The organism is Rhodococcus cerastii (assembly GCF_033042195.1).
GTDB lineage: Bacteria > Actinomycetota > Actinomycetes > Mycobacteriales > Mycobacteriaceae > Rhodococcoides.
Genome location: NZ_JAWLKF010000014.1, coordinates 56345 through 112377, shown reverse-complemented (window position 1 = coordinate 112377; position 56033 = coordinate 56345). Strand labels below are relative to the sequence as shown.

General features: G+C 64.6%; 62 protein-coding genes and 1 riboswitch (2 of these 63 running past the window's edge). Of the genes, 22 read left to right on the top strand and 40 right to left on the bottom strand.

What is annotated here, in order from left to right:
- Positions 1 to 662, top strand: partial view of a type I methionyl aminopeptidase gene (gene map / locus R3P93_RS20670; RefSeq protein ID WP_149406547.1) — the 3' portion only. The gene continues 109 nt to the left of window position 1, outside the view; only the last 662 of its 771 coding nucleotides appear in the window; its start codon lies beyond the left edge, outside the window; the stop codon is at positions 660 to 662.
- Here the strand turns inward: map and R3P93_RS20665 are convergent, their stop codons facing one another.
- Positions 663 to 1178, bottom strand: coding sequence for a GNAT family N-acetyltransferase (locus R3P93_RS20665; protein ID WP_149406717.1), 516 nt, complete (start codon positions 1176 to 1178; stop codon positions 663 to 665).
- A 163-nt stretch (positions 1179 to 1341) separates the two neighbouring features.
- On the opposite strand from R3P93_RS20665, the gene R3P93_RS20660 reads away from it, so the two are divergent.
- Positions 1342 to 1821, top strand: coding sequence for a winged helix-turn-helix domain-containing protein (locus R3P93_RS20660; RefSeq protein ID WP_317533940.1), 480 nt, complete (start codon positions 1342 to 1344; stop codon positions 1819 to 1821).
- 3 nt (positions 1822 to 1824) lie between these two features.
- Here the strand turns inward: R3P93_RS20660 and R3P93_RS20655 are convergent, their stop codons facing one another.
- On the bottom strand, positions 1825 to 2349 hold the full coding sequence (locus R3P93_RS20655) for a permease (RefSeq protein ID WP_149406545.1): 525 nt from the start codon (positions 2347 to 2349) through the stop codon (positions 1825 to 1827).
- Between the two features lie 100 nt (positions 2350 to 2449).
- Here R3P93_RS20655 and R3P93_RS20650 point away from each other — a divergent pair, with 100 nt between their 5' ends.
- A complete protein-coding gene (locus tag R3P93_RS20650) occupies positions 2450 to 3415 on the top strand; it encodes a squalene cyclase (RefSeq protein WP_262498436.1) in 966 nt (321 codons plus the stop codon).
- 223 nt (positions 3416 to 3638) lie between these two features.
- Here R3P93_RS20650 and R3P93_RS20645 read toward each other — a convergent pair whose 3' ends face one another.
- The 12 genes from R3P93_RS20645 to R3P93_RS20590 form a co-directional block, all read right to left on the bottom strand.
- A complete protein-coding gene (locus R3P93_RS20645) occupies positions 3639 to 4061 on the bottom strand; it encodes a nuclear transport factor 2 family protein (protein WP_149406544.1) in 423 nt (140 codons plus the stop codon).
- Between the two features lie 72 nt (positions 4062 to 4133).
- Complete coding sequence (locus tag R3P93_RS20640) at positions 4134 to 5069, bottom strand: NADP-dependent oxidoreductase (RefSeq protein ID WP_149406543.1); 936 nt, start codon at positions 5067 to 5069, stop codon at positions 4134 to 4136.
- 38 nt (positions 5070 to 5107) lie between these two features.
- On the bottom strand, positions 5108 to 6232 hold the full coding sequence (locus R3P93_RS20635; protein WP_149406542.1) for an LLM class flavin-dependent oxidoreductase: 1125 nt from the start codon (positions 6230 to 6232) through the stop codon (positions 5108 to 5110).
- Positions 6229 to 6969, bottom strand: coding sequence for a DUF1684 domain-containing protein (locus R3P93_RS20630; protein ID WP_149406541.1), 741 nt, complete (start codon positions 6967 to 6969; stop codon positions 6229 to 6231). Before R3P93_RS20630 ends, R3P93_RS20635 begins: the two co-directional genes overlap by 4 nt.
- Positions 6966 to 8321 (bottom strand): NtaA/DmoA family FMN-dependent monooxygenase, encoded by a 1356-nt coding sequence (locus R3P93_RS20625; protein WP_149406540.1) that lies wholly within the window; start codon positions 8319 to 8321, stop codon positions 6966 to 6968. The genes R3P93_RS20630 and R3P93_RS20625 overlap by 4 nt, the downstream gene beginning before the upstream one ends.
- Positions 8318 to 9394, bottom strand: coding sequence for an LLM class flavin-dependent oxidoreductase (locus R3P93_RS20620; protein ID WP_149406539.1), 1077 nt, complete (start codon positions 9392 to 9394; stop codon positions 8318 to 8320). The genes R3P93_RS20625 and R3P93_RS20620 overlap by 4 nt, the downstream gene beginning before the upstream one ends.
- Complete coding sequence (locus R3P93_RS20615) at positions 9387 to 10985, bottom strand: dipeptide ABC transporter ATP-binding protein (protein WP_149406538.1); 1599 nt, start codon at positions 10983 to 10985, stop codon at positions 9387 to 9389. Before R3P93_RS20615 ends, R3P93_RS20620 begins: the two co-directional genes overlap by 8 nt.
- On the bottom strand, positions 10982 to 11875 hold the full coding sequence (locus tag R3P93_RS20610) for an ABC transporter permease (RefSeq protein ID WP_149406537.1): 894 nt from the start codon (positions 11873 to 11875) through the stop codon (positions 10982 to 10984). The genes R3P93_RS20615 and R3P93_RS20610 overlap by 4 nt, the downstream gene beginning before the upstream one ends.
- Positions 11868 to 12848 carry an ABC transporter permease gene (locus R3P93_RS20605; RefSeq protein ID WP_149406536.1) on the bottom strand — a complete coding sequence of 327 codons (981 nt, stop codon included), beginning with the start codon at positions 12846 to 12848 and terminating at the stop codon, positions 11868 to 11870. The genes R3P93_RS20610 and R3P93_RS20605 overlap by 8 nt, the downstream gene beginning before the upstream one ends.
- A 4-nt stretch (positions 12849 to 12852) precedes the next feature.
- Positions 12853 to 14469, bottom strand: coding sequence for an ABC transporter substrate-binding protein (locus R3P93_RS20600; RefSeq protein ID WP_149406535.1), 1617 nt, complete (start codon positions 14467 to 14469; stop codon positions 12853 to 12855).
- A 219-nt stretch (positions 14470 to 14688) separates the two neighbouring features.
- A riboswitch (SAM riboswitch) is annotated at positions 14689 to 14782 on the bottom strand.
- Positions 14783 to 14884: 102 nt separating this feature from the next.
- The gene (locus R3P93_RS20595; protein WP_317533939.1) at positions 14885 to 15436 is read right to left on the bottom strand and encodes a hypothetical protein; all 552 of its coding nucleotides are present in this window, start codon (positions 15434 to 15436) and stop codon (positions 14885 to 14887) included.
- Positions 15437 to 15823: 387 nt separating this feature from the next.
- Complete coding sequence (locus R3P93_RS20590) at positions 15824 to 16522, bottom strand: SMI1/KNR4 family protein (protein WP_317533938.1); 699 nt, start codon at positions 16520 to 16522, stop codon at positions 15824 to 15826.
- A gap of 114 nt (positions 16523 to 16636) precedes the next feature.
- Here R3P93_RS20590 and R3P93_RS20585 point away from each other — a divergent pair, with 114 nt between their 5' ends.
- The 3 genes from R3P93_RS20585 (at position 16637) to R3P93_RS20575 (ending at position 18909) form a co-directional block, all read left to right on the top strand.
- Positions 16637 to 16957, top strand: coding sequence for a WhiB family transcriptional regulator (locus tag R3P93_RS20585; RefSeq protein WP_317533937.1), 321 nt, complete (start codon positions 16637 to 16639; stop codon positions 16955 to 16957).
- 120 nt (positions 16958 to 17077) lie between these two features.
- On the top strand, positions 17078 to 17836 hold the full coding sequence (locus tag R3P93_RS20580) for an HAD-IIA family hydrolase (RefSeq protein ID WP_068053998.1): 759 nt from the start codon (positions 17078 to 17080) through the stop codon (positions 17834 to 17836).
- Positions 17836 to 18909 (top strand): isochorismate synthase, encoded by a 1074-nt coding sequence (locus R3P93_RS20575; RefSeq protein WP_317533936.1) that lies wholly within the window; start codon positions 17836 to 17838, stop codon positions 18907 to 18909. The genes R3P93_RS20580 and R3P93_RS20575 overlap by 1 nt, the downstream gene beginning before the upstream one ends.
- Positions 18910 to 19011: 102 nt before the next feature.
- On the opposite strand, the gene R3P93_RS20570 is transcribed toward R3P93_RS20575, so the two are convergent.
- From R3P93_RS20570 to R3P93_RS20555, 4 genes are read right to left on the bottom strand one after another with little or no spacing between them, the layout of a single operon-like run.
- Positions 19012 to 20235, bottom strand: a complete 1224-nt coding sequence (locus R3P93_RS20570) for an O-succinylhomoserine sulfhydrylase (RefSeq protein WP_317533935.1) — start codon at positions 20233 to 20235, stop codon at positions 19012 to 19014.
- On the bottom strand, positions 20232 to 20645 hold the full coding sequence (locus R3P93_RS20565; RefSeq protein ID WP_068053994.1) for a rhodanese-like domain-containing protein: 414 nt from the start codon (positions 20643 to 20645) through the stop codon (positions 20232 to 20234). Before R3P93_RS20565 ends, R3P93_RS20570 begins: the two co-directional genes overlap by 4 nt.
- A gap of 48 nt (positions 20646 to 20693) precedes the next feature.
- Positions 20694 to 21221 (bottom strand): Rv0361 family membrane protein, encoded by a 528-nt coding sequence (locus tag R3P93_RS20560; protein WP_317533934.1) that lies wholly within the window; start codon positions 21219 to 21221, stop codon positions 20694 to 20696.
- Positions 21222 to 21269: 48 nt separating this feature from the next.
- Positions 21270 to 22133 (bottom strand): TauD/TfdA dioxygenase family protein, encoded by an 864-nt coding sequence (locus tag R3P93_RS20555; protein WP_317533933.1) that lies wholly within the window; start codon positions 22131 to 22133, stop codon positions 21270 to 21272.
- Between the two features lie 295 nt (positions 22134 to 22428).
- Between R3P93_RS20555 and R3P93_RS20550 the strand changes: the two genes are divergently transcribed.
- Complete coding sequence (locus R3P93_RS20550; protein ID WP_317533932.1) at positions 22429 to 23814, top strand: FAD-dependent oxidoreductase; 1386 nt, start codon at positions 22429 to 22431, stop codon at positions 23812 to 23814.
- 70 nt (positions 23815 to 23884) lie between these two features.
- Here the strand turns inward: R3P93_RS20550 and R3P93_RS20545 are convergent, their stop codons facing one another.
- Complete coding sequence (locus R3P93_RS20545; protein WP_317533931.1) at positions 23885 to 24754, bottom strand: SMP-30/gluconolactonase/LRE family protein; 870 nt, start codon at positions 24752 to 24754, stop codon at positions 23885 to 23887.
- Between the two features lie 55 nt (positions 24755 to 24809).
- Between R3P93_RS20545 and R3P93_RS20540 the strand changes: the two genes are divergently transcribed.
- Entirely contained in the window at positions 24810 to 25556 is a 747-nt protein-coding gene (locus R3P93_RS20540; RefSeq protein ID WP_068053980.1) for an amidohydrolase family protein, read from the top strand.
- Between the two features lies 1 nt (position 25557).
- Here the strand turns inward: R3P93_RS20540 and R3P93_RS20535 are convergent, their stop codons facing one another.
- Positions 25558 to 26040, bottom strand: coding sequence for a DUF456 domain-containing protein (locus R3P93_RS20535; protein ID WP_068053977.1), 483 nt, complete (start codon positions 26038 to 26040; stop codon positions 25558 to 25560).
- A gap of 24 nt (positions 26041 to 26064) precedes the next feature.
- A complete protein-coding gene (gene purT / locus R3P93_RS20530) occupies positions 26065 to 27261 on the bottom strand; it encodes a formate-dependent phosphoribosylglycinamide formyltransferase (RefSeq protein ID WP_094687847.1) in 1197 nt (398 codons plus the stop codon).
- Positions 27262 to 27355: 94 nt separating this feature from the next.
- Here purT and R3P93_RS20525 point away from each other — a divergent pair, with 94 nt between their 5' ends.
- On the top strand, positions 27356 to 28432 hold the full coding sequence (locus R3P93_RS20525) for a CaiB/BaiF CoA transferase family protein (protein WP_317533930.1): 1077 nt from the start codon (positions 27356 to 27358) through the stop codon (positions 28430 to 28432).
- A 67-nt stretch (positions 28433 to 28499) separates the two neighbouring features.
- Here R3P93_RS20525 and yczR read toward each other — a convergent pair whose 3' ends face one another.
- Positions 28500 to 29981, bottom strand: a complete 1482-nt coding sequence (yczR, locus tag R3P93_RS20520) for a MocR-like transcription factor YczR (protein ID WP_068053970.1) — start codon at positions 29979 to 29981, stop codon at positions 28500 to 28502.
- A 91-nt stretch (positions 29982 to 30072) separates the two neighbouring features.
- Between yczR and R3P93_RS20515 the strand changes: the two genes are divergently transcribed.
- Positions 30073 to 30597 (top strand): methylated-DNA--[protein]-cysteine S-methyltransferase, encoded by a 525-nt coding sequence (locus R3P93_RS20515; RefSeq protein ID WP_317533929.1) that lies wholly within the window; start codon positions 30073 to 30075, stop codon positions 30595 to 30597.
- A gap of 68 nt (positions 30598 to 30665) precedes the next feature.
- Here R3P93_RS20515 and R3P93_RS20510 read toward each other — a convergent pair whose 3' ends face one another.
- From R3P93_RS20510 to R3P93_RS20475, 8 genes are all read right to left on the bottom strand, one after another.
- Positions 30666 to 31106, bottom strand: a complete 441-nt coding sequence (locus R3P93_RS20510; protein ID WP_068053963.1) for an LGFP repeat-containing protein — start codon at positions 31104 to 31106, stop codon at positions 30666 to 30668.
- Between the two features lie 89 nt (positions 31107 to 31195).
- On the bottom strand, positions 31196 to 32881 hold the full coding sequence (locus tag R3P93_RS20505; RefSeq protein ID WP_317533928.1) for a signal peptidase I: 1686 nt from the start codon (positions 32879 to 32881) through the stop codon (positions 31196 to 31198).
- A gap of 3 nt (positions 32882 to 32884) precedes the next feature.
- Positions 32885 to 33517: a SipW-dependent-type signal peptide-containing protein gene (locus tag R3P93_RS20500; RefSeq protein WP_094687843.1), complete on the bottom strand. Its 633-nt coding sequence runs from the start codon at positions 33515 to 33517 to the stop codon at positions 32885 to 32887.
- Positions 33517 to 34026: a hypothetical protein gene (locus tag R3P93_RS20495; protein WP_317533927.1), complete on the bottom strand. Its 510-nt coding sequence runs from the start codon at positions 34024 to 34026 to the stop codon at positions 33517 to 33519. The genes R3P93_RS20500 and R3P93_RS20495 overlap by 1 nt, the downstream gene beginning before the upstream one ends.
- Positions 34023 to 34622 carry a signal peptidase I gene (locus R3P93_RS20490; RefSeq protein WP_317533926.1) on the bottom strand — a complete coding sequence of 200 codons (600 nt, stop codon included), beginning with the start codon at positions 34620 to 34622 and terminating at the stop codon, positions 34023 to 34025. The genes R3P93_RS20495 and R3P93_RS20490 overlap by 4 nt, the downstream gene beginning before the upstream one ends.
- Positions 34619 to 35179, bottom strand: a complete 561-nt coding sequence (locus R3P93_RS20485; RefSeq protein WP_317533925.1) for a hypothetical protein — start codon at positions 35177 to 35179, stop codon at positions 34619 to 34621. Before R3P93_RS20485 ends, R3P93_RS20490 begins: the two co-directional genes overlap by 4 nt.
- 9 nt (positions 35180 to 35188) lie before the next feature.
- Positions 35189 to 35737: an alternate-type signal peptide domain-containing protein gene (locus R3P93_RS20480; protein ID WP_094640960.1), complete on the bottom strand. Its 549-nt coding sequence runs from the start codon at positions 35735 to 35737 to the stop codon at positions 35189 to 35191.
- 426 nt (positions 35738 to 36163) lie between these two features.
- Positions 36164 to 37453: an adenylosuccinate synthase gene (locus tag R3P93_RS20475; RefSeq protein WP_317533924.1), complete on the bottom strand. Its 1290-nt coding sequence runs from the start codon at positions 37451 to 37453 to the stop codon at positions 36164 to 36166.
- Between the two features lie 202 nt (positions 37454 to 37655).
- Here R3P93_RS20475 and R3P93_RS20470 point away from each other — a divergent pair, with 202 nt between their 5' ends.
- From R3P93_RS20470 to R3P93_RS20460, 3 genes are all read left to right on the top strand, one after another.
- Positions 37656 to 38321: a hypothetical protein gene (locus R3P93_RS20470; RefSeq protein WP_068053919.1), complete on the top strand. Its 666-nt coding sequence runs from the start codon at positions 37656 to 37658 to the stop codon at positions 38319 to 38321.
- On the top strand, positions 38318 to 39091 hold the full coding sequence (locus tag R3P93_RS20465) for a site-2 protease family protein (RefSeq protein WP_149406515.1): 774 nt from the start codon (positions 38318 to 38320) through the stop codon (positions 39089 to 39091). Before R3P93_RS20470 ends, R3P93_RS20465 begins: the two co-directional genes overlap by 4 nt.
- Before the next feature lie 130 nt (positions 39092 to 39221).
- A complete protein-coding gene (locus tag R3P93_RS20460) occupies positions 39222 to 39689 on the top strand; it encodes a pyridoxamine 5'-phosphate oxidase family protein (protein WP_317533923.1) in 468 nt (155 codons plus the stop codon).
- On the opposite strand, the gene R3P93_RS20455 is transcribed toward R3P93_RS20460, so the two are convergent.
- The 3 genes from R3P93_RS20455 to R3P93_RS20445 form a co-directional block, all read right to left on the bottom strand.
- A complete protein-coding gene (locus tag R3P93_RS20455; RefSeq protein ID WP_317533922.1) occupies positions 39679 to 40608 on the bottom strand; it encodes a cation diffusion facilitator family transporter in 930 nt (309 codons plus the stop codon). The two genes, R3P93_RS20460 and R3P93_RS20455, sit on opposite strands and share 11 nt — an antisense overlap.
- 79 nt (positions 40609 to 40687) lie before the next feature.
- Positions 40688 to 41782: an FUSC family protein gene (locus R3P93_RS20450; protein WP_317533921.1), complete on the bottom strand. Its 1095-nt coding sequence runs from the start codon at positions 41780 to 41782 to the stop codon at positions 40688 to 40690.
- Positions 41783 to 41819: 37 nt separating this feature from the next.
- A complete protein-coding gene (locus R3P93_RS20445; protein ID WP_068053907.1) occupies positions 41820 to 42236 on the bottom strand; it encodes a DUF3151 domain-containing protein in 417 nt (138 codons plus the stop codon).
- Between the two features lie 150 nt (positions 42237 to 42386).
- On the opposite strand from R3P93_RS20445, the gene R3P93_RS20440 reads away from it, so the two are divergent.
- Positions 42387 to 43175, top strand: a complete 789-nt coding sequence (locus R3P93_RS20440; protein WP_317533920.1) for an Rv0361 family membrane protein — start codon at positions 42387 to 42389, stop codon at positions 43173 to 43175.
- A 55-nt stretch (positions 43176 to 43230) separates the two neighbouring features.
- On the opposite strand, the gene fbaA is transcribed toward R3P93_RS20440, so the two are convergent.
- A complete protein-coding gene (gene fbaA / locus R3P93_RS20435; protein WP_317533919.1) occupies positions 43231 to 44271 on the bottom strand; it encodes a class II fructose-bisphosphate aldolase in 1041 nt (346 codons plus the stop codon).
- A gap of 176 nt (positions 44272 to 44447) precedes the next feature.
- On the opposite strand from fbaA, the gene R3P93_RS20430 reads away from it, so the two are divergent.
- Positions 44448 to 45188 carry a VTT domain-containing protein gene (locus R3P93_RS20430; protein ID WP_394855338.1) on the top strand — a complete coding sequence of 247 codons (741 nt, stop codon included), beginning with the start codon at positions 44448 to 44450 and terminating at the stop codon, positions 45186 to 45188.
- 28 nt (positions 45189 to 45216) lie between these two features.
- Complete coding sequence (locus tag R3P93_RS20425; RefSeq protein WP_068053945.1) at positions 45217 to 45912, top strand: DedA family protein; 696 nt, start codon at positions 45217 to 45219, stop codon at positions 45910 to 45912.
- Positions 45913 to 45952: 40 nt separating this feature from the next.
- On the opposite strand, the gene R3P93_RS20420 is transcribed toward R3P93_RS20425, so the two are convergent.
- The 4 genes from R3P93_RS20420 to R3P93_RS20405 all read right to left on the bottom strand — a co-directional run bounded on the left by R3P93_RS20420 (position 45953) and on the right by R3P93_RS20405 (position 49386).
- Positions 45953 to 47089 carry a glycoside hydrolase family 76 protein gene (locus tag R3P93_RS20420; RefSeq protein WP_317533918.1) on the bottom strand — a complete coding sequence of 379 codons (1137 nt, stop codon included), beginning with the start codon at positions 47087 to 47089 and terminating at the stop codon, positions 45953 to 45955.
- 87 nt (positions 47090 to 47176) lie between these two features.
- On the bottom strand, positions 47177 to 47857 hold the full coding sequence (locus tag R3P93_RS20415; RefSeq protein WP_317533917.1) for a TrmH family RNA methyltransferase: 681 nt from the start codon (positions 47855 to 47857) through the stop codon (positions 47177 to 47179).
- Complete coding sequence (locus R3P93_RS20410; RefSeq protein WP_176460420.1) at positions 47854 to 48459, bottom strand: DUF6636 domain-containing protein; 606 nt, start codon at positions 48457 to 48459, stop codon at positions 47854 to 47856. The genes R3P93_RS20415 and R3P93_RS20410 overlap by 4 nt, the downstream gene beginning before the upstream one ends.
- A gap of 138 nt (positions 48460 to 48597) precedes the next feature.
- The gene (locus R3P93_RS20405; RefSeq protein WP_068053942.1) at positions 48598 to 49386 is read right to left on the bottom strand and encodes an SDR family oxidoreductase; all 789 of its coding nucleotides are present in this window, start codon (positions 49384 to 49386) and stop codon (positions 48598 to 48600) included.
- A gap of 89 nt (positions 49387 to 49475) precedes the next feature.
- Here R3P93_RS20405 and R3P93_RS20400 point away from each other — a divergent pair, with 89 nt between their 5' ends.
- Positions 49476 to 49928: a hypothetical protein gene (locus tag R3P93_RS20400; RefSeq protein WP_068053889.1), complete on the top strand. Its 453-nt coding sequence runs from the start codon at positions 49476 to 49478 to the stop codon at positions 49926 to 49928.
- On the opposite strand, the gene R3P93_RS20395 is transcribed toward R3P93_RS20400, so the two are convergent.
- Positions 49899 to 50534, bottom strand: coding sequence for a lysoplasmalogenase family protein (locus R3P93_RS20395; RefSeq protein WP_317533916.1), 636 nt, complete (start codon positions 50532 to 50534; stop codon positions 49899 to 49901). The genes R3P93_RS20400 and R3P93_RS20395 overlap by 30 nt on opposite strands.
- A 132-nt stretch (positions 50535 to 50666) precedes the next feature.
- Between R3P93_RS20395 and R3P93_RS20390 the strand changes: the two genes are divergently transcribed.
- The 5 genes from R3P93_RS20390 to R3P93_RS20370 all read left to right on the top strand — a co-directional run bounded on the left by R3P93_RS20390 (position 50667) and on the right by R3P93_RS20370 (position 55721).
- On the top strand, positions 50667 to 51263 hold the full coding sequence (locus tag R3P93_RS20390; protein ID WP_317533915.1) for an Rv1733c family protein: 597 nt from the start codon (positions 50667 to 50669) through the stop codon (positions 51261 to 51263).
- A 70-nt stretch (positions 51264 to 51333) separates the two neighbouring features.
- Positions 51334 to 51795, top strand: coding sequence for a MarR family winged helix-turn-helix transcriptional regulator (locus tag R3P93_RS20385; protein WP_068053883.1), 462 nt, complete (start codon positions 51334 to 51336; stop codon positions 51793 to 51795).
- Complete coding sequence (locus tag R3P93_RS20380) at positions 51792 to 53018, top strand: MFS transporter (protein WP_317533914.1); 1227 nt, start codon at positions 51792 to 51794, stop codon at positions 53016 to 53018. The genes R3P93_RS20385 and R3P93_RS20380 overlap by 4 nt, the downstream gene beginning before the upstream one ends.
- A gap of 275 nt (positions 53019 to 53293) precedes the next feature.
- The gene (locus R3P93_RS20375) at positions 53294 to 55126 is read left to right on the top strand and encodes a hypothetical protein (RefSeq protein ID WP_317533913.1); all 1833 of its coding nucleotides are present in this window, start codon (positions 53294 to 53296) and stop codon (positions 55124 to 55126) included.
- A 97-nt stretch (positions 55127 to 55223) separates the two neighbouring features.
- Positions 55224 to 55721, top strand: a complete 498-nt coding sequence (locus tag R3P93_RS20370; RefSeq protein WP_317533912.1) for a class F sortase — start codon at positions 55224 to 55226, stop codon at positions 55719 to 55721.
- A 21-nt stretch (positions 55722 to 55742) separates the two neighbouring features.
- On the opposite strand, the gene pyrE is transcribed toward R3P93_RS20370, so the two are convergent.
- A protein-coding gene (gene pyrE, locus R3P93_RS20365; RefSeq protein WP_094687780.1) for an orotate phosphoribosyltransferase crosses the window boundary here: on the bottom strand, positions 55743 to 56033 show its 3' portion. Its footprint extends 258 nt past the window's final position; 291 of the gene's 549 nt are visible here — the last part of the coding sequence; its start codon lies off the right edge, out of view; the stop codon is at positions 55743 to 55745.

Genomic DNA, 56033 nt, shown 5'->3' with positions numbered 1-56033 from the left:
TGCTCGAGATCGATCAGTGGACCAAGGACATCATCGAAGGAGCCGGGGCGACGTCCTGCTACGTCGACTACGCGCCGTCCTTCGGCCGCGGTCCGTTCGGTCACTACATCTGCACTTCCGTCAACGATGCTGTGCTGCACGGCCTTCCACACGACTATGCGCTGGCCGACGGCGATCTGCTGACGCTGGACCTGGCCGTGATCCTCGGCGGCGTCGCGGCGGATTCGGCCATCAGTTTCGTCGTGGGTGAGAACAAGCCCGCCAGGGCTCTCTCGATGATCGACGCCACCGAACGTGCGTTGGCTGCAGGAATCGAAGCAGCTGGACCGGGCAACAAGATCGGCGATATCTCCCACGCCATCGGCACGGTGCTCAGCGCTGCCGGTTACCCGATCAACATGCAGTTCGGCGGCCACGGCATCGGCTCGACGATGCACCAGGATCCCCACGTCTCGAACTCCGGACGGCCCGGCCGCGGCTACCGCCTACGCCCCGGCTTGATGTTGGCACTCGAGCCGTGGGTCATGGAGGACACCGCCGAACTCGTCACCGACCCTGACGGCTGGACCCTGCGGAGCACGACGGGATGTCTCACCGCGCACAGCGAGCACACCGTGATGATCACCGACGACGGTGCAGAGATCATGACGTTGCCCGCGTAGCTACAGCCGTTTCTCGAAGGTGTTCGAGAAGGGCAGAACCTCGTAGGGCGGGAACACCGGGATCCGGGTGTAACCGTTCTTCTCGTACAGCCGAACTGCGTCGGGCTGACGGTCTCCGGTCTGAAGTATCAAGCGTGGCAGGCCCTGGTCACGGACGCTGTTCTCAGACGCCTGCAGCAGGGCAGCCGATACTCCCGTGCCGCGATGGTCGGGGTGAACGAACATTCGCTTGAGCTCGAGATCGGGTCCGTTCCAACGCAGCGCCGCATGTCCGACAGCGCGCTCGGCACCCTCCGAGTCACGGCGATACACGACGAACGTCCGGTGCACAGAGCTCTCGTCGACGGCGTTGGCCTGGGTCTTGGACATCAGAGCGGCTCGGTCGGCGTAACGCGGACCCACCTCGGCGGCCATCGCCGCACGCAGAGCTTCGGCGTCGGGATGATCCCAGTCGACGGTGCGGATCGTGAGTTCGGTTCGTGGTTGGCACACATCGGTCACGCCCGATCGCAACATGCCGAGGATCGTCGGGTCAACATTTGCGATCACGGTGAGCAGATCCATGGCGAACCTTCGATTCGTCGTCGACCATGTGACTGTGAACGAGAACTGTCGCTGCCACCACTGACCGATCGCCCCAGGATCTGCAGCAACCCTTCTCCCCAGGAGTTCTCGAGCCATGACCACAGAAGCCACCGTCGTTGTCCGTATCTCCGATTCCGGAACGTCATCCCTGCAGGGGTTGACCCGACCGCAGTTGCACGCACTCGCCGATGCGCTCCGCAGCGCCGCCAAAGGCTATGCCCCGCATGCGAAAATCCTCACGCGATTCGATGTGAGGGTCAACGAATTGAACGCACCACTGGTCATCGATATCCCCGCCCGCGACGTGATCCTCGGCGGCAGGAGCGTTCGTCTCTCCCACACCGAGTTCGAGATATTCGCCTACCTGGCGCGGCACCCTCGGGTCGTGGTCGGAAGATCCGAACTCAGCACCTCCGACGGCGGACGCAGTGTCGACGTCCACCTCTCCCGAGTGCGCACCAAACTCGGTCAGTTCGGTCGACTGATCACCACGGTCCGGGGAACCGGCTATCGCTTCGACCCGGAACCGGGAATACGCGTCATCACCCAACCGACGGTATTGCGTAGCGCCTGACCGTTACTGCGACAGAGCAGCAGCTCTGCGGCGACGCTTCCGCCGGACCACCACGAACACCAGCAAGGCAAACAGAACCACAGCAATGAGGGCCCCGAGTGCAGTGGCACCACGGAAGCCAGGCGCGCTGGTGTCGAGGGTGCGTTCACCGGCATGAGCGGCGTTGCTGGTTCCGAGAACGATCGTGAGCGTCAACAGGTTCGGGATGGCCGTGACGACGGCCAGGACGACCGAGCCGATCGCCAATTGCTTGCCCGCCCTGCCCTTCCGAACCGACCAGGCGCTCCAGAAGAACACCAGCGGCGCGAACGTGCAGACGATGCCGAACAACAGGCCCCACAGAATGCCCTTGGTGAACGTGCGGTCGGCCAGGGTCTCCACCCGCAGACTCCACCAGCGCGGAAGGAACGCTGCCAGGATGAAGTAGGCGATCAACAGCAGGACAATGCCGGCTCCGACGAGAATGCCCCGCCTCTTCCAGTTCGCCGAGCTGGTCGACGGTGCGGGCGTGGTCGGATCGGCAGTCATGAGGACATCGTAGATCGTGTGTGGCCGTACCCCACTCGAGTCGAGACCCGATTGTTAGCTGTTCTGTCCGCAGGGACGAACAGCGTTACTCTTCGCCGTTGTGGTCGCCGATTCTCTGCGCAGCTGGCTCATCGACTCGGATCCAGCGCTGCGCTGGCAGGTCGAGCGCGATGTCCTGCGCGAACCCGCCGACGTATGGGAAGCAACTCGCGCCCGCGTTGCTACCGAGGGTTTCGGAGCGCAACTCCTGGCGCTGCAGAATCCGGACGGACAATGGGCGGGTGGCGCATTCTTCCCTGCGGACTTCGATGGTTCCGAAGCTCCGGGGCAACCCTGGACTGCCACCACGTGGTCGCTCAACTCGCTGCGCGAGTGGGGTCTCGACCCCGCGGTCCTGCGAGCGCGCCGCACGGTCGAGCTGCTCGACGAGAACAGTCGGTGGGAGTACGACAATCTGCCGTACTGGGGCGGCGAGGTGGACTGCTGTATCAACGCGTGGACGGTCGCCAACGGGGTGTGGCTCGGTGCGGACGTCGAAGGCATCGTCGAATGGTTTCTCGAACATCAACTGCCGGACGGTGGTTGGAACTGCGAGTGGGTCGAGGGGTCGACCCGCGCGTCGTTTCACTCGACACTGAACTCGATGAAAGGATTGCTGGAGTTCGACATAGCCCTCGGCGGCACGGACGAGACTCGAGCTGCCCGGCGCGCCGGTGAAGAGTACTTGCTGACGCGAAAGCTCCTGTACACGTTGTCCACGGGCGAGAAGGTCGGACCATGGGTGGATCACTTTTTCTATCCGCCCCGGTGGACGTACAGCGCCATCACCGCTGCTGACTACTTTCGGCAAGCCTCTCTGCTCGATGGGACCGCGCCGGATCCCCGCATGGAGGAGGCCATCGGAGTCATCAGGGCCGCCCGCCAGACCGATGGAACATGGTTGCAGGGTCGCCCTCATTCAGGTCAGGTCTGGTTCGAGACCGACGCACCGGAGGGAGAACGCTCGAAATGGCTGACACTGATCGGAACCCGAGTGCTGACGTGGTGGGATTCCTACTACCGCTGATCGCGCCTGCGTGCGGCATGCAGTAACCGTCTACCCCGAACCATTGCTTGCGATGTCAGCCGCGGATGCCGAAGTCGACGGCAGCGTGGGTGCATGCAGACTGGGATCCGAGGTGATCGATCAGAGCCACTACTCGCGCTTTGAGCCATGTCATGGATGCAACGCTAGGCTCGCCTCCCAGACAGTGCACCCGTTGCAATCACTCTGATTCGAAGGCCTGGCGCTACCGATCCTGTTCCGTCGACCTCCAGGAAGATCCGGTCTCCCGTTCGAACGCTGGTCGCACGTCGACGGTGTCGTACACGATCGACAGTGTTGTGATGCGGCCGTGGTCGTCGAGTTCAGCAACATCGACGACGTCGAACGGGGCAGCCACCCCGGAGGGTAGCCGCCAGTCGAAATGGAACCAGAACGTGACGAGTCGCGTTCCTGCCGAGGTACGCCCCTCGGCCACGCCCTTCGACGTCAGCTCGGCGCTTGCAGTATCGATGAACAATGCCCGATAGAACTCGGGTGCGGGAGTGGGGCCGTACAACGGCGAATGCACGACCGCACCGGGCGCGAACAGACTCACGATCGCATCGAGGTCAGCGCTATGCAGGGCGTCGAGGTACTTCGCCACCAGGTCGTCCGTCGCCGAGTTCACGCGGCCCCACGCTAATCGATCGCAGAACGTTGGCAGCGGCCTGCTACCGGAGCGGCTCGAACAACTCCCGCGTCAGGGAATCAGAACGAACTTGCCGCGAGGGTGCGTCGACTGCAATTCCGTATGCGCCCTCGCGGCGTCGGCGAGCGAGAAAGTCTTCGCGACCGTCACCTCGAACACTCCCGCGCCGGCCTGCTCCAACAGCACCGGCGACGCGAGCCGTCGACGTTCCATACTTTCCGGACCACCGACGGTGAGGAACCCGTCGGCCGACGCCCGTCCGAAGGCTGCCGTCGTCACCAATCTTGCTCGATCCGTGAGCAATTCGAGAGACACGTCGATGGCCTCGTCGGTGCCTACCGTGTCGATGGCTGCGTCGATGCCGTTCGGTGCGGCTACCCGCACACGGTCGATCAGTCCCTCGCCGTATTCGACGGGCAAGACGCCGTAGCCCCGGAGCGCATCATGGTTCTGGGCACGCGCAGTCCCGATGACGGTGGCACCACGCTCCAGAGCGAGCTGAGCCACCACGGACCCGACGCCGCCCGCCGCTCCGTGCACCAGAACGGTGTCGCCGCTCTTCACACCGACGGATTCCAATGCGTCGTAAGCGGTTCCAGCCACGGCGAGGACGCCCGCAGCAACGTTCCAGTCCAATCCTGCCGGTTTCGGGAACACGAACCGTGCCGGAGCCAGAATCCTCTCGGCGTACGTGCCGTTCTGACCGGACACGACCACCTCGTCACCGACGGCAATCGGTCCGCCCGGACCTTCGACGGCACCGCCGACCGCCACCACGATCCCCGACGCCTCGCTGCCCAACGCGATCGGAAGCTTCGATGCGTCGGTGCCGAACGCGCCGCTGTAGCTCTTGAAGTCGAATGGATTGACGCCGATCGCCTTCAGCTCGACCAGAACCTCGCCTTCGGACGGCGCGGGCAGCTCTCGTTCGACGATCTCGATGGCGTCCGGTCCACCGTAGGACGCTGCAACTGCGACTCGTGTCATGGGCAGTACAACGGTCGACACGACACAAATGTTCCGCTTCAGATCCGCAGCCGAGGTAGTCCCCATTCCTTACCGAGCAATTCGTACGAGTGCAGCCGGTCCGCGTGATCGTGAGTCACCGAGGTGATCACCAGTTCATCGGCACCGGTTGCGTCCTGCAGCGCCTCCAGCTGGTCCGACACCGTTGCCGCGGATCCGACGATCTGGGTGTCCACCCGGTCGGCGACGAGCTGATACTGCTCCTCGGTCAGCGGTGCCAGGTTTTTCGGATCCGGATACTCGATCGCACCTCGACCACTGCGAATGCTGTGTACCCAGTGCGGGAACGACGCTGCCAGTTCGTGGGCCTGCGAATCCGATTCTGCAACAACCAGATCAGCCGACACCGCAACATAGGGCTCGGACAATCCGGCCGACGGCACGAAAGCACGGCGATACTCGTCGATCGCCTCGAGAGTCGTCCCCGGGCTGAAGTGATAGCTCGCCGCGAACGGCAGACCGCGGGCACCGGCCTCACGGGCCGTCGGCCCAGCACTGCTGCCGAACAGCCACAACGCCACGTCGGCCCCGACACCCGGGCATGCCGTCAACGGCACCCCGTCGCGCTCGTAGTTACCGGCAAGCAGTGCAACAAGGTCATCGAGTTGATCGACGAAATCCGGGGCCTGAGCGTGCGGCTGCTGCAGCGCAGCCAGAGACGCAGCCAGCAGCGGGGTCTTGCGCGGGGCCGCCGCGGCAGGGGCAACCGGGAACAGTCCACCGGGCCCCGAAGCCACCGCGCGTTCGGGCGCAGCCGGCTGGGCACCGGCCAGGGCTGCTGCCCTGCGCTGCCCGGACCTACCGACACCCAGATCGATGCGTCCCGGATACAGGGCGTCGACTGTCCCAAAGGACTCCACAACGGCAGCAGCTGTCGTGAAACCCAGCTGGACCGCAGCCGATCCGACACGAATCCGGTTGGTGGCAGCGGCAATCAAACCGATCAACACTGCGGGCGAAGAACTGGCCGCCGCCACGAAGTGGTGCTCGGCCACCCAATAGCGCTCGTAGCCCCACTCCTCGGTCTGGCGTGCCAGATCCAGAGTGTTTCGCAGAGCCTGAGCGACGGTCGACCCCTCGCTGATCGGGGACAGATCGAGAACGGACAACGGAACTCGCGTCATCTCGGGTTCTTCTCCCCGGCCTCGACGGCGACGGTCAGCCTGTTCTCGGTAGGCGCGACGGGGCACGTCGCGAAGTCGGTGAACGCACACGGAAGGTTGGACGCCCGATTGAAATCCAGCACAACGGATCCGCTCTCGGGTGTCGCTATGGAGAGGATCCGCGCGGCCGGATAGGTGGTCACCCCGCTTGTGGCATCGGTGAACAGGACCTTCAGACCATTGCCGTTGCCGCCGAACGCAATCAGCTGCTGCTCGGTGCCGGCCAACTCGAAGTCGAGAGTGCCCACGGCCGTGTGATGGTGTTCGAGTCCTTCCACCACGGCTCCGGTCGTGACGGTCACCGGTGAGTCGTACGGGGTGAACGTCCCGGTGACAACGAACTTCTCGCTCGGCTCGTAGGCCGGGATACCGCTGTAGGACTGCAGGGTCTGTGCTTTCGGGTCGTGTACCCGCAGCGCGACCGAGCCGGTGCGACGGATCACCTCGATTCGCCGTTCGCCGTCCTCGACCAGGATGCCCGGTGCGCCCTCCACCGGATTCAGCGCCGACACGCCGTCGAACCCCTGGACAGTCACCGAATCTGCGTCGGCCTTCCAACGGCCGGGAAGGTCCGCGACGGTCTCGAATTCATCCGTCAGCCAATACAAACCGGTCAATGACACCCAACCGAGAGGATCACCGTACGATGCCTCTCGGTCGGCATGCCATTGCTTCCAGTCCTGCTCGAAATCGCTCATGATGCTCGCACTCCTTCACGCTGTTCGTACGGGTGCCGCAGACCGAGGTGGTCACGCAAGGTTGTTCCGGCGTATTCGGTGCGGAAGCTGCCGCGGTCCTGAAGTTCCGGAATCACCTTGTCGACAAATTCATCGAGGCCGGCTGGGGTGATATGCGGGACGAGAATGAAGCCGTCGCTCGCGTTGTTCTGCACGTAGTTGTCGATCTCCTCGGCCACCTGTGCCGGGGTTCCGACGAACTGCTGCCGCGTCGTCATCGCGATGATCAGTTCGCGAATGCTCAGGTTGTCTGCTTCGGCACGCTCGCGGTACTGCTGGGCAATGGTTCTGGGGTCGCCGTGTCGCGCACGGCCACGGGTGATGGACACATCGCCGCTGGGTTCGATGTCGGGTAACGGACCGTCCGGGTCGTACGCGGACAGGTCCTGTCCCCACACCTGCTCGAGGAACGAAATGGCCGTCTTACCGCTGACTTGCTGATGCCGGATGTGGTCCGCCTTCTCGACCGCGTCCTGCGCAGAATCGCCGAGCACGAACGTCGCCGCGGGCAGCACCTTCAGGTCGACGTGCTCACGGCCGTATTTGGCGAGCCGCCCCTTGACGTCGGAGTAGAACTTCTGTCCGTCCTCGAGCGTGCCGTGGATGGTGAAGATGGCGTCGGCCTTGGCAGCCCCGAACTCTCGGCCCTCGTCGGAATCGCCTGCCTGCAACAGAACTGGATGCCCCTGCGGACTGCGCGGCAGTGTGAAGCGGCCCTCGACCTCGAACTGCGGGCCGGTATGCCGCACGGCTCGAATCTCGGACTCGCGACCGAAGATGTCACGCTCGCGATCGACGACGAACGCGTCGGACTGCCAGGAGTCCCAGAGCTTTCGCGCGACGTCGATGATCTCGTTGGCCCGCACGTAACGGTCGGCACGATCGAGATAGCCGCCCCGCCGAAAATTCTCGCCGGTGAACGCGTCCGAAGACGTCACCATGTTCCATGCCGCCCTACCGTCGGACAGGTGGTCCAGTGACGAGAATTGTTTGGCGAGCTCGAACGGTTCGTTGAACGTGGTGTTGATCGTCCCGGCGAGTCCGAGCTTGGTCGTCACCGACGCAAGCGCGTTGAGGACGGTGAGCGTATCCGGTCGACCGACCACGTCGAGATCGTGGATCTTGTTGCGGTGCTCACGCAGTCGCAGTCCTTCGGCGAGAAAGAAGAAGTCGAACAGACCGCGTTCGGCCGATTCCGCGAGGTGCACGAACGAATCGAACTCGATCTGGCTCTTCGATTCCGGATCGGCCCAGACGGTGGTGTTGTTGACGCCCGGAAAATGCGCACCCAGATGTATCTGCTTCTTCGTCACAGGCTCTTCCCTTCGAGTGCATAGCGATTGACGGGACGCTTCAGGCCGAGACGCTCGCGCAGAGTCGATCCGCTCCGAGTGTCTGTGGCCGGTAGTGATCGGATCCCCGAAGGCAACGCGAGCGGTACCAGAGTCACACCGTCCAGGCCGACCGCTTCGATGGAACCGAGCAGGAGATGCAAGCCTGCCAGCTCGCCGATATGCGACACGCTCTCAGCGGCTCTGACGTCCCCCGCCCAGTTGTCGAGCTGTGCGAGTTCTTCGGCGGCAGAATCGGATACCAGGGTCTCCACATCCAACAGAACGAACACGTCGGCCGGGTCACGGCCTTCCGCAACGACGGCCCGTCGAATGCGGGCGGCAGTCGCCGCCGCATTCTCAACCGTGTCGGCGACGATTCGGACGATGTCGGCGCGCGCGGCGGCCACCGACACGGACTCCGCGGAATCGCCGCGAATCACCACGAGCGGCTGTCCCTGAGGAGATCTCGGAGTGATCGACGGACCCTTGATCGAGAAGTTCTCACCCTCGAAGTCGATGTAGTGCAGCTTGTCTCGGTCGATGAACCGTCCCGACTCGACATCACGAATCTCTGCGTCGTCCTCCCAGCTGTCCCACAGCCTGGTGACGACCTCGACTGCCTCGTCCGCCTCGCGCCACAGACTGCCGTTGTCCTGCTCCGCTTTCCGACCGAACAGCGCCGCTTGCTCGGCACCAGGACTCACCTCGACCTGCCACCCGGCCCGGCCGTGGGAGGCGAAATCGAGGCTCGCGACCTGCTTCGAGATGTGGAACGGCTCGGTGTGCGTGACGGTGATCGTGGGCACCAGCCCGATCTTCTCGGTGAGGGCGGCTGCCCGTGCAGCGATGGCTGCAGCCTCGAGCGTCCTATCGGCGAACGAATCGCCCAGGAACGCGAGATCGATACCCGCTCGGTCTGCAGCGTGGAGCTGGTCGATCCAGAACCCTGCCGTGAACACCTCTTCCGCGCGAGAATCAGGCCGACGCCAGGCCTGCGGATGTGCGCCGGTGCCTTTCAGTTCTATCGCGGTCAGGAACAGCTTGTCAGACACTGGTGCTCGCTTTCTCGTGCGCGCTTCCGGGAATGGCCCCGAGTAGCTCGCGGGTGTAGTCCTGCTGTGGATTGTCGAACAGGGCTGCGGCGTCGCCGTATTCCACGATGACGCCGGATTGCATGACGGCCACGGTGTCGCTGATCTGGCGAACCACGGCCAGATCGTGCGAGATGAAGAGGTAGCTCAGACCCAGCTGGGACTGCAGATCGTCGAGCAACGTCAGGATCTGTGCTTGCACCGACACATCCAGCGCCGAGACCGGCTCGTCGAGCACCACCAGCTCCGGCGCGAGAGCCAAAGCTCGGGCAATGGCAACGCGCTGACGCTGCCCGCCGGAGAGCTCGGCAGGCCGGCGGGCCAGGTAGTCGCTGGTGAGTGCCACCTGATCGAGCAGAGTCCGGACACGCTCGGAACGCTCACGCGAGGAACCGACCTTGAACGCGTCCAGGGGTTCTCGCACGATCTCGCCGACGCGCAGCTTCGGGTTCAGCGATGCATACGGGTTCTGGTAGACGATTTGGACGCGTCGCCGCAGTTCACGCCTGGCCTTCCCCCGCAGACCGGTGATGTCCACACCGTCGAACGTCACCGAACCCGACGACGCGGTCTCGAGACCGATCGCGATCCGCGCCAACGTAGATTTGCCGGAACCGGATTCGCCGACGAGCGAGACGGTGCGCCCGCGGTCGACGGTCAACGTGGCTCCCTTGACCGCATCGAGGTGGACGCCGCGGCCGATGGTGAACCGCTTCGAGACGTCGCTGACCATCAGGATCGGCTCGGCTGCCGTGGTGCGCGCGGGTCGTACGGTTGTATTGAGCGACGGTGCCGCGGCCAACAGTTGACGTGTGTACGCGTGCGTCGGGTTCGCCAGTACCTCTGCGGTGGGGCCGGTTTCGACAATCCGACCCGCGCTCATGACGATCAGGCGAGCGGCTCTGTCCGCAGCCACACCCAGGTCGTGGGTGATCAGCAGAACAGCGGCACCGGTTTCGGCGATCCTGGCGTCGAGGTGGTCGAGGATGCGTCGCTGCACGGTGACGTCGAGGGCGCTGGTCGGCTCGTCGGCGATCACCAGTTCCGGGCGGCAGGCGAGAGCGATTCCGATCAGCACGCGCTGACGCTGCCCACCGGACAGGTCCTGCGGATACTGACGCGCACGCACCTCGGGGTTGTCCAGACCGGCTTCGGTAAGGATGCGGATGGCCTCGACCTTCGCGGAGCGGCGATCTGCGAGGCCGTGCACCCGCAATACCTCGGCAACCTGGTCGCCGACGCGAACCACCGGGTTCAGCGAGGTGGTCGGATCCTGCGGGACGAGCCCGATGTGACGGCCGCGCAACCGGTTCAACGTCTTGTCCGAGGCAGTGTCGAGCCGCTGCCCGTCGAACGTCACCGATCCGCCGACGATGCGTCCGGAACCCGAGAGCAGACCGATGAGGGCGTGCGCCGTCGTCGACTTCCCGGACCCCGATTCACCGACCACGGCCACCACTTCACCGCGGTCTACGGTGAACCCGATGCCGGAGACGGCGGTCGTCTCACCGTAGTTCACGTGCAGATTCTCGACTTCGAGAATGGGACTCATTGCGATCGCCTCTCGAGTGCGTGCCCGAGGCGGTGCGCGGACACGACTACGGCCACGATCACCAATCCTGGCAGTGTGGTCATCCACCATGCGGTGGCCAGGAAGTTGCGGCCCTCGGAAATCAGCGATCCCCACTCAGGAGTGGGCGGCGCAGCGCCGAAACCGAGGAAGCTCAGCGCCGATACCGCAAGGACTGCCATACCGAATTCGACTGCAGCGAGTGCGATCACCGGGCCGTAGGAGTTCCTGAGAATGTGCCTGCGGAACACATCGAACCACCGCACACCCGAGGCGTAGGCAGCTTCGACGTACAGCGATCTGCGCACCCGCAGTACCTCCGAGCGCATCACTCTGGCGAAATTGGCGATCAGCGTGACGCCGACGGCAATGGCGACGTTCACGGTGCCGAAGCCCAGAGCGGTCACCAGCGCCAACGAGAGCAGCAGCGTTGGAATCGACAGCAGCACATCGACAATTCGCATCAGTACCGCATCGACTATTCCGCCGACGGCACCCGAGACGAGACCGATGATGGAGCCGACCGCCAGGGCGATGCCGACTGCCAACAGCGTTGCCGTCAGAGACAGTCCCGAACCGTGGACCACCCGGGTGAAAACGTCGCGGCCGATGTTGTCGGTGCCGAACCAGTGCGCCGCACTGGGGGCTTGCAGCTTGTCCGCCGGTGTCCCGACCAGTGGGTCGCCGCTCGCGAAGACGGACGGGAACAGCGCGAACCCGAGAGCCAGCAACAGCACGACCACGGAGGCACCGAGCCAGAGGTGCTTCAGCACGTCTCGGGGACCCCGGCGCCGCGCGGGTGCCGGTGCTTCTTCGACTACCGGGGGAACTGCCGAATGGACGGCGGTCTCGCGAATCAGTATGTCAGACATGAGCTTTCTCCGGTTCTGCGCTGGCCTGAGCGGGCCGGTATTCGCGGACGATGCGCGGATCGATCAGCGGATAGAGCAGGTCGACTGCGAGATTGACCAGGACGAAGACCAGCGAAGTCAGGACGACGATGCCCTGCACCACCGGAATGTCCTGCGCCAGCACCGACGTCTGGGTCAGCCGTCCGACCCCGGCGCGCGAGAACACCGTCTCGACCACCACCGATCCGGCCAGCAGAGTGCCCACCAAGACCCCGGCAATCGTGAAGGCCGGGATCGAGGACAGACGTAGAACATGTCGCGTCTGCACCCGAAGGCGTGAGACCCCCTTGGCCCGAGCCACATCCACGAACGGCTGTTTCCATGTGGTCGCCATACTGGTAGCCAGGACCTGAGCGATGACAGCGCCGGTGGGCAATGCCAGTGTCACCGCAGGCAGCACCAACGACGCTACGCCTGCGTCACCGAACGCCGGGAACCAGCGCAGTCGGAACGAGAACAGTTGCAGCAGCAGTAGTCCTACCCAGAACGTCGGCACCGCCACCCCGAGCGGTGGGAGTGCGAGCAGCAGGTTCTTCAGCCAGACGATCTGGGTGTAGGTGGCGGCGTAGGCCACCGCGGATCCGAACACGATGGCCAGCACCAGGGCTGTCCCCGCCAAGCCGAGTGTACTGGGTACCGCGTCGAGAATGGCCGTAGTCACCGGCTGGCCGATGGCGATGGACAATCCGAAGTCGCCTTGCACGGCCCCGACCAGCGAGTGCCAGTACTGCACCAGCACCGGCTGATCGAGACCGTAGCGGGCCTGCAGTTCAGCGATGGCCGCAGCGTCGGCCGGGGTACCCGAGCCTGCCGAGTCCACGGCAAGACTGACCGGGTCCGAGGGAAGCAGGAAGAGCACGATGAACGAGATGGTGAACGCAGCCCACAGCACTGCCAGTGCCTGCAGTACTCGCTGTCCGATGTAGCGGGTCATGGCTCTACTGCCCGCTCAGCCAGGTATCGAAGAACTGCAGGCGAGCGGAGGCCTCGAACTTCAGATCCTGCACTGTCGACGCCGCGCCGACTGCCTGCGAGAGCTCGATCGTCGGAATCCACAATCCGTTGTCGAGAACCTGCTGCTGCGCGGTAGCGAGGATCTCGTTGCGCGCCGCCACATCGGTGGTCGAGAGCTGATCGCTCAACGATGCATCCAGATCCGGAATCAGGCCGCGCGCGTTCAAGTTCCGGCCGTCCACTGCAAACGAAGTACGCAGAATGTCACCGTCGGCGCGAGTGCTGTTGTAGTACGTGGAGTCGTAGTCCCTGGTGCCTTGCCGCGCCGTCGCCTCCGAAGTGGAGACCAGCTCGAGCTGGAGGTCGACACCCACTGCACGCAGCTGCTGTTGGGTCAGTTCCAGAATTGCTTGGTTGCCGGCGAACACGGCCGAGTACATGACCTTGAAACTCAGCTTCTGCCCGTCCTTTTCGCGGATCCCGTCGGCACCGGGAGCCCAGCCCGCCGCGTCGAGTAGCGACTTCGACTTCTCGGGGTCGTAGGTGACGTCGGCGAGTTCGACGTACCCCGGGGTGGCGCTGGCCAACGTGCTTGTCGCCGTTCGGAAGTCCGGTCCCAGGACCGTATCGACCAGTTCCTGACGGTTGATCGCCGGCACCAGTGCCGTCCGGACAGCAGGGTCCTGAAGAGCACCGCGAGTGACGTTGGGCTGAATGCCGAACGGAACGCCCGGGTTCGATGCCGTCAGGATCCGGCCACCCGTCGCCTCGATCTGTGGCGCATCCTGCGGTAGCGCGTCGCTCACGGCGTCGAGCTGGTCGGAGGACAGACTGCCGGTGCGTACACCCGACTCGGGCACGATGGTGAACTCGATACGGTCCAGGTACGCCTCGCCCTCGTGGCCGAATACCGCAGAGCCCCAGTTGTATCCGCTTCGCTTGGCCAAAGCGACGGAACGATCTTGCTGGTAGTCCGCATAGGCGAACGGTCCCGATCCGATGTTGGTACCCAAGCACCGCGACTCGGCCGACTGACCCGAGGTCGCAACGGCCTGGATGCCGAGCTGAGGCGTCGAACTCGCCTGCAGGAACTGCGCATTGGGTGCCGAAAAGTCGATGCGGACAGTGAGCGGGTCGACGACCGTGGCACCTTGATATCCGGTCAGGTAACTGGCAGCCAGCGGAGCCTTGGCCGCACCGAGAGTGCCGGTGATGGCGTCGAAATTTTCTTTGACGGCGGTGGCGTCGAGCGGGGTGCCGTCACTGAACGTCACACCGTCTTTCAGCTGGAAGGTGAAGGACTTCGCGTCGGCACCGACCTCCCAGCTCTCGGCCAACCAGGGCTCGACTTCTCCGGTTTCAGGGTTCTGGTCGGTGAGCGAATCGACCACCTGCCGGGTGACGTAGATGGTCTGATTCGTACCCGCCTGAGCCGGGTCGGAGCAGGTAGGAGCCCCGGACAGGCCGTAACGGAGGGTCCCTCCCGACTGCGGGGGCCCGGCGTCGGCGGCCGAGGTGGTAGCGCTACCTGCGCACCCGGCGAGCAGTGTGGCGGTGGCGGCGATTACTCCGGCTACCAAAAGTACAGGGCGAGTGGACACGTGGGTGTCTCCGGTATCTGGTCGATCGCACGCGAACTCCCGCGTCCGAGCCACGTGCGCCCAGGAAGGAGTTCGTGCAGATGATGAGGTGTGGTGTCGAAAAAAACGGTGCCGAAATGTCAGCTAAGACAGGTCGAACCGTTCAGACGGCACAGATCGACATGGATCCGACGGCATCCGTCGACGAAACCTGAGGCGACTCGGGTGTTCACGTGCATTCCTCCATCGGTCCCGGCGGTAGCACCCTCACCCGACGAGCGGGGGGTTGCTGCGACGTCATAGAGCCAGGTCTCTCGGTCGCTCTGGATGGTCCTACGTTGCCGATACTACGAGAGGATCGACGCACATGCCAACCGGGGTAGGAATTGTCGCGGACGGAAGACCCGAAAAGTATTGAACGGGACGACCCCAGCTGTTACACGGCAACTGTCAGCTCAGAGCCTTCTCTACCACTCGAAACTGAATTGTACTGCTGCTCAGCCATGTTCGAGGAGCACAATTTCACACGCCCCATCCAGTATCCGATCGTTTCGCCGGAGGCGAACCGATCCAGCACGTCCATGCACATCCAGGTCGCGACCGAGAAGTCCTGCCCCACCCCATCGAGCCCGATCAGTGCCAACTCGTCGCCCACGGCGATGAGTGCGCGATCGACACCGGAACTGCCACGCTCGAGCCATCCCAACGCCCGCCGGAGATACTCCCAGTCAGCCGCAGGCACAGACTCGGTGGCCGATTGCCTGCACAGTTCCGCCGTCGCAACGAGCGCGTCCACAACCGGACTCGACACCGCACCGTCCAATTCGACGAGCAAGCCTCGCTCCGAATCGATCATGTCTGCCATGTAGTGCCAGCGGACGGGAATTGCCGCGCCTTCGGGCCACAACTCCGTCATCCCGAACTGAAGTCGGGCGATCAGTTCCCTCGGTGAACTGCACGAAGCGGCGAAGCGAAAAGCGTCGTTCATGTCGATCATCCCCACTGGGTCAACACTCAGCCAACGGACACCGGCTCGGTATCGAGCTCGGGAGGTGCTGCAATGCAGTGGCGTCTGTCGCCGAACAAGCAACGCTGCTGTGGTCGTTACGTCTGCCTTGCCCGTTATTGAACGCCGTGACCAGCGCACGCGCGACTCGGCGTTACCGGAAATCGACAACGTCACAATTCCGAGGGCAAGCCATCCACCTCACAGCCAGGACACCATGAATTGCAGGGACTACTCCGACGAAAACCCAGAAGACGTTCTCCACTCATTGGACGATCCCGGAGATGCAGGAGACGAAGACCACGACAACCCGTACCAGCGTCAGGGCACAGCCCTGCCTGCAGCACGTATATCTCCGGCATCGATTCTTCAGGCACGCGCCTCCCAGACCAGTCGATCTCCTTCGACGTAGGGCTGATACCGGCTCCAGCCCGTCAACCGCATCGACATAGTCGTATTTCGCTCGAGCGCGAACACCAGATCTTCCAACATCGCACTCAGCGATCGCCAGATCGGAGGCCGCCGCGCCACGTCCGCATCCGGCCACAAGTTGACGCAGCCGTGAAGCGGACCGGAACGCGCATCGACGAACAAGGTGTCGGCATCGTCGTTGGCGAAAGGAATGAACCCAGGAAGCATTGCGCCAGCAGCTGTTCCGGCCGGTTTGGCCATCTCGGCTTCTATGTCGATCCGACGTCCGAACGCAAGGTTCCTGTTGGCTTCGACCCAGAACTCGTGCCGCTTCTCGACCTGCGCAACAGGCATCAGCTCGAACTGTGGGGGCAGAAGCAGCATTCCTCGGCGGTGGTCTGCTCGCTCGACGCATCGGTACAGCTCTCGAAGTTCCGTGGGCCACCGGCATGTCGAAGCCTCGGCGGCTTCGATTGCCTCGTCGGTCGCACCGAAGTACTCGACGCCCAGGTTTGCAGTCAGTATCGAAGACAATCGACCCCATTGGCGTGTAACCGAACTCGGACGAGTCGCCTTGATCAATCGCTTGACCTCGGCTGCGCCGTAACCCGGCCATAGATTCTCGATCTCGGCGGGATCGAGGTCGGCCTTTGTCACACGGTCAGTATGCCGAACCACGACCGAACTTCACTGTCGCCATGTCCCATCCGTCCTCGAATCACGCTGATTCGAAGCGTTGTGCGCACTCGGGAATCCGGTGACGATCGGACGATGTCGAGGAACAGCACGATTGCCATGATCGAGCGCGGAATCTCCCCTGCCGTCGAATCCTGGGACTGGCAGGTCGATGCACTGTGCCGCGGACAGGACTCGGAGATCTTCTTCTCCCCGTCCGGCGAAGGGCGTTCCGCACGCCGCGCACGGGAGGATCGTGCGAAGCAAGTATGCGCGGGCTGCGGGGTCATCGAGGCATGCCGGCGATTCGCACTGGCCGCCAACGAACCCTTCGGCGTCTGGGGTGGCACCACGGCCCGCGAGCGACAACAGCACCGAGCCAACTCCCGACGTGCCGAAGAACTGCGGGCGAGTTAGTAGCAGGAGTGAAGCCGGCGGAGCGACCCGATAGTCCAGGAGTGAAGCCGGCGGAGCGACCCGATAGTTCACAATGGAAGGGTGAGCGAAACCGAGAAGCCTCAGCAGTGGACGTATCTGATGGACATGGACGGCGTTCTGGTTCACGAGGATCATCTGATTCCCGGTGCCGACACGTTCCTCGCCGAGTTGCAGGCCAACGAGATTCCGTTCATCGTGTTGACGAACAATTCGATTCGTACCCCTCGTGACCTGCGCGCACGTCTCGCATTCACCGGTCTGGACATTCCGGAGAAGTCGATCTGGACCTCCGCTCTCGCGACCGCGACGTTCCTCGGCAATCAGCGACCCGGCGGCAGCGCCTACGTCGTCGGCGAGTCGGGTCTGACGACGGCCCTGCACGACATCGGCTACACCCTCACCGATTCGAGCCCCGACTATGTGGTGCTCGGCGAGACTCGGACCTACTCGTTCGAGGCCATCACCACCGCCATCCGCCTCGTCGAGAAGGGTTCGCGCTTCATCGCCACCAACCCCGACGCCACCGGACCGTCCCGTGAGGGCTCGCTGCCTGCGACCGGTTCGGTTGCCGCGCTGATCACCAAGGCCACCGGTAAGGAGCCGTACTACGTGGGCAAGCCCAACGCGTTGATGATGCGTTCGGCGCTGCGTGCGATCGGTGGCCATTCCGAGAACACGCTGATGATCGGCGACCGGATGGACACCGATGTGCTCTCCGGTCTCGAAGCCGGGCTGCAGACCATCCTGGTTCTCACCGGCATCTCGACGGTCCAGTCCGTGGAGCAGTATCCGTACCGCCCGACCAAAGTCCTCGATTCCGTCGCAGACCTGGTGGGCCGCACGCAGAACCCGTTCTGATGACACTCGAATTCGTACTCTCCCGGCAGGATCACCACGTTGTCGGGCGGGGTGTCCGGCACGCTTTTCCCGATATCGCCGACGCGGTGGCCGCGGTGCGAGACGGCCGAAACGTCGTCGGCGCAATCCCTTTCGACATGTCCGACGCCACCGCGCTGATCGAGCCGGAGGAGTTCTACCGCCTCGACGGGCCGTGGGCGACGGTCGATGCTCTCCCGCCATTGCCGACCGTGACCGTTGCGCGGCAGATTCCCGATCCGAGCGTTCACGTGCAGCGAGTCCGGGATGTCGTCGAGCAATTGAAAGCCGGTGTGGCCGAGAAGATCGTGCTGGCGCGGGCCATCGAGGTGTCAGCGGAGTCGCCGATCAACCCTGTCTCGGTGTTGAGCGCGCTGGTCTCCCGCGATCCGATGGGCAACGGTTTTCTGGCCGACCTGTCCCCCGCCGCGCCTGCCGGTCGACACATCGTCGGTTCGAGTCCGGAACTGTTGGTTCGCAAGCGCGGCAACATCGTCAGCTGCCATCCGTTCGCGGGAACGGCTGCGCGTTCGACCGACCCCGACGAGGAAGCGCGCATCTCCGCGGCGTTGGCGGCGAGTGCGAAGGATCAGGCCGAACATCGCTTCGTCGTCGACGAGATCAGGGCTGCGTTGACGCCGTTCTGCGAGACGCTCGAGGTGCCCGAGTCGCCGCAGCTCAGCAGCACTCCGCAGCTGTGGCACCTGTCGACGCCCATCGTCGGGACGCTGGCCGATCCCGCGACCTCGGCACTCGACCTGGCGCTTGCGCTGCACCCCACCGCCGCCGTCGCCGGTGTGCCCCGAGCTGCGGCGATGGACACCATCGACAGCGTCGAGGGGTCCCGCGGCTTCTACGCCGGGGCCGTCGGATGGACCGATGGCAGCGGTGACGGCGAGTGGATGGTCACCATTCGCTGCGTCGAACTTTCGGCCGACGGCCTGACCGGAACGGCTACCGCCGGCGGGGGCATCGTCGCGGATTCGGATCCCGACGCCGAACTCGACGAAACCACAGCGAAATTCAGAACCGTGCTCAGCGTCTTCGACCGCTGATTCGATCCGGGCCGCACAACATCTACGCCCCGCGCAGAAATCCACGCCCGCCGAACGGGGTGTGGATCTCCACGCGGGGCGTGGATTCGTCCGCTGAACCAGTTACTTCAGCGCCTGGTCCAGATCTCCGATCAGATCCTCGGTATCCTCGAGGCCGATGGAAATGCGCACGACGCCGTCGGTGATGCCCACTGCCGCACGACCTTCCGGACCCATCGCGCGATGCGTGGTGGTCGCCGGGTGGGTGATCAGCGACTTCGAGTCACCCAGGTTGTTCGAGATGTCCACGATGCGCAACGCGTCGAGCACCTCGAAGGCACGCTTCTTGGCCTCGCCCTCGGGAGCATCGAGCTCGAACGTGACGACGGTGCCGCCGCCCGACATCTGCGACTTCGCCAGCTCGTACTGCGGATGTGACTGCAGGAAAGGATATTTCACCCAACGCACCGCAGGGTGAGCTTCGAGGAACTCGGCGATCTGCAGCGCGGAGTTCACCGAATGTCGCACTCGCACCGGCATCGTCTCGAGTCCCTTGAGCAGCGTCCACGCGTTGAACGGGCTCAGCGCCGGACCGGTGTGCCGCATCAGGGTCTGCACCGGACCGTCGATGTACTCCTTCGATCCGAGGATCGCACCGCCCAGCACCCGCCCCTGACCGTCGATGTGCTTGGTACCGGAGTACACCACCACGTCGGCACCGAGTTCGAGGCTGCGCTGCAACAGCGGCGTCGCGAACACGTTGTCCAGCACCACAGTTGCACCGGCCGCATGAGCCATCTCGGAGACGCGTCGAACATCGACCAACGACTGCATCGGGTTGGACGGAGTCTCGAAGAACACCGCCGTCGTCGGCACCGACAGGGCCTGCTCCCACTGCTCGAGGTCCTCGCCGTCGACGAAGACGGTCTCGACGCCCCAGCGCGGCAGGATTTCGTTGCAGACCACGAAGCACGAGCCGAAAAGGCTACGCGCAGCAACCAATCGGTCACCGGCCTTCAACAGCGCACCCAGCGCGGTGAACACCGCCGACATTCCACTCGAAGTACCGAAGCACGCCTCGGCACCCTCGATCAGGCGCAGTCGCTCCTCGAACATCTTGACCGTCGGGTTGCCGTAGCGCGAGTACACGAAATGATCGATGTCTCCGGTGAACGCCTGCTCGGCGGCTCCGGCACTCTCGTACACGAAACCCGAAGAGAGATAGAGAGCTTCGGCATTCTCGTCGAAGCCCGATCGCATCAGACCGCCGCGAACGCCGAGCGTTCCCAGACCCACACCCTCGGGTAACGGCTTGTCGAAACCCCCGCCTTTGGGAATGTTCGTCACGACTGCCTCCAGGGCAACCCGACCGCACGCCACCCCGTGGCTCCGCGGTGGCCGTCGGCGTCGGTGGCACCTTCGAAACCGTCGAGCACGTTGTAGGACGGGCCGATTCCCGCAGCGGTCGCGGCTTCGGCGGCACCGATGGATCGCTGACCGGAGCGGCACAGGAACACCACCGGCCGATCGCCGTCCACGCCTGCGGCTTTCAGGTCGTCGACGAAGTTGGCATTGCGGGCACCGTCGGGAAAGCTGACCCACTCGATCAGGTGCGTCGGGCGGTCGATGCCGGAGGTGTCCGGGACACCGACGTACTGCCACTCGGCGCGCGTCCGAACATCCACGAGCACTGCTTCGGGGTTGCTCTGCAACAACTCCCAGGCAGCTTCCGGGGTTATGTCACCTGCGTAGGTCACTTGATCAGCCTTCCGTCACTCGCTGTTTCGACATCACACACGTACCGGTCAGACATTGCACACCAGCCACTTGTCGTCCACACGGACGAAATTCCACACGTTGTCGGTCTGCACTCCGGATTTCTCTTCCTTCAGCGGGACCGTGACCATTCCGCGGTCGCCGTTGACCTGGTACTCGGTCGGCACGCCGTCGATGGACGTCTCGCCGTTGCGCTCGACCTCGCCTGCCCGATCGGTTCGGTACTGCGCGTCGTCACCCGGAATCAGGCGCTCGACCTGATCGAAGCAGGTGTTCTGACGCAGCAGGTCCGCGTTACCGGTGTTCTGCGCTTCGAGGAACCCGTCGAGGCTGTCGGTGAGCAACTGGGCCTGCGTCACGTTGTCCTCCGCGGGAGCGAACTTCGAGGCCGCGAAGATGCCGCCGAGCAAGACGACGACGATGCCCACAGCGATGAAGAACGGCCACGCGTTGGGCGGACGCTGCTCACCGGACTCGGCAGCCGCCTCGGATGCGTTGTTGCGCGCTTCCTCACGACTGTCGACCCACTGCTGCCTACGTTCACTCCACGACGCCATGAAGCCAATCTTCCTCGATCCGACGGGTCCGCGTTCAGCTGGGGCCTCTCAGTGAGAGGGGCCGACGGGGATGTCTCCACGCAACGTGATGCGGTGCATCTTGCGGTGCTCGGTGCCGTAGTCGCGGTTGGCGTAGTGCGAGGTGCTGCGGTTGTCCCACAGCACCAGGTCGCCCAGCCGCCAGCGGTGCCGCACGATGTGCTCGGGTTTGGTCAGGTGCGCGTAGAGCAGATCCAGGATCCCGCGACTCTCGGCCTCCGACACACCCACGATGTGGGAGGTGAAACCCGGATTGACGAACAACCCCTTGCGGCCGGTTTCCGGATGGACCCGCACGACGGGATGTTCGACGGGGACCAGCGCGGTGACTTCCTTGCCGTCCCACACGTTGCCTTTTCCGCCGCGCTTCTGCGCGAGGTAGTAGCCGAATTCACGGTTGCCGTCGTGAATTGCCGTGAGCCCGTCGATCATTCGACGCACGGGTGCGGACAGCGATTCGTAGGCGAGCTGGCTGTCGGCCCAGTTGGTGTCGCCGCCATGAGGTGGCAGGACGACGGGCCGCAGGATCGAACCCATCGGCGGACGTTCCATGAACGTGACGTCGGTGTGCCAGACGTCGGCGAATCCGTTGTCCTGACTGTCGAGCGCGTAGACCTCGGGGGCGACGTGGCCGCTGTCGTGCACCGGGTGGCCTGCCGTCAGGTCGCCGAGCCTGCGACCGAATTCGACGTGTGCAGCGTCGTCGAGCGTTTGCCCGCGCAGCACCAGAACCTTGTGCTCGACGAGGGCTCGGCGCACGGCGTGAATCTGCGCATCGGACGCCGCGGCGACATCGAGGCCGATGACCTCGGCACCGAACGACGGGCCGAGCTTGTCGACAGTGAGCGTTGAGGTCTGTTCCAGAGTGGTCATGTGTCCTCGAATCTGTGCACGGCCGGGCGCTGATCTTCGGCAACGCTGCCGTCGAGAGAGGGGTCCCGTCCTGCTGGAGGAGGGGAAGGGCGTCGGGTCTTGTCACCGACAACACATGTTGGTGCAGGTACGACAGAAGTCGACGGTGAACCGCCGGACCAGGTATGTCGTCTCCACAGAGCAATTCCTACCGGAAACCGGGAAATCCGGCAAGTTGCCCACTGCCCCAGCTCAGGTTGTCCTTAATTTATGCTGGGGTGTCCGCACTTCCCTCGAAGAAGGTAGCTCGCTGCACATGACTGATCAGACTCGTCCACTCCGCGTCGCCATCGTCGGTGCCGGACCGGCAGGCATCTACGCCGCCGACGCGCTCATGAAGTCCGACCACAATGTCAGCGGACCGGGCGTCAGCATCGACCTCTTCGAGCGCATGCCCGCGCCGTTCGGGCTCATCCGCTACGGCGTGGCCCCCGACCACCCACGCATCAAGGGCATCATCACCGCCCTGCACAAGGTGCTCGACAAGCCCCAGGTCCGCCTGCTCGGCAACATCGACTACGGCACCGACATCACCCTCGACGACCTGCGCCGCTTCTACGACGCCGTCATCTTCTCCACCGGAGCCAACGCCGACCGCGCACTCAACATCCCCGGCATCGACCTCGACGGCAGCTACGGCGCCGCCGACTTCGTCTCCTGGTACGACGGCCACCCCGACGTCCCGCGCACCTGGCCCCTCGACGCCGAGAAAGTCGCCGTCCTCGGCGTCGGCAACGTCGCCCTCGACGTCGCACGCGTCCTCGCCAAAACCGGCGACGAACTGCTCCCCACCGAAATCCCCGCCAACGTCTACGAAGGCCTCAAAGCCAACAAGGCCATCGAAGTACACGTCTTCGGACGCCGCGGACCGGCACAGGCCAAGTTCACCCCACTCGAACTCCGCGAACTCGACCACTCCCCCAACATCGAGGTCATCGTCGCCCCCGAGGACATCGACTACGACGAAGGCTCCGAACAAGCCCGCCGCAGCTCCAAGCAAATCGACATGGTCGCCAACACCCTGCAGGACTGGGCCATCCGCGACGTCGGCAAACGCCCACACAAACTGTTCCTGCACTTCTTCGAATCCCCCCACGAAGTCCTCGGAGACAACGGCAAGGTCGTCGGCCTCCGCACCGAACGCACCGAACTCGACGGCACCGGCAACGTCACGGGCACCGGCAAATACAACGACTGGGACGTCCAAGCCGTCTACCGCGCCGTCGGCTACCTCAGCCAGAACATCAGCCAACTCCCCTTCGACGAGCAAGCAGGCACCATCCCCAACGAAGCCGGACGCGTCGTCGAATCCCCCTCGTCCACCACACCCGTCCCCGCCACCTACGTCACCGGCTGGATCAAACGCGGACCCGTCGGCCTCATCGGCCACACCAAAGGCGACGCCAACGAAACCGTCGCCAACCTGCTCGAAGACGCGCCGACCTTCGCCGGTGCGGCCGAGCCCGATCTCGACGCCGTCACCTCGTTCCTCGAAAACAAGCAGGTCCCCTTCACCACCTGGGACGGCTGGTACCGCCTCGACGCCCACGAACGCTCACTCGGCGAACCCGAAGGCCGCGAACGCGTCAAAGTCGTCGAACGCGAGGACATGCTGAAGGCATCCGAGCCCGACAAGGCCTAGAGCGGCTGCGCCGCATGTGAATGGAACTTCGTAGCAGGAGTCGAAGTTCCGTTCACATGCGCGGAGCGCTCTATACCCGCACTGCCAGCAGCTTTCCCTCGGTCTCGATCTTGCGCTGATGCTCGTTGAAGTCCGGTGCAGCGCAGACGAACAGCGTGCGACCGTCGGATCCGCCGAGTCCGCAGGCGAAGACCCCGAGATCGAAATCGAGCTGCTGAAGAATCTCCCCGCCCGGTGCTACGTGCAGCACTCGCTGCCCCAGCGCGTCGGCGATCCACATCGTGCCGTCGGTGTCGATGCAGCAACCGTCGGCCGCCACCTTCACCTCGCTCATGGCCGTGGCCATGTCCGTCGACGACGGCAACTCACCGAATTTCGCCCAGTCGCGCCGCTCCCCCAGCGACCCGTCCTCGGCGATGTCGAAGGCACTGACTCGGTTGCCGACCGTCTCGTCGACGAGCAGTTCGCCCGACGCCGTAAAGGCCATCCCGTTGGGGAAGTACAGATCCGACGCCACCACGTGCGCGGAACCGTCCTGATCGACGCGAATCAGATCGGCCGTCTCCACGGGCGCGAAGTTCATCAGATCGAACCCGAAGTTACCGATGTACGCGCGGCCCTGCGCGTCGACGAGCATGTCGTTGAGATTCGCCTTCACGTACGTCGACAGATCGGCGTGCACGGTCAGCGAGCCGTCGTGCTCACGCAGTAGCAGCTTGTAGTCGCGCATCGACACGATCAGCAGCCGCCCGTCGGGCAACCATCCCAGGCCCGACGGCTGATTGGGTACTTCGGCTTCGACTCGTACGTCGGAGCCGTCCTCGAGGGCGGACACGACGCGATGGGAGTAGAAGTCCGATACCCAGATCCTCCCCTCGTGCCAGCGTGGACATTCGAAATAGGTGTATCCGTCGAGAACGACAGTGGTCTCCGGTTTCATGTTTCGAATTCAAACACCGCGAACGGTGGCCGCGACGCCGAATGGGTGAGCTGGCATGCTGGGGGCCGTGTTCGACGCCCACCTACACATCATCGACCCGAAGTTTCCGCTCATCGAGAACCACGGTTTCCTGCCCGATCCGTACACCGTCTCGAACTACCTGTACGACGTCGACGGGCTCGGTATCACCGGCGGCGCAGTGGTCACGGGGTCGTTCCAGGGCACCGATCAAAGTTTTCTGCTCGCTGCGTTGGAGACTCTGGGACGCGGCTGGGTCGGCGTCACTCAGATCGATCCGGAATGTTCCGACGAGGACATCGTCGCACTGAACGACGCGGGCGTGCGGGGAATGCGGTTCAATCTCAAACGCGGCGAGACGGATCTGCAGATGCTCACCGTTCAGGCGCGTCGTGTCCACGATCTGGTGGGGTGGCACGCCGAGCTGTACGTCGATGCGTCCCTGCTGCTCTCGCTCGAACCCGTCCTCGCGAAACTGCCGGCGGTGAGCATCGATCACTTGGGACTCTCGACACAGGGTCTGCCGTACCTGCTCGATCTCGTCGACCGCGGAGTACGCGTCAAGGCAACGGGATTCGGCCGGGTCGATCTCGATATCGCCGACACCCTGCAGCAGATTCACCGGGTCAATCCCGCGGCGTTGATGTTCGGCACCGATCTACCGGGCACCCGCGCCCCACGCCCGTTCTCGGCGAACGACATCGACATCATTTCTCACGCCGTCGGCGGCGATCTCCCGGCGGTGCTCGACGGCAACGCCCGGGCCTGGTATCGGGTCCCTTGACCTAGACGAACACCGCGCCGCCGAGCCACACCGCCGAGGCGAGCAGGGCACCGAACAGTTCCACCAGAATGGACAGACCAGCGGCCTTGGTGGCGTGCACGGTGGATCTCCATGCCTCGGAATGGTTTCGGTGTCTCGGCACTTCCGCCACGTAGACGCCGGCGATGAAGCCGACGAACAGGCCGAGGACGGGGATGACGAAGAATCCGACGATGCCGAGCAGTCCGCCGATCATCAGCGATCGCGTCGGCACACCCGCCTCCCGCATGCGCCGCCCGGGCCAGGTGTATTTCACGACGCCGCTGATCACCAGCAGCACCGTCGCGATCGCGAAGACCGTCCACGCTGCGGCTCCGCCGGTGACCCACGCCCACACTGCGACGGCCCCGAAGATCAGGATGGTGCCCGGCAGAATCGGGACGACGATACCGACGAGGCCGACCAGAATCACCAGGCCGACTAGGACTTCTCCGAGCGCGCTCATGAGCTCAGTGTGCCCTGTGTCCGGTCAGACGACGGGACGAACCTTGCCCGCTGCCTCGCGTGCCCGGCTCCGTGCGGTGTCGATATCCGACGCCGTCGACACCGCCACTCCCATCCGACGCCGGACGAAGCTCGTCGGCTTGCCGAACAGACGAAGATCGGTCTCGGGAACCGCCAACGCGTCGGCGACGCCGTCGAAGTGAATGCCCTCCGCATCGACGCCGCCGTAGATGACCGCAGACGCACCGGGCGAGAGCAGCGTCGTGTCGATCGGCAGACCCAGAACTGCCCGGGCATGCAGCTCGAACTCCGAGAACCGTTGCGTCCGCAGCGTTACCAGGCCCGTATCGTGTGGCCGCGGACTGACCTCGGAGAAATACACGTTGTCGCCCTGCACGAACAGTTCGACGCCGAACAACCCGCGCCCACCCAGGGCCGTCGTGATCCGCTCGGCAACATCGCGCGCACCGGCCAGGGCCGCGTCGGACATCGGCTGGGGTTGCCAGGATTCGATGTAGTCGCCGGATTCCTGCAGGTGCCCGATCGGCTCGCAGAACGAGGTTCCGTTCGCTGCTCGGACGGTGAGAAGCGTTATCTCGTAGTCGAAATCGACGAATCCCTCGACGATGACACGACCGAGGTCGACGCGGCCGCCCTTCAGCGCGTACTCCCACGCCGCCTCGACATCGGCCTCGCTGCGAACGACGGACTGACCCTTGCCCGACGACGACATGACGGGCTTGATGACTGCAGGAAAGCCGATGGTGGACAGCGCTTCTCGCACGTCTTCCAGTGAATCGGCGAACGCATAGGGGGACGTCGGCAGCCCGAGCTCCTCGGCCGCGAGACGTCTGATGCCCTCACGGTTCATGGTCAGCTGAGTCGCGCGAGCCGTCGGGATCACGACCGTCCTGCCCCGCGCTTCCACCTCGGCCAGGGCATCGGTGGCGATGGCCTCGATCTCCGGCACCACGAAGTCCGGCTGCTGCGAATCGATCAGCGCCAGTAGCTCTTCGGGGTTGCTCATGTCGATCGTGAACGCGTGATGGGCCACCTGGTGACCGGGGGCGTTGTCGTAGCGATCGACGGCAATCACCTCGACGCCGAGGCGCTGGAACGCGATGATCACCTCTTTGCCCAGCTCACCCGAGCCGAGCAACATCACCCGGGTGGCCCCGGGAGTGAGCGGAGTACCGATGCGGACGGGATCTGGGGCAGTCACAGCCCTATTATCCACACCCCGATCAGTTGGACGACCTAGTACAAGTTAGTCTCCATTCACATTCGCAGCTGACGAGTCGGAACGAGGCAACAACGTGTCGAACACTGGTGGACCGCTGACAGGGCTCCGCGTCGTCGAACTCGCGGGCATCGGGCCCGGCCCGCACGCCGCACTGCTGCTGGCCGACCTCGGCGCAGACGTCGTACGAGTCCAACGCGCTGGCCAGGTGTCCCCGCACGACCATCAGCTACGCAGCCGCACCATCGTCGAGGCGAACCTCAAGGATCCCGCCGACATCGAGAAGGTCCTCGGCCTGATCGAGCGCGCCGACGTGCTGATCGAAGGGTTCCGCCCCGGCGTCACCGAACGCCTCGGCCTCGGACCCGACGACGCCCTGGCCCGCAACCCGCGTCTGGTCTACGGCCGGATGACCGGCTGGGGTCAGGAAGGCCCCTGGTCGCAGACCGCCGGCCACGACATCAACTACATCTCCGTCACCGGTGTGCTCAACGCGATCGGCCGCGAGGGCGAGCGGCCCGTGCCGCCACTGAACATGGTCGGCGACTTCGGCGGCGGCTCCATGTTCCTCGTCTTCGGCATCATGGCGGCGCTCTACGAGCGCCAGAGCTCCGGGCAGGGCCAGGTGGTCGACGCAGCGATGGTCGACGGCACCGCCGCACTCTCGCACATGATCTGGTCGTGGCGTGGCGTCGGAGCCTGGAGCGACGACCGTGGCACCAACCTGCTCGACACCGGCGCGCCGTTCTACGACACCTACGAGACCTCCGACGGCCAGTACATGGCAGTCGGCTCGCTCGAGCCACAGTTCTACGCTCAGTTGCTCACCGGATTGGGCCTCGCCGATGCGGACCTGCCGCCGCAGATGGACAAATCTCGCTGGCCCGAGCTGCGCGAGAAGTTCACCGAGACGTTCCTGTCCAAGCCCCGCGACGAGTGGGCCGCGATCTTCGACGGCACCGACGCCTGCGTGTCACCTGTCCTCACCTTCGCCGAGGCACCGAACCACCCGCACATGAAGGATCGCGACTCGCTCATCGACGTCGGCGGCGTCACCCAGCACCGTCCGGCACCGCGGTTCTCCCGCACCGAAAACGGAGTCCCGACGCCACCGCCCTCCACAGCAACCGACATTGGCTCGGTCTGGAGCTGATTGTGCGTCGAACTCGAAGTTGTGGACGGATTTCGGCTGATTTCCGTCCTTAACTTCGAGTTCGCGGTCAGAAGACCAGCGCCGGTTGTTCCGATTCGGCGCTCGGGGCCAGGGCTCGATACGCCGCCGCCGTCGCCATCACCGCGGCCCGAAGCTCTTGCGGCTCACGGGTGTACGGCAGCCTGAGGTAGCGCTCGAAGGCACCCTCGACGCCGAACCTCGGTCCTGCGGCCAGCACTGCGCCGAAGGCGGGAGCGGTGGCAGCGAGTGCACTCGACACCGGTGCGGGTAACTGCAACCACAGCGACATGCCACCCTCGGAGCGTCGGTAACGCCAATCCGGAAGATGTTCGGCCAGAGCATCTTCGAGTACGTCTCGACGCTCACGCAGCTGAGATCGACGGAGCTCGAGCGCCGGTTCCGCGTCCTGCAGCAGGAACGAGGACGCCAACTGATCCATGATCGACGTGCCGAGGTCGTGTGCTGCCCGCGAGCCCGCCAGCTGCGAGACGAGCGACGGATGCGCCCTGATCCATCCGATGCGCAGGCCACCCCAGAACGACTTGGATGCCGACCCGATCGTGACGATATCGGACCCCGAGACCCGCCCGAACGACGCGACCGGTGGGGGTGGTGGGGCGTCGAGCCACAGGTCGACCATGGTCTCGTCGACGATGAGCGTCATGCGCGTGTCACGGGTGATGCGGGCGAGCTCCGCTCGGCCCTCGGCACCCAGCACCTGCCCGGTGGGGTTGTGGAAGTCCGGTATCAGATATGCGACCTTGGCAGCGGTTTGCCTTGCGGCACTGCGGATCCCGTCGAGATCCCAGTCGCCGTCGGCCGGACGCACCGGCACCGGCACGGGACGGGCACCGACTCGCCTGATGGCTTCGAGCGCGTTGGGATAGGTCGGATGGTCGATCAGCACTCGATCACCGGGCGAGGTCAACGTGCCCAGCAACAGCCGGACTGCCTGCTGCGCACCGGAAGTCACCATGATCTGATCGGCCGTCGTCGGCAGGCCACGCTCGACGAAGCGTTGCGCGATGGCCTCCCGCAGCACCGCCAGACCGATGGGTTCCATGCCGTGCGTCGGCAGATACGTCGGAAGTGCCTGTAGCGCAGACTCGTACGCCGCGGTCATGGTGCCGTCCGCCGCTGCCATCGCCGCGTGGGACATGTCCACCACCGGACCCGACGGTGTCGTCGACTGAATCAATAGTCCATTGGGGGTGGGCGCTGCGGGCAGGGCGACGGTACTGCGCGATCCCTGCCTGCTGATCAGATAGCCCTCGTCGCGCAGGACCGAATACGAGGACGTGATGGTGGTACGACTGAGATCGAGAGCCGCCGACAGATCACGCTCACTGGGCAGACCGACACCGAGCGGAATGCGACCGTCGTGAATGAGAAGTCGAACGCCGTCGGCCAACGCCCGATACGTCGGACGCGACGCCTTGCGCCTGCCGGATCCGTCCGAGGACGCGTCGCCGCGCCAGCTGCCGAGATCACGGGCCAGTGACGCTGCATTGAGGACTCTCGAAGCCATGCTCACCAGTATTCGCCCACTGGTCTTCAACTTTCAAGTCCATTGCACTTTTCACTGGACTGCCGACCGAGGTCAGGTGGATACTGAACCGATGCCGAGTAGCACGATGTTCGACACCGCCATCGGCCGTTGCGGCATCACGTGGACCGATGACGGCGTGGTCGCGGTCGCCCTGCCCGAACCATCGGACGAGGCGATGACGGACTACCTCGCCGGCTTCGGTGCAGTCGAACGACCGGTCGACGCCCTCGCGGCCGACGCGATCGAGCGAATTGTCGCCCTGCTCGATGGACGTACTGTCGACATGAGCCCGATTCCGCTGGTGCTGGACGTCTCCGAGTTCGACGCCGCGGTGTACACCGTATGCAGTGGGATTCCCCGGGGCGCGACACTCACATACGGCGACATTGCCCGCCGTCTCGGCCACCCCGGCGCAGCGCAGGCCGTAGGCGGTGCACTGGGACGCAACCCTGTACCGATCATCGTCCCGTGCCATCGAGTGCTCGGTGCCGGTACGGAAGTCGGCGGCTTTTCGGCACCGGGTGGTACGAATACCAAACAAAAGATACTCGGCATCGAGGGCGTACCGGGATTCGACGAGCCGAGATTGTTCTGAATTGCTGCCGGACCAGATGAAACTACTCGGCCGAATAAATCGCCCGAAACAGGGAGCAAGAACGGGTTTCAGGCAGAAATGCCGAGTGCCGGGATAGGTTCATCGACCGCGGACACCAACACGGCTTCCGGTCCCGGACTGACATCGGATTCCTCGCTCCGACCGCCGATGGTGAATGCACCTACATCCGGCAACCACCCGATAGCTCCGCGCTGAAACAAGTTGTAGCGACCGGATCCGGTAGGCGTCGGACGCTCGTTGCTGATCGGATAGCCAAGTGCGCCATAGGGTCCCCCGTGGCCGAGATACCAGTCGAGGATCGGGCCGTGCACTTCGTGCGCGCCACCTTCGGGGAGAGCGAACACGGTCGCATGGGTGAATTCGAGCATTCCCCCACCCTCGGGGCCGAGCATGAATTCACCGGCCTGAGCGCCGATCCAAGGATGTTCGTATGCGAAGCGATCGAATTGGTAGCTGAAAACTTCCAACCCATTGTAATTTTCAGTCATTACTCGACCTTTCGTCGCCCGACCTGGCGACAATTATCCACGTCGAACAGCGGCGGCGCCTGACGAATAAGACATATATGTGAAATGGGCTAGTTCAGGAGCTCGAGAATATCGGCCGGAACGAGATCCGTCGCCGTCGGATCTATCACCGTTCGAGACCACGAACCGCCGCTGCTGTCGAGACGAACCAACTGATCGGGACCGAGCAGCCACAGCTGGTCTCCCGCCGACCAGTTCACGCCATAGCCGTATGCCTCACTGGACGTGGCGGGAGCGCTGTACTGGACTGCTCCGATGGCGTCGACGATCTGCAACGTCGGAACGCCGTCGATGTCGACGACCTGGGCAGTCGACGCACCCGACGGCGAGGTCACCGGGGCCGACAGAACCGCGGGAGCAGGCGGAGTGGTTGTGGTAATCGTGGTGGTCGGCGATGGGACAGTCGTTGTTGTCGTAGCTGGAGGAATAGTCGTCGTTGTCGTCGGCGGAACGGTCGTCGTCGTGGTCGTTGGAGGAACGGTCGTTGTCGTTGTCGTGGTCGGGGCCGGTGCGAGTGTCGACTCCGGAACGAGAGGCGACGTCACCGTCGGCGCGGGTGTGGTGGTCTCGGGAACAAGGGCCTGGGGGGCGCTGCGGGCGGCAGCAGCGGTGCCTCCGCAACGAGCACTGGCAGCCAGGCCGAGGAGCAGACCGTTGTTCATGGTTATGTTCACGGTGGGACTCGGCAGTGAAAACCTGGTGCCCGATTTGGTCCGGATCGATGCGGTGTAGACACCGTCGAGCACCGGAGCCAGGGGTAGCGGCAGCAATTCCAGGAGTGCTCCGTTTTCCACTGCTTGAGTGATGACCACTCCGGTAGCAGCGGTCCCGGCTACCGCGAACTCGCGGTCGTTTTCGCCGGCCTTCTTCAATGTCAGCTGGTAGGTGTACTGCGCCCCCCGAGACGGGAAGGTGAGATTCACAAAGCGAATCGTACCGATAAGCCCCCGCTCGTCATTGGTACAAGTCAGAGACAGCGGTGCGGGAAGAGGCAACGCCGTGGTGATGGTGCCGCTGAGGGCCGTCGCCGTATCTTGTCCCGCAGCAAGGGTTGTCGGAGTGTTCGAGGCACCGATACCCACGGCCGAGATGGTCGCCAACGTGAGCACCACCCCGAGGGTCGACGGCCCACGTCCGTGGGCACTGTGCCGCCCACTGCGCGATTCCTGCAGTCGATCGTCGTCGGGCTTCGCAGTGGACTCTGCATCGGACTCCACGCTGGGCCTACGAAAACCGAACGCAGTCATGAGAAGTGCGCCGACGGCGATGCCACCGATGAACACTGCGACCGGGCCGCTGAGCCAGCTGACCGCGTAACCGAGTTTCCCGACGCTGAAGAACACGCGATCGGCCTCTGACACCACGTAACTCTCGGCATCGGGCTCAGCGTTCGCGTCACCCTGAAGGAACAGCTGCGCGCTATCGGTTCCGACGGCCCCGATCTCGACCACGCGGTGGGTGATTCCTGCTCCCGACGAGTTGGTGACCTTGACGATGTCGCCGACCTCGATGTCCGCGACCGGAGTCGTCTTGCTCAGCGCCAGAGCGCCGGTGTCGATGGCGGGGGCCATGGACCCCGAGCGGAAGACCAAGGGGGTGATACCGAAGAACACGGCCGCGAGCGCAAAAAGCACACAGACGAGTCCGGCGACAGCGCCGACGGTCAGAACAATTTCGCGAAACAGGCGTGGGCGAGATCGGGTGCGGTCAGCGGAGGCGGCGTGGGTAGCGGACATGATCTACGTCGAAGTCGCGGTGATGGTGTACGTGATGGTACCGGTGGCAACGGGATTGGGCTGAGCTGTCCCGGCCGGCATGGTCACGCTGATGCACAGTTGGTCGGTCTGCCCAGCGATGACGGCCTCTGTCGGCCGCGCAATCAGTGACCGATTGAGACCTGGGAAGACCTTCGATGTTCCGAGTCCCGTCACCGTGCTGATCGGGCTTCCAGTACACACGCCGGACACAGGCGGGCCGGAGTGCACCGAAGAGTTGAGAAGATTCCCGAGAGTGGCATTGCTGGCCAGAACAGAAATGGTGTAGGAATTGGCGACCGAACCGACGTCGTTGGTCACCAGAAGCCCGGCCGCGACGGTATCTCCCGGCCAGATCGCAGGATTGGCCAGCGTCGTGGTGAACGCCGGCGGATTGTTGTCCACAGCGGGGTCACCCACCTTGATGTCGAGCCGACCCGTTGTGAACACACCCGACGTCGCGGTCGCCGTATCCGACCATGCGGCAAGGGTTCCCACGGCACCGAGGCCTAGGACAATACCGATCGACATGATGGCTCGGGCGCGCGCGCTGATGAGCGCAGAGCCTATTCGGCGGAGAACCGACCTTGCACCGGCGGTGCCACTGTGACGCGACATCAGGGCTGCGCCCCTTCCGTATCCGTCCGCGCGCCCGAGACTTCCGGGCACTCGGCGTTGTTGCTGTTGTCCCATTGCACGATCAGATCGATTCGTGCGATGGAGGTTCGAGTGTCGTTTCCGGCTGAATCGGCCATCGAGACCTCCGCGTCGATGCGCTTCTTCTCTCCGGCCTCGAGGTCGATCCACGCGCACGATTCGGCCAACTCGCCGCCGCCGATGGAGACGCTCAGGGCTCGAAGGAACGCCGGGTTCTCGCTGTCGAAGGTCAGCCAGAGACGTCCGTCCCGGTCGGTGTCGTTGAACACGTGGAACTGCGATTCACGCGAGTCGCCGGGAACCCACCGAATATCGTTGTCGAAGAATGCACTTCGAAGGGTCGGTGCCCACTCCCTCCCGTCGTCGCTGTACTTGATCGTTTGCGCTCGGGTGGATCCGGCACCGAGGAACAACACGACTGCGACGCCGGCGAAGACGGCCGTGCAGGCGACAAAAGTACTGTGCCTCACGGCGACTCCTCCTTTCGGCTGCGGTAGCGATCGACACCTGCCCCGACGAACATGAACAGTGCATACCCGGCCAAGCCGATGACGATGACGATGACTGTGATCTTTCGCTGTTCACCGTTGAGCCAATTGTTGACGTAGCCCATGTACGGCACCGAGTACCAGACTTTTCCGCGAATTTGCCCGATCTGCACCGGGTTCTCGTCGTCGGATCCGTTGTTGTCCCCGCGAGTGACATAGGTGGTGATACCTCGTCCGCTCTGCCGGGTCGCCACGATGCGGTGAGTCACCACTTCGGGCTCGCCCGAACGGATTTGGTAGGTGATCGGCGTGCCTACCTCGAGTTCGGCTGCGTCGGCGGGCTTGACCACCACCAGGCTTCCAGGTGGGTACGTCGGCTTCATCGAGCTGGTGAGAATCGTGTACGGCGTCGAACCGGTGACTTTCGGAATGACGACGGTCACCCCGAGGACGAACAACATCGCCGCCAGAAGCGTGTACGACGCGATCCGGCTCGCCCACCACCAGACACCGGTCCGGTTCTCCTCGGATACGTCCGTGACGGTTTCGATCACGTCCGTGTCGTCGTCGGCATTCACGTCTGGTCCGCCCTGAACGAGAACGTCACCGTCGACGACGCGCTTTGCGGCGGATCGGCACCGACGGCGAGCCGAAAGCACCACACTTCGCGGGCGCCTGCGGCCAACAGTCTTGCTGCCGGTGGCACCGGAGCTTGCGCACCACTGGCATTTCCGGTGTACAACTGCGTCGTCGGACCCGTCGGCGTACCTGCGGCCGGGCAATTCTCCTCGGCCGCAACAGTTGTCGCAGTCAAGACAAGGGGGACCGTTCCCGTCGCGGTCGTTCCCTGCAGCCGAAAGTTGAACGGTACGTTGCCGGAGTTCCGAATCGACAGCGGTGCCTGCGAGAAACCGTTCGGTCCGAGGTCTGCCGCGCCGAGTGCAGTGAGAACGTAATCGTTCACTTCTGCTCCGTTCGGGCCGACCTTGATGTCCAAGGTGCCGGAGTTGATGGTCCCGCCTGCAACGATCTGCTCGTCACGCCACAGCGCGCCCGTCGACTGTGCTGATCCGAAGACCACCACCGCGACGGACGCGGCTGCGAGCGCCCAATAACGACCGTGCTTGTTCGTCACTGCTACCGGTCAGGGACGAACCTGGTCGAGCGTGAGGGTGATGTCAGCGAGGCTGACGCTCTCATCTTGCGCGATGAGTCCGCCGGTATCGATATCGAACGGGATCGTGACAGCGACAGTGATGAGAGTTGGCGATGTAGCCCCGAGCGGCAGGCTCACCGGATCGCCGTTCGGCACGTTCGGGCCACCGTTGACTGACACCGTTGCACCGGCCAAAGCCGCTTCAAGCTCGGCATCACCCGTAACGTCGGCGAAGTCGGCGGTGATGCTTGCAAGAAGATTGTTTCCAGCCCAGGTGACGTTGTAGTCGGTCGTGTATTCGAGCACGTCGCCCGGCACGATGAGGAAGCCAGAGGGGTCGGTTCCGATTACCGTCCCGGACGTCGTCTCTGTCCAGTTCGCAGTATTTGCGACCGGATCGAAATAGAGTTCGCCGGAGTTGATCTCGCCTCCGGTCACCGTTTCGGTGTCCTGCCACAGCGCATAGGAGCCCAAACCGCCGAGCAGCAGTACAGCTGCCGCCCCCGCGGCTATGGCGCCTTTGGTTGCCTTGTTCATTCGTTGTCGCTTTCTTCGGTGGCCCTGTTCGTGAGGCCGGAGGGGGAGGTGACCCGGATGTGGGTCGGTCGGCCATCCGAAGAGGCCTCCGCAACTGGTGCGATGCCCATTGTTTCGGAACGACCTCCTAGGCCGTTACCCAAGTGAAGGTAAAAGTCCGAGGGAATGTTCGGCCGCATTTTTCATACTTTTGGTTTACACATGATCTCGCCATGTAAAGCTACTCGAATTACGAAAACTGCCACCTTGCGGCGGATCACCCCAGGTCGCGCGTCCGATTACAGCGGACGAAACGATTTCGTCCTCATTTTTGCTACCCGCTCCGCTGTTTCTGCCCGATGTGCGGAGTCGACAATCGACGGCGCATCCGGGCACGAAAAAGCCCCGAGGCATTACGCCTCGGGGCTTGAATTTCGCAGTGGTTCCCTACCGCAGAATGTCGCGGCGAACGATGGTTTCGTCGCGGCCCGGTCCGACTCCGATGCACGACATGTACGCACCCGAGAGCTCTTCGAGACGCAGCACGTAGTTCTGCGCGTTGATCGGCAGTTCGTCGAACGTGCGGGCACCGGAGATGTCTTCCCACCAACCGGGCATCTCTTCGTAGATCGGCTTGGCGTGATGGAAACCGGTCTGCGTCATCGGCATCTCGTCGTGCCGGACGCCGTCGACGTCGTACGCGACACAGATCGGCACCGTGTCCAGACTGGAAAGCACGTCGAGCTTGGTCAGGAAGTAATCGGTGATGCCGTTGACGCGGGTGGCGTATCGCGCGATGACGGCGTCGAACCAGCCGGTACGTCGAGCACGCCCGGTGGTGACGCCCACCTCGCCGCCCTGCTTGGCCAAGTACTCACCGTAATTGTCGAACAACTCCGTCGGGAACGGTCCCGAGCCGACACGCGTCGTGTACGCCTTCAGGATGCCGAGGACGGTCCCGATCTTGTTGGGGCCGATGCCGGAACCGACCGATGCGCCGCCCGCAGTCGGGTTCGAGGACGTGACGTAAGGATAGGTGCCGTGGTCGACGTCGAGCAGGGTGCCCTGCGACCCCTCGAGCAAGATGGTCTCGCCGCGCTCGAGTGCGAGGTTCAGCTGCAACCTGGTGTCGGTGATGCGGTGCTTGAAGCCCTCGGCCTGCTCGAGCACCTCGTCGACCACCTGCTGTGAGTCCAGCGCCCGCCGGTTGTAGATCTTCGAGAGCACCTGGTTCTTGAATTCCAGTGCGGCCTCGACCTTTTGGGTCAGGATCTTCTCGTCGAGCACATCGGCTGCGCGGACGCCGACGCGAGCGATCTTGTCCTGATAGCAGGGCCCGATACCGCGGCCGGTGGTCCCGATCTTCTTGGCACCGAGGAAGCGTTCGGTCACCTTGTCGATGGCGACGTGGTACGGCATGATCAGGTGCGCATCGGCACTGAGCAGCAGGTTCGTGGTATCGACGTCACGCTTCTCGAGGCCTTCGAGCTCGGTGAGCAGCACACCCGGGTCCACGACGACGCCGTTGCCGATGACGTTCTTCACGCCGGGCGTGAGAATTCCCGACGGGATCAGGTGCAACGCGAACTTGTCGCCGTTCGGAAGGACGACGGTGTGACCGGCGTTGTTGCCGCCCTGGTAGCGAACGACCCACTGAAGGCGTTCGCCGAACAGGTCGGTGGCTTTGCCTTTGCCCTCGTCGCCCCACTGGGCGCCGATCAGGACTATCGCCGGCATGTGCTCTCCTACGTTGCTTTCGTGCGAGGACGCGCTGCAAATACTGCTCGATCGAACGCAGCCGTCACCATTTGCCGCAGGCGCGACAGTGGCCGGGGGAACAGTCTAGCCGAGGCGGTGAGCTGGCCCGCATGCCGCTACGGTGGAGCCGAAACGAGGGCACTATGGTCGTTCGAGGGTTCGACGAAGATCTAGGAGCGCCGTGACACCGTTCGTTCTGCACTGCGGAAATCCGCCGTTGCCGATCACGCTGACCGACGTCCCACTGCGCACCGCCGATGCAGTACCGACAGACGACGACTGCAGCGCGATCTTCTCCGACATCGAATCCGCACCGGCCCCCCGCATCATCGTCCTGGGCAGCGACGCGTCCCTGGCGGCCGTACTGACCCGATTGATGCGCACCGATCGTCTGCACGTCGAAGTCGCGTTCGTACCGGAGACCGCAACCGACGCCGCCCACATCTACAAGCTCGGAACCGGATCCCGTGCCGCAAAGGTGGCACTGACGGGCAAGGCGTCGAGCACCCCCCTCATTCGCGACGACGCAGGCAAGGCCGTTGTCGGTCGGGCGCTCCTCGGCGGTGCCGGCGGCGCGGAACTCGAGGGCGAGGCGTACGTCGACGACACTCGGTTGTTCTCCGGAGTCGTACCAGGCGTCGAGGTGGCACCGACCCCGGAACTGCCGGGACTGCGCGCGCGGGTGATCAGCCGTCGACGATTTCTGCCTCGCCGCTGGGTGAGCGGACGGGCGATGCAGCTCGGCTCCCCCGCCGCAGACCTGATGCGCGACGGCATCGCCGGCGACCGAACGGTGAAGCGGTCGACGTTCTATCGTCACCACGAAGAGTGGCTACTGGTCCGATGACCGTTCCGCTGCGCCGCAGTCCCGTTCTGCCGAGCCCGGTGTTCGTTGCCGTCCTCGCCGTCGCGGGAGTGGGCGGCGCACTCGCGTGGACGGCCGAGGACGTCACGTCGTTCACCGCGCGCCTCGGAGTGTTCGTCCTTGTACTGGCCGGCTGGATCGCCTCGGTGTGCCTGCACGAATTCGGTCACGCATTCACCGCATTCCGCGCCGGCGACCGAGAGGTCGAACTCCGCGGCTATCTGACGCTCAACCCGCTGAAGTACACCCACCCGCTGCTCTCGATCGTCTTACCGGTGGTGTTCATCGCGATCGGCGGAATCGGACTTCCGGGCGGGGCCGTGTACCTGCGGACCGGGCAGTTCTCGGCGTCCACGCAGCGGCGCATCGCCCTCGCCGGCCCCTTCGCCAATGCCGTTGTCGCCGTGGCACTCCTGATCGTCATTCGCATGTTCGGCACCGACGGCACTCATCAGGCCTTCTGGTACGGGCTCAGCTTCCTGGCGTTCCTGCAGATCATGGCCACGATCCTGAACCTGATTCCGGTACCCGGACTCGACGGCTACGCCGCACTCGAGCCCTCGCTCTCGCCCGCCACCCGTGCATCGCTCAACCAGTTCAAGGGCTACGGAATCCTCGTGCTCGTCGCGTTGCTGTTCGTGCCCGCAGTCAACTCCGTATTCTTCGGTGCGATCTACACCCTGTTCGGGCTGTCCGGTGTTCCCGAGTTCTTCGCAGGCAACGGCAACTACCTGATGCGATTCTGGCTGTGACGGCTGGTTCATCCAGGAGCAGCGGGAAGAATTGCACGGTTTCGAGCGCGATCGACGGGATTCCGTCGATGCAGGCAGGTTCTGTGCAAACTCTCCCGATTGTGTCGGTGGTCGGTCGCATAATTTCCCCATGACGACGTGGAACGACTTCTCGACGGCAGCACCGAGCCTGGCATCGGCGGTGCGCGCCAGATTCACCGCCCACAAGCACCATGTACTCGCGACGCTCCGGGTGGACGGCTCACCGCGCGTCAGCGGAACCGAGGTCGAGTTCGACGACAGCGGCGTACTACGCCTCGGCTCGATGCTCGGAGCCGTCAAAGCACGAGATCTGCAGCGCGACGGACGGTTCGCGCTGCACAGCAATCCGGGTCACCATTCGATGGAAGGCGGAGACGCGAAGATCGGCGGGCGTGCCGTCGAAATCACCGATCCTGCTGTGCTGCAACCGATATTCGACGCCGCACCGGGCGAGCTGGTGCCGTACCACGTGTTCGATCTCGACATCACCGAGGTCGTACTGACCTCACTGGTGGACGATCACATGCAGATCGACGTGTGGCATCCCGGCTCCGACGTACACACCGTCACCAGGTGAGCTCTTCCTTGCAGGTTCGGCCGTGCGCGGCGGGTTCGACCTGCACCGTGGCGTGGTCGAGGCCGTAGCCGGACAGCAACGACTTGGCACGATCGAGCACCATCGACGACGACCCCTCGCATTCGAGGTGCACTGTGGCCACATCCATTCCGGTGGTGAGTGTCCACACGTGCAGGTCGTGCACTCCCGTCACGCCCGGTAGCGCGCGCAGGTCGCCGGTCAGCGCGTCGACGTCGACATTTGCCGGGCTCGCCTGGGTGAGGATGCGCAGCGCCGACCCGGCGAGCTTGATCGCACGCGGAATGACCCACAGCGAGATCAGGACGCCGACGACGATGTCCGCCCACGTCCACCCGAACACGACCATCAGCACACCGGCCACGAGCACGCCGACGCTACCGACCGCATCGGCCAGAACCTCCATGTACGCACCGCGGACGGCCAGGGAATCCTTGGCGTCGCCGCGAATGAGCAGCATCACGACGATGTTGGCCGCGAGACCGGCCGTCGCGGTGAGAATCAGTGGTACGCCGGGAATTTCAGGAGCATCGCCGATGCGTGAAATCGCCTCGTACATGATGAACGCCGCAACACCGAGCAACAGAACGGCATTTGCGATGGCGGTCAACACTTCTGCCCGATGCCAGCCGAATGTTCTTGCCGCTGCTGCACTTCCCTTGCGAGCGAGCATCAACGCGATCAGACCCATCGACATGCCGAGCACATCGGTGAGCATGTGGCCGGCGTCGGCGAGCAGGCCGAGCGACCCGATAGCCAGGGCCACGGATGCCTCGACGACGAGGAACACCACCAGGATCGCCAGCGCGACGACCATCTTGCGCACCCGAGACCTGGGCGGCCCCGCACCTGCGGGCGAGTGACCGCCCGCGCCGTGGCTGTGCCCGTGACCCGCGCCCATGACTCCCCCTGGTGACCGATGTCGACTTCCGGAAGTCACCATATGCGTACATACGCATATATGCAATGGTGTGCTCGGGTCACAACTCCGGCGGGACGTGCGGATGGTCCACCGTCGGTGGAAGTGTCGCCAATGCAGAAATACGCTTGAGCCCGGCGACCTGAAGCAAGTCGACGATGATCGATCGCAACTGCGCCAGCACCACCGTCGCCGACAGACCGGCGTTCGAGATCAACTCCGGCTTGGCACCGGCCGCAACCGACCTCAACACTCGCGCTGCTTCTGCCGCGTCGGGCTTCTGTCCCGGATCGGCGAGGATCATCTGCCGCAACACCTCCACCGCATGCGCCAACTTCTCCACCTCGTCGACGACACGCGGATCGAGAATCTCGTCGTCGCGCACCAACGTCAGCGACCGGCGCGCGAGCACCCGGATATTGCGGACGGCGTTGTCGATGGGATCGGCCGTGGCCGCGAGCGCCGCAAGACGATTGCGGTGGTTCCAATACATCGGAGAGATTCGCGCGATCTCCCGGCCGCCCTTGAGGTCGGTCCGCAGAGCATCGATACCGGACTGCGTCGCACGCGCCTTGCGCAACGCCTCCTCGATCGGTTTGGGATCGTTGGCCACCAAACCGTCGGCCACCTTCTGCAACACAGTCGCAGCCGTCGCCAACACGCTCGCCGCATCCTTACGGGCTCGCCACACCGGATGCGTCGGGATCAACGCCACGATCGCGATGCCCACCAGGCCACCGACCAACGCGTCGACCATGCGGTTGGGGCCACCCATGTTGCCGGGTGGAATGAGTGTCGCGACCAGCACGGCGGACGATCCGGCCTGCATCGCGATGATCGGGCCGCCGTCGAGGAACACCGCAGCCGACATCGCCAACACCACGACCAGAGCGATCTGCCACGGACCGCTTCCGATCAGTGAGATGAGCAGATCTCCGATGCCGATGCCCACCGTCACTCCGACGACGAGCTCGGCCGATCGGCGCACTCGAGCACCGAGCGAGACGCCCAGCGAGACGACAGCGGCGATCGGCGCGAAGAACGGGCTCTCGTGACCGACGATGTCCGTCGCGACGAACCACGCCACACCTGCCGCCAACGCGCACTGAATGATGGGCAGCAGCGACAACTTCAGCCGAGCGCTGCCCGATTTCACTCGGGTTCGGCCGCGCACCCGGCTGGCGCGGGCCCGGTCAGCCCAGGCCGAGCGCTTCTGCTGCCTTGGGGTCACAGTCTTCGAGGAGGTCGAGGCAGCGGGCGTACTCGTCGTGCTCGTTGATGTCGCGGGCCGCTTTGGCGAGGACTGCGACGCATCGGAGGAATCCTCGGTTGGGCTCATGGCTGTACGGGACCGGCCCGAATCCCTTCCATCCGTTACGACGCAACTGGTCCAGACCTCGGTGGTAACCGGTACGAGCATAGGCGTACGCCGTGATGGTGGCACCGGACTCGAGGGCGGCCTCGGCCAGGTACGCCCACGCGATGGACGCCGTCGGGTGCGCCGCCGCGACAGCCTCGGGCGCTTCGTGGTTCAGCAGCGCGGATTCGGCCTCGTCGTCTCCGGGCAACAGTGTGGGTTGGGGTCCGAGCAGATCACCGAAAGAAGTCATGGCGCTCATTGTGCCCTTACGTCACCGAATCGTGTCCGAACACCCCCGGTGGCGCTCGCGGCGAGCGGCACACCCGGTCGATAGGCTGCCAGCTGACGAAATCGAGAACCTCCGAGTTCTCGGATGAATTCGGTGAACGAGGGAGAACGCATGCCGGACGAGAAGAAGAAGGCGCCCTCCGAGGCCGACGCGGCCACCGAGAAGATCGATCTGGGCAAGAAGAAGCAGGTCGACGAGCCCGCCGACCCTCCGACCGAGAAGATCGTCACTGCCCCAGCCGAGGAACCGGCAGCGGAGGCGAAGCCGGTCGCGAAGCCGACTGCGGCCCCGCGTCGCATCCCGCCGCGAAACCCGTCCGGCGCTCCGGCGAAAGATGTTGCGGCAGAGAAGAAATCACCAGCCGCCGTGCCGCAGCCGGTCGGGCCGAGGAAGATCGAGCCGCAACAACCGAGACCGAAGCAGGTCGGTCCCCAGCGCGTCGGTCCCCCGCCGACGGAACCCGGCAAACCGAGTCGGAAGAAATGGTGGGCGGCGCTGGTGGCTGCGGTTGTCGTGGTCGCGGCAGTCGCCGCCGGTGCGTATCTGCTGATCGACCGTACGAGCGTCGACGACTCCCCGGAGGCCCGGATCAGAACGACCGTCGAGTCGTTCACCCGCGCATTGGCCGACGGCGACCTCGCCACGCTGCGCAGTACCTCGTGCGGTGACCTCGCGACCTTCTACCGAGACATCCCGGACGCGGAATTCACCGATGTCCACCGCGTCTCGGCCGAGCAGGGCAACATCCCGACCCTCGACAGCATCGACGCCATCCAGGTCGGCGACGACACCACCGCGATCGCCCAGGTCATCGCGCACACCGAGGCCAACCCGAACGATCGATCGCCGCGCACCTTCGACCTGCGCCTCGAGGGCGATCAATGGAAGGTGTGCAGCTGACGCTGCAGTGGCGCGGACAGGCGCCCCAGAGGGCACTTATCCACGCCACTGCCGGCTAGCCGGCACTCACGCTGCGACCGGCGGACTTGAGGTCGTTGCAGGCCTCGACGACGCGGGCGGTCATGCCGGCCTCTGCCTTCTTGAGGTAGCTGCGCGGGTCGTAGGCCTTCTTGTTGCCGACCTCGCCGTCGATCTTCAGAACGCCGTCGTAGTTGGAGAAGAAGTGTCCGGCGATGGGACGGCTGAACGCGTACTGGGTGTCGGTGTCGACGTTCATCTTCACCACGCCGTACTCGAGAGCCTCTTCGATCTCGCTCTTCGCCGAGCCCGATCCGCCGTGGAAGACGAAGTCGAACGGCTTGGAACCCGATGCCAGGCCCAGCTTCTCCGACGCGACCTTCTGGCCGTCCGCCAGCACCGACGGCTTGAGCTTGACGTTGCCCGGCTTGTAGACGCCGTGCACGTTGCCGAACGTCGCCGCCAGCAGGTAGCGCGAGCCTGCGTCGCCTGCGCCGAGGGCCTCGACGGTCTTGAGGAAGTCCTCGTTGGAGGTGTAGAGCTTGTCGTTGATCTCCGCCTCGACGCCGTCTTCCTCGCCGCCGACGACACCGATCTCGACCTCGAGAATGATGTTCGCTGCCGCCGCGCGGGCGAGCAGGTCCTTGGCGATCTCGAGGTTCTCGTCGATCGGGATGGCCGAGCCGTCCCACATGTGCGACTGGAACAGCGGGTTCTTGCCTGCATCGACGCGCTCCTGCGAGATCGCGATGAGCGGCCGAACGTAGGTGTCCAGCTTGTCCTTGGGGCAGTGGTCGGTGTGCAGAGCGATGGTGACGTCGTACTTGGCGGCGATCACGTGCGCGAACTCGGCGAGCGCCACAGCGCCGACGACCATGTCCTTGATGCCCAGTCCCGACCCGAACTCGGCTCCACCGGTCGAGAACTGGATGATGCCGTCGCTACCCGCGTCGGCGAAGCCCTTGATGGCGGCGTTGATGGACTCGGAACCCACACAGTTGATTGCCGGAAAGGCGAACTTGTGTTCCTTCGCCCGGCCCAGCATCTCGGCGTAGACCTCGGGAGTTGCGATAGGCACGGCGTCATTCCTCCATTGAAAAGTTCGGTTGTGTCCTGTGCAGTATGGCAACCTCCGAGCCCGGTGTCGTGCGTACCCGCATCGCTGACGTCATTACGCGGGAGATCGAACAGGGCAGCGTGTTCACAGCCGGGCGACACCAACTACGGAGGGACTTCCCGGTTCAGGCCGGTAGTGTGGGCGCGGTGAGTCTTCTAGCTGCCTCGGAATCGGTGACGACCAATCTGGCGTTGTTACCTGGATTTCTCGACCCCGTGAACCTGCTCAACTCCTTCGGTCACTGGGTGCTGATCGGGCTGCTGCTGGTCGTGTTCATCGAGTCCGGGCTGCTATTTCCGCTGCTCCCAGGCGATTCGCTCCTCTTCACGGCCGGTTTGATCGCAGCGTCGAAGTCCACCGAGATCGAGCCGTTCGCGTCCATCTGGACTCTGGTGATCCTGATTCCGATTGCGGCAATCCTCGGTGATCAGGTCGGCTATCTGATCGGCACGAAGGGCGGCGCAGCCCTCTTCAAGAGCAACGATTCGCGCTTCTTCAAGAAGAAGTACATCGACGAATCGCACATATTCTTCGAGAAGCACGGTCCGATCACCATCATCCTGGCGCGCTTCGTGCCGATCGTGCGGACGTTCGCACCGGTCGTCGCCGGTGCGTCGCACATGAAGTACTCACTGTTTCTCACCTACAACGTCGTCGGCGGCGTGCTCTGGGGCGCGGGTGTGACCACCCTCGGTTACCTGCTCGGGCAGATCGCGTTCATCCGCGACCACGTCGACATCATCTTCCTGCTCATCGTCGCCGTCTCCGTACTGCCCATCGTCATCGAGGTCGGCAAGCGCATGATCAAGGCCCGCAAGACTCCGCTCGGGGAGGCCACCGACATGATCGAGGCAGACGCCCCGGACACCAAGTCCTGATCGAGATCTTCCGAAAGTGATCGAGTCCATGTCGTCGATTACCACTGCGCTGCCGACCGTCTCCGTTCAGGCCGTCGGCAGTTTCGGTCCGCTGGAGACAGCAGGCCCCCTCGTCGTGTGGATCATCGTCATGACTTTCGTCTTCATCGAATGCGCGGTGATCATCGGATTGTTCCTGCCGGGAGATTCGATGCTGATCACGGCAGGAATCGTGATGGCGACCCACGCGTCGGGCACCGGTCACATCTGGGCGCTGTCGCTCGGTGCGATGGTCGCCGCCATCGCCGGCAATCAGGTGGGGTACTCGATCGGTCACCGCACGGGCTCGACGCTGGTGGCCCGCAAGAACGGCAAATACCTCAACACCAAGAACCTGCACAAGGTCAATCTCCTGCTCGAGAAGCACGGATTCTGGGCGGTGCTGGTCGCGCGATGGATCCCCTGGGTGCGCACCCTGTGCCCGCTCGTCGCCGGTGCCGCGAAGATGGATCACCGCAAGTACACGATCGCCAGCACGCTCGGTGCCATCATCTGGGCTCCGGTGCTGTTGCTGATCGGGTTCTACTTCGGCTCGTTCATCGACGGCATCCCGTGGCTGATGCCCGCCGTCCTCATCGGCATGGTCGTGCTGCTGGTCGTCGGAACCGGACTCGGCATCTGGCAGTACCGCAAGGAAATGGCACGCCCCGAAGAGACCATCGAGGTCGAAGAGGTCGTGGAGTAGCGGCTCTAGAAACCTGCGGGAGTGGAGCCTGCGGAACGACTCAGAAACCTGCAGCTGCGACGCGGTATGCGGCTTCCATGAGCATCCAGCCGCCCAGTTGGACCGACAGGTCTCGCTCGGGTACGTCGGACGGTCGGACCGTTCCTTCGGTGAAGCTGGCGATGTGCAGACCTTGCCCCGGGAATCGGGCTTCGCGGGTCCAGTCGGCCCCGAACAGGGGGTTGTCTTCCACTTCGAGGCGGTTTTCCCACGCTGCTTCGGCCGAGTTCAGCACGATCGCAGCTGCGAGTTCGCGAGCTCGGTCGTCGGCGTCGGAGTCCCCGGGCAGCTTCACCGCGACCATCGCCAGGTACCGCGCGAGGATCGGGTTGAACAGGCCGCCGTCTCCCCCACCGCCGCCGGTGATGACGAGGTTGCGGGTCAGGTGGTTGTCGACTGCGTCGACCAGAGCATGGACTCGGTGCGCGTGCCTGGGTTCGCCGAGCCGAACTGCGAGTTCGGTCTCGAGGCCCAACGTGACGCCCTGGCAGTAGCTGTACACGGCGCGTTCCATCTCACCGGGTTTGCCGGCGTCGACGAGTGCGCGAGTGGAATGCATTCCGTCGAGAATCAGCCCCGTGCGCTCGTCCCTGAGGGTGCGGTCCATCCAGTCGGCCATCTCCTGGGCACGCCACAGCCGACCGGTGCGCGCCAACAAGATCGCGGCCGGACCGTTGGCGGGTGCGTTGTAGAAGTCGGACTTCTTGCGCCACGGAATGCCGCCGCCCTCGGCCGGAGCCCAGGCGTCGAACAATTCCATCTCGATCTGCTGGATGCCACCGCGATTGCCGACGAAGTGCTTCCGCTGCGCCCGTTCGAGCGCCAACCCGAGCCACGCCATGTCGTCGTAGTAGTTGTTGGTCCACCCGCTGACGTTGCGGGTTCGGTGCGCTCGGGTGATCTTGTTCAGTCGCCGACGGCGCTTGGGGGTGAGATCGCGATCTGCGGCGTCGACCGCGCAGTCGAGCAGGTGGGCCTGCCACCAGTAGTGCCAGCGCAGGAACATCCGTTCCTTCCGGACCGGTGGCCAGGCGACGACTCCCAACGTCGTGCCCGGTAGCCCCCAGAGCCGACGCATGTGCCGCGCGACGACGGCCCCCTCCGCGGCGTCCGCACGCTGCGACCACAACTCCTGCATACCCGCAATCCTGCCACTACCGTTGCAGATTCGTTACATCCCGCCCCGGAAACCGCCCCCGAAACCGTTCCGGAACCCGCTGTGGTGTCACCACGCAGTATCGATGTCGGCATGCCGCCGAATCCACGAGTGCATGGCAATTCCCGCGGCAACCCCGGCGTTGATACTGCGGGTGGAACCGAACTGGGCGATCGATACCGTCATCGACGCCAATTCGCGGGCACTGTCGGTGACGCCCGGTCCCTCTTGTCCGAAGAGCAGCAGGCAGTCGCGCGGCAACTCCGCCGTCTCGATCGGTACCGACCCCGGGGTGTTGTCGACGGCCACGACGACGAGGCCCTGCTCCGCGGCGAATTCCATCAGCGCTTCCACCGTGTCGTGGTGGTGGATGTGCTGGTAGCGGTCGGTGACCATGGCACCGCGGCGGTTCCACCGACGTCGCCCGACGATGTGCACCGCCTGGGCGGCGAAGGCGTTCGCGGTGCGCACCACCGTCCCGATGTTGGCGTCGTTGGTGAAGTTCTCGATGGCGACGTGCAGCGAATGCCGTCGGGTGTCGATATCGGCGACGATGGCCTCGCGCCGCCAGTAGCGGTAGGCGTCGACGACGTTGCGGCGGTCACCGTCTGCGAGCAGTTCCGGGTCCAACCGTGGGTCGTCGGGTGGTGGTTCGGCGTGGGTGTCGGACCACGGTCCGACGCCGTTGGGGTTCTCGCCCCACTCGGTGGGGCCGGCGTCGTCCGACGGAGGAGTGCTGTCGCTGCTCAATAGATTTCGTTGCTGTCCGGTGCGATGCGGAATCCGTGTCCGGTCGCATCGTCGACGCACGAGATGCCGTTCTCGGCGGACGTGCAGGTGAATCCGTTCTCGGCGATGGTCGCCCCGACCGCGAGCGGTGGATCGATCGTTTCCCCACCCGAGGTGTAGACCACGCCGCCGGAGCACATGAAGGCAGCCGGCCCTTGATTGGTGACTCGAATACCGTTGCCCCAGTTGATCATGCAGTCCTCCGGACGCGGCGGCACCGGAGTGGTGGTGCCCTGACACCCGGCCTCGGTGCGGTTCGACAGCGGCACGATTCCGCACTGGAACAGACCGTCGGGGGAACTGAAGTAGAACGCGCCGCCGATGGCGGCGTACGTCGTCTGCGGTTCTGCGGTGGGCGGCGGCTCGACCGGAGGCGGGGGCGGCGGGAGCGCTTCTTCCGTCGTCGTCACCGGTGCAGGAGTGGTGGTTGCCGTTGTCGTCGTCGGCGCGAGAGTGGTGGTCGACGGCTGCGGCGGAGGCTGGGCAGCGGACTCACTGCTGCAACCGGCGAGAACGAGCGCCGCGGCCCCGATTCCCACCGACAAGGCTCGTAACCGACCCATTCGCCTTGCCCTGCTCGAACGCAACCTGCTCGAACCCCACGTACTCAGCATGAAGAAACCCCGACCCACCTTTCGACACCGATTGCTCGAAAGACCGACGATACCGGCGTCAGGGCCGGCATCGTTCGGCGACGAGTTCTAGGTGTGGCTCAGGCGCCGGTTGACCTCGCGGGTGAGCCACGCGGGCGAGAAGCGCGAGCCGAGCGAGAGCGCCTTGGACGGCAAGCCGACCGGGAAATGCACCTTGTGCAACCGGCGCTTGACGGGACGGGTCGCGTCGAAGATCGCGTCGGACACGTCTTTGACGGTGAGCCGGACACCCAACGAACTCGTGGTGCCCGTCGACACGCCCTGGGTCATCGCAGTCTGGACGAACAGCGGCCACATGGCCTTGACGGAGATGTCGTACTTGCTCCACTCGAGATCCAACGCCTCGGTGATGCCGCGTACCGCGAACTTGGTTGCGCCGTACGTCACCAACTCGGGCTGACCGTAGATGGCCGACGCCGAACACAGGTTGACGACCTGCGCGCCTGCCGTGTCCTTGAGGTACGGGAAAGCCGCGAGGGTGCCGTAGACGACCCCGTTGACGTTGATGTCGATCTGACGGCGGTGCACCGAAAGCGGCATGTCCTCGAAAGCGCCCGCGGCGAGGATTCCGGCGTTGTTGATCAGAATGTCCAGTCGACCGTCGCCCTCGGAGACGAACTCCTTCAACCGGGTTTCCCACTGGTCGGAGTTGGTTACATCCAAGATGCCGGTGACCACACGGCCGCTGAGCGAGGCAGCTTCCTTGCCGAGCGATGCCAAGCCGGTCTCGTCGATGTCGTAGGCACCGACGAGGTAGCCGCTGGCGGCGAACTTGAGGGCCGTCGCGCGGCCGATACCGGCAGCTGCGCCTGAGATGAAGACAGTTGGTCGAGTCACATCGATCACCGTACATGTAACCCTACTTACCGGTAACCCCCTATCGTCGAATATCCAACGGCCGCTTTCGGCGGCGTAGGAGCACCGAAGTGAACAACGCGAGAATCGTGCGATCCGTCGTCGTCGTGACGATCGGCTACGCCCTTGTGCTGGCGATCTGGATCGGTTGGTTGAGGGACCGCACCCCACCGGGAACGCTTCCGTATCAGTTGGCAGCCCTGGTCGCCGGATTCGGCGCAGCTCTCGGACTGGCCATGCTGATCGCCGGACGCCCCACACGTGAGCAGAAGGAACTGATCGAACACGGCGTGGAGGGGTGGGCGACGGTCGATGCCATCCGCCGGATCGACGACGACACCGCCGAGTTGGATCTCGAATTCACCGTGCCGGGCTCGGGCAGCTACTTCGGCAAGATCGTCTACGACATCCCACGTTCGGACAGCTCACGATTCGAGCCGGGCACCGTCATCGCCGTTCGCGTCGACCCTGCCCACCGCGAGCGGGTACTGCTTCTACCTCGAAGCCAGGGCCTCGACGAGTAGGACCTGCGCCGCCACATAGGTCGAGAGGATGACCGCTTCCGCGGCGCGCCGCCGACGGTCCTCGTTCAGAAAGAGCCGTCTGAACACGATCAGCGCGTCGGAGACGGTGAACAGAACACCGCCGATGATCAGCCTGCGATCGCCGCCGCGCGAGACCGAACGCGCAGACAGGGTCGACGTGGTCGCGAGCACCGCACCGTAGCCGGCCAGGGTCGACGCCACCGCGGGCTGCCGCCTGGCCAGAAGCGTCGATGCGACTGCCCATCCGGCGTATCGCGGAGCGGCGTCGAGCAGCGTCGGACGCGCACCCCGACGGAGCAGCAGATACGTATAACTGCCCTGCATCACCGCGAACGCACGCGCGCCCCATTCCAGAGCGGAATCGTCGTCGGGGTCGATCAACAGAACATCGCCGACCGTGGCCGCCGCAAGACCCGCCAGGAGCACCCGATCTCGCGCCGGATCGAGCCCGCTCGCCAGCGCCGGGACGATCAGAGGCTTGGCCATACGCTGCACGGGCATCGACCCCGCCGCCGCACCGACCACGGTCACCGCACCCGCCACCAGCGCGGCTGCACGAGCCCGCCGAACCCGACCGACAACCATCGCAGACCTCCACCGACAATCTCGTCACAGCGCAAGTCACATGTGACGCTGACCCCTATCGCTTGATACTCGCAGGTCGCGTCGCCATCGTGGAGAGGTCGGTCGGATCATATCGAGGTAGTGGGGACCATCATGCGCCGCAAACTCACCGGGCAGGACAGTTCGGGACGATCCGCCTTCGCCGGCAATCCCAACCCTTTGCTCCGCGACTGCGACGTTCGTCAGGCGCGCATCAAGCGCTGGGTGACCACACTGCTGATACTCATGGTTCCGGTGTCGCTGTGGATCGGTGCCACCGCCCACTCCGACCAACAGCAGCGACTCGAAGACCAGAAGAATTCGATTCACCAGGTCACCGCGACCACGACGGCCGTTGCGGAATCCGTGCCCGCCGTATCCACCGAGCTCGGCGCATCCGGCGCAGCCGCAACTGCCGTCGACTCACGCTGGGTCTACCGAGGCGTCGAGCACACCGGACGCGTCAGCGTCGACACCGGATCGCCTGCCGGGACCACCACGCAGATCTGGGTCGACAACAGCGGCGATCTGAGTATGCGCCCCCTGACCTCGTCGGATGTCGTCGCCGCATCCATTTTCAACACCATCGGCAGCTGGGTACTCGTGGCATCCGTTCTCATCGGTGCCTATCAACTGATGCGCTTCCGCTACGACGGTCGACGGGACGCCGAGTGGGACCGCGAGATCGCCGATCTGCTGCGGCAACACTGATCCGAGCTCATCCATCTCCCTGGGCTCCAGCGCTTTGCGATAGATAGTTAGTGTATGTAACAATAAATCGGTGAGTCACTCCGACGAAGACATCCGAGATCTCCTCTCGCAGCTGGTCACCAGCTCGTCGCGCTTCGTCCGATTGGCCGCACGGTTCGGCAGCGACGAATGGCCGAGGGCGTGGATGCGGGCCCTGTCGTTGCTCGAGGAGTACCAGCCCCTGCGCATCAGCACCTTCGCAGAGCTGGACCGCTGTTCCCAACCCTCGGCAACGGCGCTGCTCGCCAAGTTGAGCAACGCCGATCTCGTCACCAGGCGACCCGACCCCGACGATTCGCGTGCCGTTCTCATCGAGATGACCGAGGCCGGCCACCGATGGCTCGCCGAAGGTCGACGCCACCTCGTCGACGGACTTCTGCCGTACCTGTCCGACCGCGACCCAGAACAGATCCAGAAACTGACCGACGGCTTGAGCGAGCTTCGCAGCATCCTCGAGCCCGTCGATCACGAAACGAGAGGAACTCTTTCGTGACCACCAGCACCTCAACCGACAGCCTGCTGAAGCAACCTCGCGCAGTATGGGCAGTTGCATTCGCCAGCGTCATCGCCTTCATGGGCATCGGTCTCGTGGACCCCATCCTCAAGCCCATCGGTGAACAGCTCGACGCCTCGCCGTCGCAGGTGTCACTGCTGTTCACCAGCTACATGCTCGTCACCGGCATCGCGATGCTGATCACCGGAGTGGTGTCGAGTCGCTTCGGCCCCAAGCGCACGCTGCTGGTGGGACTGGCGATCATCGTCGTCTTCGCAGCCCTGGCAGGCACGTCCGGATCGGTCGGCGAGATCATCGGATTCCGCGCAGGCTGGGGGCTGGGCAACGCCCTGTTCATCGCGACGGCGCTGTCGACCATCGTCGGTGCCGCATCGGGAGGTGTCGCTCGCGCGATCATCCTCTACGAGGCCGCACTCGGTATCGGTATCGCGACCGGCCCTCTCGTCGGTGGAGTTCTCGGCGGGTTCAGCTGGCGCGGACCGTTCTTCGGGGTGGCCGCACTGATGGCCGTCGCGTTCATCCTGCTCATCGTCATGCTTCCGGACACCCCGAAGCCCGCCCACACCACGTCGATACTCGATCCGTTCCGCGCGCTTCGTCACCGCGGCCTGCTCACTGTCGGCATCACCGCGCTGCTCTACAACTACGGATTCTTCACCCTCCTCGCCTACACCCCCTTCCCGTTGGACATGGGCACCTACTCCATCGGCTTCATCTTCTTCGGCTGGGGCCTGTGCCTGGCCGTGGCGTCGGTGTTCATCGCGCCGAAGCTGCAGCGGGCCTTCGGAACGCTGAACATGATGATGCTCGCGCTGCTGCTGTTCGCCGTCGACCTGGCCGTCATGGCGATGTTCACCGAGAACAAGACCGTCCTCGTCGTGGGAACCGTCGTGGCCGGGTTGTTCCTCGGCGTCAACAACACGCTGATCACCGAGACCGTGATGATCTCGGCACCGGTCGAGCGTTCGACGGCATCGGCGGCCTACAGTTTCGTTCGCTTCACCGGCGGGGCCGCGGCTCCCTATCTGGCCGGCAAACTGGGCGAGTCGAACATGCACGTCCCGTTCTGGGTGGGTGCCGCCTGCACTGCTCTGGCCATCGTCGCGTTGGCAACCGGCCGGAAGGTGCTCGCTCACGTCGACGATCACGAACCCGCACCTCACAGCATCGACGAGGCCCGCGCGGTGACGGTCGGCGACTGAAATACGTTCACCCGACTGGGTTTTCGCGGCGGTCGAGATGTACGCATCTCGACCGCCGTTTCACGTCTCAAATCTCTCTCGTCACATACGTCCCATCAGTAACACTTTCATAACCAATTCTCAGGTAAAGCTCTGAACGGTTCCCGAGACCGGCCGGTTGGTTTACGGTCACGTCAACACGGTTGTTCGTGTGACTCACCAACTACACCCGTTCCGCGTGGGAGGGCGGGTGCGTGCAGCACGATGCTGCCACTGACCGAAGGGCCACAATCTCCATGTCGCAGAAGTCGATCGCCAGGTCCAAGAAGGCGCGCCTCGCCGCTGCCGGGGCCGCCATGGCACTGTCCCTCTCCATCGCCGCACCGGGAATTGCCAGTGCGCAGGATCAGACACCCGAAAGCTCCTCCGTCGAACAGCCCGCCACCGAAGAAGGCACCGAGTCCGGCGCTCCCACCGCGGAAGAGGGCGCAACCGTCGAGGGATCGGCCACCGTCGACGGGCAGATCGAAGCGCCTGCTCCGGCCGTCACCCCTGAAGACGCCGCAGCGGCCGCCGCAGCGGCAGTGCCGGCCCCCGAGGTCCCGTCGGCCATCCGCCCACTGCCGCAGGTGACCGGTGGCGTCGTCTTCAACGACGACGGCACCGCGACGGTCAACCTGGACATCATCCCGCAGCTGTCCGACGCCGAGAAGCAGGCGATCGCCGACGCCGAGGCCGAGAGCAAGGCAGCGGTGGAAGCCACCACTGCCGCCCAGGTGCGGCTCGAGACCGCCAAGGCCGCCGAGGCCACCGCGAGCACCGACGCCACCAAGGCAGAGGTCGCCGCAGCCGAGGCCGACGTCAAGGCCAAGACGGCCGCCGCAGAGGCCAAGGCCGCCGTGGTCGCCAGCACGGCCGCCAGTGCTGCGGTCACCGCAGCCAAGAACGACGCTGCCGAGCTGAAGACCACCGCCGACGAGGCCAACGCTGCAGCGGACCAGGCCGAAGCCGACGCGACCGCAGCCGAGGAGCTTGCCGTCCAGCTCGAGGCCGCAGCGGTATCGGGCGATCCCGAGGCCACCGCAGAAGCCGAGGCAGCTCGCGCCGATGCGAACGCCAAGGCCGAACTGGCAGCAAGCGCCAAGGTCGAGGCAGATGCGTCGACCAAGGCCGTCGAGGATTCCGTCGCGGCACTGCAGGAGTCGTTCAAGAGCCTCAACCTCGCCAAGATCGCTGCGGCCACCAGGGCCGCAGCCGCGACCGCAGCGAAGTCGCTCGCACTGCACGTCGAAGCGCAGACGGCCGCTGCCGTGGCCGCGATGGCCGAGCAGAACGCTCTGAACCTCGAAGCTGCAGCCGAGGCCGCAGCAGGTGAGGAAACCGAATCCGAGAAGGCCGCAGCCGACGCCCGGACAGCAGCCGATGCTGCCAGGGCCGACGCCGAAGCCAAGGCCGACGCGGCCACCGCAGCTCAGGCTGCACTCGACGCCGCGCCGTCGGACGCCGATATCGCTGAGTTGGAAGCCGCGGCCGCCGACGCCGCACAGGCGGTGACCGATGCCAACGCAGCCGTTGTGGCCGCCGACGCGGATCTGCAGCTCAAGACCGAGGCAGCCGCAGCAGCCAAGACCAAGGCCACCGACGCCGCGACGGCGCTGACGGCCGCACAGGCAGACGTGACCGCAGCAAAGGCCAACTCCGACGAGAAGGCCAAGGCCGAAGCCGATCTGAAGGCCGCAGCCGCCGAATTGGCCGCCAGCGGACCGAAGTTCGAGTGGACGATCAATCTCGGAAACACCGTCCGCGAGGACGTTCCGGTCACCGAGGTCGACGAGAACACCGTCGTCGTCGACAAGACCGGAGTCTCCCTGGTTGGCGTCAAGAACGAGGACGGATCGTTCACGGTCGCGGACTACTTCACCACCGACGAGAACGGTGTCGTCAGTGTTGCCGGCGATCTGCCGCCGGTCGATCTCGCTCTCGGCGACTCCTCCGACGAGGCGTCGGGCGCATCGGACAGCTCGTCGAACACCCCGGTGATTCTCGCCGGAGTCGGCGTGGTCGTCGTCGCGGCTGCAGGCGGAGCGTTCTACCTGCGTCGCCGCAGCTCCACCGATGCCACCTCGTAGTACCCGCTGGTTGTGGACGGCGATCCTGACCTTCGTTCTCCTCGTATCAGGTTGTGCGAGTGACGAAGTCGGGGTCGCCGCGCCGGATCGCTCGCCGGTGCAGTCACAGATCACTGTGGCGGCACCGACGAGCGACATCGCTCCCGCTCAGCCGGAACACATCGAACTCCGGTCCTCGGACGGCACGACCTATCTGAGCAGCCCCATCCACCCCGATCCGCTCTACCGCGGCGGCGACAGTGGCCAGGTACTCAACCCGGTCGACGAGCTACCTGCATGGTGGGCCGAGAGCGGCATGCCGGGAACCTCCACCGAACAGACGGTAGTGGTTGCCGGACACAACTATTCGAAGCGCGACGCGCCGTTCAAGGCGCTGCGCGTGGTGATGCCCGGCGATACCGTCGCGTTGCGCACAGCGAGCGGCACTCTGGAGTACGCGGTCGAATCGGTCGGCCCCCTACCGAAGGGGTCACTGTTGGCCGACAACGAACTCCGACGCTCGGTGCCCGGACGATTGATCCTGGCGAACTGCGACGTCCAAGGCGGCGAACCCACCGACGACAACTTCGTCGTCGTCGCGCAACTGGTTCGCTGACAAGCCCTTTCGGGACCGGGATTACAGGCCGAGGTCCGCCAAGCCGAGCAAGGATCGATACTCGAGTCCCTCGGCGGCGATGACTTCGTCCGCCCCGGTCGCGCGGTCGACCACCGTGGCCACTCCGACGACCGTCGCGCCTGCGTCCCGCAGAGCCTTGACGGCAGTGAGCGGAGAATTTCCGGTCGTCGTCGTATCCTCAACCACCAGAACACGTTTGCCGACGATGTCCGGTCCCTCGATCTGACGCTGCATGCCGTGCGCCTTCGCTGCCTTGCGCACCACGAATGCATCGATCGGCCGTCCCTGGGC

Coding starts and splice junctions, on each gene's coding strand:
- R3P93_RS20540 (WP_068053980.1), top strand. CDS start 24,810: ATGCTGGGGGCCGTGTTCGACGCCCACCTACACATCATCGACCCGAAG.
- R3P93_RS20465 (WP_149406515.1), top strand. CDS start 38,318: ATGACCGTTCCGCTGCGCCGCAGTCCCGTTCTGCCGAGCCCGGTGTTC.
- R3P93_RS20605 (WP_149406536.1), bottom strand. CDS start 12,848: ATGACCCGCTACATCGGACAGCGAGTACTGCAGGCACTGGCAGTGCTG.
- R3P93_RS20390 (WP_317533915.1), top strand. CDS start 50,667: ATGCGCCGCAAACTCACCGGGCAGGACAGTTCGGGACGATCCGCCTTC.
- R3P93_RS20425 (WP_068053945.1), top strand. CDS start 45,217: ATGTCGTCGATTACCACTGCGCTGCCGACCGTCTCCGTTCAGGCCGTC.
- R3P93_RS20595 (WP_317533939.1), bottom strand. CDS start 15,436: ATGAACGACGCTTTTCGCTTCGCCGCTTCGTGCAGTTCACCGAGGGAA.
- R3P93_RS20445 (WP_068053907.1), bottom strand. CDS start 42,236: ATGACTTCTTTCGGTGATCTGCTCGGACCCCAACCCACACTGTTGCCC.
- R3P93_RS20545 (WP_317533931.1), bottom strand. CDS start 24,754: ATGAAACCGGAGACCACTGTCGTTCTCGACGGATACACCTATTTCGAA.
- R3P93_RS20585 (WP_317533937.1), top strand. CDS start 16,637: ATGTCGAGGAACAGCACGATTGCCATGATCGAGCGCGGAATCTCCCCT.
- R3P93_RS20460 (WP_317533923.1), top strand. CDS start 39,222: ATGACGACGTGGAACGACTTCTCGACGGCAGCACCGAGCCTGGCATCG.
- R3P93_RS20655 (WP_149406545.1), bottom strand. CDS start 2,349: ATGACTGCCGATCCGACCACGCCCGCACCGTCGACCAGCTCGGCGAAC.
- R3P93_RS20550 (WP_317533932.1), top strand. CDS start 22,429: ATGACTGATCAGACTCGTCCACTCCGCGTCGCCATCGTCGGTGCCGGA.
- R3P93_RS20640 (WP_149406543.1), bottom strand. CDS start 5,069: ATGACACGAGTCGCAGTTGCAGCGTCCTACGGTGGACCGGACGCCATC.
- R3P93_RS20375 (WP_317533913.1), top strand. CDS start 53,294: ATGTCGCAGAAGTCGATCGCCAGGTCCAAGAAGGCGCGCCTCGCCGCT.
- R3P93_RS20510 (WP_068053963.1), bottom strand. CDS start 31,106: ATGACTGAAAATTACAATGGGTTGGAAGTTTTCAGCTACCAATTCGAT.
- R3P93_RS20480 (WP_094640960.1), bottom strand. CDS start 35,737: ATGAACAAGGCAACCAAAGGCGCCATAGCCGCGGGGGCGGCAGCTGTA.
- R3P93_RS20395 (WP_317533916.1), bottom strand. CDS start 50,534: ATGGTTGTCGGTCGGGTTCGGCGGGCTCGTGCAGCCGCGCTGGTGGCG.
- R3P93_RS20575 (WP_317533936.1), top strand. CDS start 17,836: ATGACACTCGAATTCGTACTCTCCCGGCAGGATCACCACGTTGTCGGG.
- R3P93_RS20410 (WP_176460420.1), bottom strand. CDS start 48,459: ATGGGTCGGTTACGAGCCTTGTCGGTGGGAATCGGGGCCGCGGCGCTC.
- R3P93_RS20610 (WP_149406537.1), bottom strand. CDS start 11,875: ATGTCTGACATACTGATTCGCGAGACCGCCGTCCATTCGGCAGTTCCC.
- R3P93_RS20660 (WP_317533940.1), top strand. CDS start 1,342: ATGACCACAGAAGCCACCGTCGTTGTCCGTATCTCCGATTCCGGAACG.
- R3P93_RS20505 (WP_317533928.1), bottom strand. CDS start 32,881: ATGTCCGCTACCCACGCCGCCTCCGCTGACCGCACCCGATCTCGCCCA.
- R3P93_RS20555 (WP_317533933.1), bottom strand. CDS start 22,133: ATGACCACTCTGGAACAGACCTCAACGCTCACTGTCGACAAGCTCGGC.
- R3P93_RS20440 (WP_317533920.1), top strand. CDS start 42,387: ATGCCGGACGAGAAGAAGAAGGCGCCCTCCGAGGCCGACGCGGCCACC.
- R3P93_RS20420 (WP_317533918.1), bottom strand. CDS start 47,089: ATGCAGGAGTTGTGGTCGCAGCGTGCGGACGCCGCGGAGGGGGCCGTC.
- R3P93_RS20630 (WP_149406541.1), bottom strand. CDS start 6,969: ATGAGCGATTTCGAGCAGGACTGGAAGCAATGGCATGCCGACCGAGAG.
- yczR (WP_068053970.1), bottom strand. CDS start 29,981: ATGGCTTCGAGAGTCCTCAATGCAGCGTCACTGGCCCGTGATCTCGGC.
- R3P93_RS20635 (WP_149406542.1), bottom strand. CDS start 6,232: ATGACGCGAGTTCCGTTGTCCGTTCTCGATCTGTCCCCGATCAGCGAG.
- R3P93_RS20475 (WP_317533924.1), bottom strand. CDS start 37,453: ATGCCGGCGATAGTCCTGATCGGCGCCCAGTGGGGCGACGAGGGCAAA.
- R3P93_RS20615 (WP_149406538.1), bottom strand. CDS start 10,985: ATGAGTCCCATTCTCGAAGTCGAGAATCTGCACGTGAACTACGGTGAG.
- R3P93_RS20515 (WP_317533929.1), top strand. CDS start 30,073: ATGCCGAGTAGCACGATGTTCGACACCGCCATCGGCCGTTGCGGCATC.
- R3P93_RS20560 (WP_317533934.1), bottom strand. CDS start 21,221: ATGGCGTCGTGGAGTGAACGTAGGCAGCAGTGGGTCGACAGTCGTGAG.
- R3P93_RS20455 (WP_317533922.1), bottom strand. CDS start 40,608: ATGGGCGCGGGTCACGGGCACAGCCACGGCGCGGGCGGTCACTCGCCC.
- R3P93_RS20665 (WP_149406717.1), bottom strand. CDS start 1,178: ATGTTGCGATCGGGCGTGACCGATGTGTGCCAACCACGAACCGAACTC.
- R3P93_RS20500 (WP_094687843.1), bottom strand. CDS start 33,517: ATGTCGCGTCACAGTGGCACCGCCGGTGCAAGGTCGGTTCTCCGCCGA.
- R3P93_RS20535 (WP_068053977.1), bottom strand. CDS start 26,040: ATGAGCGCGCTCGGAGAAGTCCTAGTCGGCCTGGTGATTCTGGTCGGC.
- R3P93_RS20580 (WP_068053998.1), top strand. CDS start 17,078: ATGGACATGGACGGCGTTCTGGTTCACGAGGATCATCTGATTCCCGGT.